General features: G+C 64.1%; 49 protein-coding genes (1 of these 49 running past the window's edge). 21 read left to right on the top strand and 28 right to left on the bottom strand.

Going from position 1 to position 57,671, the window contains the following annotated elements; translation table 11 throughout:
• The 6 genes from GGD62_RS35130 to GGD62_RS35105 all read left to right on the top strand — a co-directional run.
• Positions 1-832, top strand: partial view of an MBL fold metallo-hydrolase gene (locus GGD62_RS35130; RefSeq protein ID WP_183712961.1) — the 3' portion only. 47 nt of this gene lie to the left of the window's left edge; the window shows 832 of its 879 coding nt (coding positions 48-879); its start codon lies off the left edge, out of view; it ends in the stop codon at positions 830-832.
• Between the two features lie 102 nt (positions 833-934).
• Complete coding sequence (locus GGD62_RS35125) at positions 935-2,083, top strand: alpha/beta fold hydrolase (protein WP_183712958.1); 1,149 nt, start codon at positions 935-937, stop codon at positions 2,081-2,083.
• A 67-nt stretch (positions 2,084-2,150) separates the two neighbouring features.
• Positions 2,151-3,122, top strand: a complete 972-nt coding sequence (mbfA, locus tag GGD62_RS35120; protein ID WP_018321384.1) for an iron exporter MbfA — start codon at positions 2,151-2,153, stop codon at positions 3,120-3,122.
• 119 nt (positions 3,123-3,241) lie between these two features.
• Positions 3,242-4,714: an amidase gene (locus tag GGD62_RS35115; RefSeq protein ID WP_183712955.1), complete on the top strand. Its 1,473-nt coding sequence runs from the start codon at positions 3,242-3,244 to the stop codon at positions 4,712-4,714.
• A gap of 188 nt (positions 4,715-4,902) precedes the next feature.
• Positions 4,903-5,256, top strand: a complete 354-nt coding sequence (locus GGD62_RS35110) for a nuclear transport factor 2 family protein (RefSeq protein WP_183712952.1) — start codon at positions 4,903-4,905, stop codon at positions 5,254-5,256.
• Between the two features lie 269 nt (positions 5,257-5,525).
• Complete coding sequence (locus tag GGD62_RS35105; RefSeq protein WP_183712949.1) at positions 5,526-6,896, top strand: hypothetical protein; 1,371 nt, start codon at positions 5,526-5,528, stop codon at positions 6,894-6,896.
• A 33-nt stretch (positions 6,897-6,929) separates the two neighbouring features.
• Here the strand turns inward: GGD62_RS35105 and GGD62_RS35100 are convergent, their stop codons facing one another.
• A complete protein-coding gene (locus tag GGD62_RS35100; RefSeq protein WP_028140641.1) occupies positions 6,930-8,018 on the bottom strand; it encodes a Zn-dependent alcohol dehydrogenase in 1,089 nt (362 codons plus the stop codon).
• Between the two features lie 45 nt (positions 8,019-8,063).
• Entirely contained in the window at positions 8,064-9,848 is a 1,785-nt protein-coding gene (locus GGD62_RS35095) for an acyl-CoA dehydrogenase family protein (protein WP_183712946.1), read from the bottom strand.
• Here GGD62_RS35095 and GGD62_RS35090 point away from each other — a divergent pair.
• From GGD62_RS35090 to GGD62_RS35080, 3 genes are all read left to right on the top strand, one after another.
• Positions 9,841-10,011 carry a hypothetical protein gene (locus tag GGD62_RS35090; RefSeq protein ID WP_157644434.1) on the top strand — a complete coding sequence of 57 codons (171 nt, stop codon included), beginning with the start codon at positions 9,841-9,843 and terminating at the stop codon, positions 10,009-10,011. The genes GGD62_RS35095 and GGD62_RS35090 overlap by 8 nt on opposite strands.
• A gap of 69 nt (positions 10,012-10,080) precedes the next feature.
• The gene (locus GGD62_RS35085; RefSeq protein ID WP_183712943.1) at positions 10,081-10,782 is read left to right on the top strand and encodes an SDR family oxidoreductase; all 702 of its coding nucleotides are present in this window, start codon (positions 10,081-10,083) and stop codon (positions 10,780-10,782) included.
• A gap of 115 nt (positions 10,783-10,897) precedes the next feature.
• A complete protein-coding gene (locus GGD62_RS35080) occupies positions 10,898-11,728 on the top strand; it encodes an enoyl-CoA hydratase (RefSeq protein WP_183712940.1) in 831 nt (276 codons plus the stop codon).
• 238 nt (positions 11,729-11,966) lie between these two features.
• Here the strand turns inward: GGD62_RS35080 and GGD62_RS35075 are convergent, their stop codons facing one another.
• Both GGD62_RS35075 and GGD62_RS35070 read right to left on the bottom strand, forming a co-directional pair.
• A complete protein-coding gene (locus GGD62_RS35075) occupies positions 11,967-12,590 on the bottom strand; it encodes a GNAT family N-acetyltransferase (RefSeq protein WP_183712936.1) in 624 nt (207 codons plus the stop codon).
• A 67-nt stretch (positions 12,591-12,657) separates the two neighbouring features.
• A complete protein-coding gene (locus GGD62_RS35070) occupies positions 12,658-12,861 on the bottom strand; it encodes a DUF1127 domain-containing protein (RefSeq protein WP_183712933.1) in 204 nt (67 codons plus the stop codon).
• Between the two features lie 110 nt (positions 12,862-12,971).
• Between GGD62_RS35070 and GGD62_RS35065 the strand changes: the two genes are divergently transcribed.
• Both GGD62_RS35065 and GGD62_RS35060 read left to right on the top strand, forming a co-directional pair.
• Positions 12,972-13,871 carry a transcriptional regulator GcvA gene (locus tag GGD62_RS35065; protein WP_018321373.1) on the top strand — a complete coding sequence of 300 codons (900 nt, stop codon included), beginning with the start codon at positions 12,972-12,974 and terminating at the stop codon, positions 13,869-13,871.
• 142 nt (positions 13,872-14,013) lie between these two features.
• Complete coding sequence (locus GGD62_RS35060; RefSeq protein WP_183712930.1) at positions 14,014-15,345, top strand: MFS transporter; 1,332 nt, start codon at positions 14,014-14,016, stop codon at positions 15,343-15,345.
• 197 nt (positions 15,346-15,542) lie between these two features.
• Here GGD62_RS35060 and GGD62_RS35055 read toward each other — a convergent pair whose 3' ends face one another.
• The 3 genes from GGD62_RS35055 to GGD62_RS35045 are packed head-to-tail and all read right to left on the bottom strand — an operon-like array spanning position 15,543 to position 18,149.
• Positions 15,543-15,956 (bottom strand): Rieske (2Fe-2S) protein, encoded by a 414-nt coding sequence (locus tag GGD62_RS35055; protein ID WP_018321371.1) that lies wholly within the window; start codon positions 15,954-15,956, stop codon positions 15,543-15,545.
• Positions 15,956-17,065, bottom strand: a complete 1,110-nt coding sequence (locus GGD62_RS35050; protein ID WP_018321370.1) for an amidohydrolase family protein — start codon at positions 17,063-17,065, stop codon at positions 15,956-15,958. The genes GGD62_RS35055 and GGD62_RS35050 overlap by 1 nt, the downstream gene beginning before the upstream one ends.
• Before the next feature lie 25 nt (positions 17,066-17,090).
• Positions 17,091-18,149 carry an amidohydrolase family protein gene (locus GGD62_RS35045; RefSeq protein ID WP_183712927.1) on the bottom strand — a complete coding sequence of 353 codons (1,059 nt, stop codon included), beginning with the start codon at positions 18,147-18,149 and terminating at the stop codon, positions 17,091-17,093.
• Positions 18,150-18,294: 145 nt separating this feature from the next.
• On the opposite strand from GGD62_RS35045, the gene GGD62_RS35040 reads away from it, so the two are divergent.
• Complete coding sequence (locus GGD62_RS35040) at positions 18,295-18,777, top strand: CinA family protein (RefSeq protein ID WP_183712924.1); 483 nt, start codon at positions 18,295-18,297, stop codon at positions 18,775-18,777.
• 162 nt (positions 18,778-18,939) lie between these two features.
• Here GGD62_RS35040 and GGD62_RS35035 read toward each other — a convergent pair whose 3' ends face one another.
• The 13 genes from GGD62_RS35035 to GGD62_RS34975 form a co-directional block, all read right to left on the bottom strand.
• The gene (locus GGD62_RS35035) at positions 18,940-19,215 is read right to left on the bottom strand and encodes a DUF1488 family protein (RefSeq protein ID WP_020508771.1); all 276 of its coding nucleotides are present in this window, start codon (positions 19,213-19,215) and stop codon (positions 18,940-18,942) included.
• A gap of 133 nt (positions 19,216-19,348) precedes the next feature.
• Positions 19,349-19,963 carry a lipopolysaccharide assembly protein LapB gene (locus GGD62_RS35030; protein WP_183712921.1) on the bottom strand — a complete coding sequence of 205 codons (615 nt, stop codon included), beginning with the start codon at positions 19,961-19,963 and terminating at the stop codon, positions 19,349-19,351.
• 118 nt (positions 19,964-20,081) lie between these two features.
• Positions 20,082-21,551 (bottom strand): AMP nucleosidase, encoded by a 1,470-nt coding sequence (locus GGD62_RS35025; RefSeq protein ID WP_179737925.1) that lies wholly within the window; start codon positions 21,549-21,551, stop codon positions 20,082-20,084.
• A 247-nt stretch (positions 21,552-21,798) separates the two neighbouring features.
• On the bottom strand, positions 21,799-23,133 hold the full coding sequence (locus GGD62_RS35020) for an HlyD family type I secretion periplasmic adaptor subunit (protein ID WP_018321364.1): 1,335 nt from the start codon (positions 23,131-23,133) through the stop codon (positions 21,799-21,801).
• A gap of 10 nt (positions 23,134-23,143) precedes the next feature.
• On the bottom strand, positions 23,144-24,892 hold the full coding sequence (locus GGD62_RS35015; protein WP_183259206.1) for a type I secretion system permease/ATPase: 1,749 nt from the start codon (positions 24,890-24,892) through the stop codon (positions 23,144-23,146).
• A gap of 262 nt (positions 24,893-25,154) precedes the next feature.
• Positions 25,155-25,424, bottom strand: coding sequence for a GlsB/YeaQ/YmgE family stress response membrane protein (locus GGD62_RS35010; protein WP_018321362.1), 270 nt, complete (start codon positions 25,422-25,424; stop codon positions 25,155-25,157).
• Positions 25,425-25,640: 216 nt separating this feature from the next.
• Positions 25,641-26,618 carry an ABC transporter ATP-binding protein gene (locus GGD62_RS35005; RefSeq protein ID WP_018321361.1) on the bottom strand — a complete coding sequence of 326 codons (978 nt, stop codon included), beginning with the start codon at positions 26,616-26,618 and terminating at the stop codon, positions 25,641-25,643.
• Entirely contained in the window at positions 26,615-28,030 is a 1,416-nt protein-coding gene (locus tag GGD62_RS35000; protein ID WP_183712917.1) for an amidase, read from the bottom strand. Before GGD62_RS35000 ends, GGD62_RS35005 begins: the two co-directional genes overlap by 4 nt.
• On the bottom strand, positions 28,027-28,224 hold the full coding sequence (locus GGD62_RS34995; RefSeq protein ID WP_018321359.1) for a hypothetical protein: 198 nt from the start codon (positions 28,222-28,224) through the stop codon (positions 28,027-28,029). The genes GGD62_RS35000 and GGD62_RS34995 overlap by 4 nt, the downstream gene beginning before the upstream one ends.
• The gene (locus GGD62_RS34990) at positions 28,221-29,282 is read right to left on the bottom strand and encodes an ABC transporter ATP-binding protein (protein WP_183238095.1); all 1,062 of its coding nucleotides are present in this window, start codon (positions 29,280-29,282) and stop codon (positions 28,221-28,223) included. The genes GGD62_RS34995 and GGD62_RS34990 overlap by 4 nt, the downstream gene beginning before the upstream one ends.
• 3 nt (positions 29,283-29,285) lie before the next feature.
• On the bottom strand, positions 29,286-30,188 hold the full coding sequence (locus GGD62_RS34985) for an ABC transporter permease (protein WP_183238094.1): 903 nt from the start codon (positions 30,186-30,188) through the stop codon (positions 29,286-29,288).
• A 229-nt stretch (positions 30,189-30,417) separates the two neighbouring features.
• A complete protein-coding gene (locus tag GGD62_RS34980) occupies positions 30,418-31,371 on the bottom strand; it encodes an ABC transporter permease (RefSeq protein ID WP_018321356.1) in 954 nt (317 codons plus the stop codon).
• 247 nt (positions 31,372-31,618) lie between these two features.
• Positions 31,619-33,277, bottom strand: coding sequence for an ABC transporter substrate-binding protein (locus GGD62_RS34975; protein WP_183712914.1), 1,659 nt, complete (start codon positions 33,275-33,277; stop codon positions 31,619-31,621).
• Positions 33,278-33,476: 199 nt separating this feature from the next.
• On the opposite strand from GGD62_RS34975, the gene GGD62_RS34970 reads away from it, so the two are divergent.
• Positions 33,477-35,072, top strand: coding sequence for an ABC transporter substrate-binding protein (locus tag GGD62_RS34970; protein WP_183712911.1), 1,596 nt, complete (start codon positions 33,477-33,479; stop codon positions 35,070-35,072).
• Between the two features lie 322 nt (positions 35,073-35,394).
• On the opposite strand, the gene GGD62_RS34965 is transcribed toward GGD62_RS34970, so the two are convergent.
• Both GGD62_RS34965 and GGD62_RS34960 read right to left on the bottom strand, forming a co-directional pair.
• Positions 35,395-37,626 carry a CHASE2 domain-containing protein gene (locus GGD62_RS34965; RefSeq protein WP_183712908.1) on the bottom strand — a complete coding sequence of 744 codons (2,232 nt, stop codon included), beginning with the start codon at positions 37,624-37,626 and terminating at the stop codon, positions 35,395-35,397.
• A 77-nt stretch (positions 37,627-37,703) separates the two neighbouring features.
• A complete protein-coding gene (locus GGD62_RS34960) occupies positions 37,704-43,025 on the bottom strand; it encodes a VCBS domain-containing protein (protein ID WP_183712905.1) in 5,322 nt (1,773 codons plus the stop codon).
• A gap of 621 nt (positions 43,026-43,646) precedes the next feature.
• Here GGD62_RS34960 and GGD62_RS34955 point away from each other — a divergent pair.
• Complete coding sequence (locus GGD62_RS34955) at positions 43,647-44,378, top strand: transglutaminase-like cysteine peptidase (RefSeq protein WP_018321351.1); 732 nt, start codon at positions 43,647-43,649, stop codon at positions 44,376-44,378.
• 168 nt (positions 44,379-44,546) lie between these two features.
• Entirely contained in the window at positions 44,547-45,659 is a 1,113-nt protein-coding gene (locus GGD62_RS34950) for a lysozyme inhibitor LprI family protein (RefSeq protein WP_183712903.1), read from the top strand.
• Positions 45,660-45,872: 213 nt separating this feature from the next.
• Here GGD62_RS34950 and GGD62_RS34945 read toward each other — a convergent pair whose 3' ends face one another.
• The 6 genes from GGD62_RS34945 to GGD62_RS34920 form a co-directional block, all read right to left on the bottom strand.
• Positions 45,873-47,072, bottom strand: coding sequence for an ABC transporter substrate-binding protein (locus GGD62_RS34945; RefSeq protein ID WP_018321349.1), 1,200 nt, complete (start codon positions 47,070-47,072; stop codon positions 45,873-45,875).
• A 105-nt stretch (positions 47,073-47,177) separates the two neighbouring features.
• Positions 47,178-49,016, bottom strand: coding sequence for a long-chain fatty acid--CoA ligase (locus GGD62_RS34940; RefSeq protein ID WP_183712900.1), 1,839 nt, complete (start codon positions 49,014-49,016; stop codon positions 47,178-47,180).
• A gap of 91 nt (positions 49,017-49,107) precedes the next feature.
• Positions 49,108-49,896 carry an ABC transporter ATP-binding protein gene (locus GGD62_RS34935; RefSeq protein ID WP_018321347.1) on the bottom strand — a complete coding sequence of 263 codons (789 nt, stop codon included), beginning with the start codon at positions 49,894-49,896 and terminating at the stop codon, positions 49,108-49,110.
• A gap of 3 nt (positions 49,897-49,899) precedes the next feature.
• Positions 49,900-50,658, bottom strand: coding sequence for an ABC transporter ATP-binding protein (locus tag GGD62_RS34930; protein WP_018321346.1), 759 nt, complete (start codon positions 50,656-50,658; stop codon positions 49,900-49,902).
• Complete coding sequence (locus GGD62_RS34925; RefSeq protein WP_183712897.1) at positions 50,655-51,806, bottom strand: branched-chain amino acid ABC transporter permease; 1,152 nt, start codon at positions 51,804-51,806, stop codon at positions 50,655-50,657. Before GGD62_RS34925 ends, GGD62_RS34930 begins: the two co-directional genes overlap by 4 nt.
• A 5-nt stretch (positions 51,807-51,811) precedes the next feature.
• Positions 51,812-52,687, bottom strand: coding sequence for a branched-chain amino acid ABC transporter permease (locus tag GGD62_RS34920; RefSeq protein ID WP_018321344.1), 876 nt, complete (start codon positions 52,685-52,687; stop codon positions 51,812-51,814).
• Between the two features lie 262 nt (positions 52,688-52,949).
• Here GGD62_RS34920 and GGD62_RS34915 point away from each other — a divergent pair, with 262 nt between their 5' ends.
• The 6 genes from GGD62_RS34915 to GGD62_RS34890 all read left to right on the top strand — a co-directional run bounded on the left by GGD62_RS34915 (position 52,950) and on the right by GGD62_RS34890 (position 57,421).
• Positions 52,950-53,699: an ABC transporter ATP-binding protein gene (locus tag GGD62_RS34915; protein ID WP_026202537.1), complete on the top strand. Its 750-nt coding sequence runs from the start codon at positions 52,950-52,952 to the stop codon at positions 53,697-53,699.
• Positions 53,696-55,231 carry a permease gene (locus GGD62_RS34910; RefSeq protein WP_183712894.1) on the top strand — a complete coding sequence of 512 codons (1,536 nt, stop codon included), beginning with the start codon at positions 53,696-53,698 and terminating at the stop codon, positions 55,229-55,231. Before GGD62_RS34915 ends, GGD62_RS34910 begins: the two co-directional genes overlap by 4 nt.
• A gap of 75 nt (positions 55,232-55,306) precedes the next feature.
• Positions 55,307-55,561: an AbrB/MazE/SpoVT family DNA-binding domain-containing protein gene (locus tag GGD62_RS34905; RefSeq protein WP_183259218.1), complete on the top strand. Its 255-nt coding sequence runs from the start codon at positions 55,307-55,309 to the stop codon at positions 55,559-55,561.
• Complete coding sequence (locus GGD62_RS34900) at positions 55,558-55,962, top strand: type II toxin-antitoxin system VapC family toxin (protein ID WP_018321340.1); 405 nt, start codon at positions 55,558-55,560, stop codon at positions 55,960-55,962. Before GGD62_RS34905 ends, GGD62_RS34900 begins: the two co-directional genes overlap by 4 nt.
• A gap of 59 nt (positions 55,963-56,021) precedes the next feature.
• Positions 56,022-56,834, top strand: coding sequence for an MBL fold metallo-hydrolase (locus tag GGD62_RS34895; protein ID WP_183238086.1), 813 nt, complete (start codon positions 56,022-56,024; stop codon positions 56,832-56,834).
• Positions 56,835-56,899: 65 nt separating this feature from the next.
• On the top strand, positions 56,900-57,421 hold the full coding sequence (locus tag GGD62_RS34890; RefSeq protein WP_179737892.1) for a hypothetical protein: 522 nt from the start codon (positions 56,900-56,902) through the stop codon (positions 57,419-57,421).
• Positions 57,422-57,671 lie beyond the last annotated feature (250 nt).

Here is a 57,671-nt window from a genome sequence, read left to right as displayed (position 1 = left end):
CGAGCAGGAAACCTCGTTCGTCCCGGCGCTGGAGATGCTGCCGGGATTGACGGCGGAGGTGCTGGCCGAGAACCGGGCATGGATGCGCGAGAACAAGGCGCTGGATGACCAGGACGTGCTGCTCCTGTGCTTTCAGTCCTATGTGGTGAAGACGCCCCATCACACCATCCTGGTCGACAGCTGCATCGGCAACGACAAGCCGCGGCCTCGGCCGAAATGGAACATGAAGACCGACGACACCTATCTGCGCGGGCTGGGCGCCGCCGGATTTGCGGTCGAGGACATCGACTTCGTGATGTGCACGCATCTGCACGTCGATCACGTCGGCTGGAACACGCGGCTGGAGAACGGCCGCTGGGTGCCGACCTTCCCCAAGGCGCGCTACGTCTTCGCCAGGCAGGAATACGACCACTGGTTCGCGGAGAATGCGAAGACGGAGATTCCGCCCTTCGCCGACAGCGTGCTGCCGGTGGTCGAGGCTAACAGGCACGAGCTCGTCGGCAACGATCATGAGATCGGCGATCACGTCCGCATCCTGCCGACGCCGGGCCATACGCCGGGTCATATCGCCATCACGATGGGCCGCGGCAAGGACGATGCCGTGTTCTCCGGCGATCTCATGCACTCGCCGCTGCAGACGCTTTATCCGGAGCTGTCGATCAAGTTCGACGTCGATCCGGTCGCGGCAGCGAAAACGCGCCGCAGCTTCCTGGAACGCTATTGCGACACCGACACGCTGTGCTGTACCGCGCATTTCCCCTCGCCCTCGGTGGGGAAGATCCGGCGCAAGGGCAGTGCATTCTGTGCGCGGCTGTTTAGCGAGATGCCGTAGGGTGGGCAAAGGCGCGCGCTTCGCGTGCCGTGCCCACCACTCTTTATGGTGGGCACGCTCCGCTTTGCCCACCCTACGATTCCACCCGAGTGGAGAGACACGATGACTGCACTCCCCGACATCCCCCTGCCCGCCGGAATCCGCTCGCGTTATGTCGACGGCATCAACGGCTTGCGCATGCATGTGCTGGAGGCCGGGTTCGAGACCAAGGGGCGGCCATGCGTCCTCTTGCTGCACGGTTTTCCCGAGCTCGCCTTCTCCTGGCGCAAGGTGATGCCGACGCTGGCTGCGACCGGGTATCACGTGATCGCGCCGGACCAGCGCGGCTATGGCCGCACCACGGGATGGCGCGCGGAATACGACGGCGATCTCGCGCCCTTCTCGCTCTTCAACCTGGTGCGCGACGCGCTCGCTCTGGTGTCGGCGTTCGGCTACAGGCAGGTCGATCTGGTCGGGCATGATTTCGGCAGCCCGGTCGCATCCTGGTGCGCGCTGATAAGGCCTGATGTGTTTCGTTCGGTGACGATGATGAGCGCGCCGTTCGGCGGGCCGCCGCCCCTGCCCTTCAATACGGTCGACACACCGGCAAAGCCGCCCGCCGAAGACCCCGTGCATCGCGAGCTCGCCGCGCTGCCGCGGCCGCGCAAGCACTATCAATGGTACTATTCGACGCGCGAGGCGAACGCCGACATGCACCGGGCGCCGCAAGGCATCCATGATTTCCTGCGCGCCTATTATCATCACAAGAGCGCGGACTGGACCGACAACAAGCCGTATCCGCTGTCATCGTGGTCGGCGAACGAGCTGGCAAAGCTGCCGACCTACTATGTGATGGACCTGAACCAGACCATGGCCGAGACGGTGGCGAAGGAAATGCCCTCACCCGCCGCGATCGCCGCCAACCAATGGCTGCCGGACAGCGACCTCGCCTATTACAGCGCCGAATATGGCCGCACCGGATTCCAGGGCGGGCTGCAATGGTATCGCTACGGCACGTCGGGCATGCTCAACAGCGAGATGCAGCTGTTTTCAGGACGCAGCATCGACGTGCCCTCATGCTTCATCTCGGGCAAGCAGGATTGGGGCACTTATCAGCGTCCGGGCGTGTTCGAGGCGATGCAGGGGCGCGGCTGCACAAGGATGCTCGGCTGCCATCTCGTCGACGGCGCCGGCCATTGGGTGCAGCAGGAGCAGCCCGCCGAGGTGAACCGGCTGCTGCTGGACTTCCTCGCCAGAACCCGCACCGCGTGATTTGACCCGGGAACCCCGGCCCCTTATATGGTTTAGAATAGTTCTAAACTATCGATCCAGGGCCACCGTGAAGAATTTTGCCGATCTGACCGAGCGCGAGGTGCTTGCGGTCGCGATCTCCTCCGAGGAAGAGGACAGCCGCATCTACATGACCTTCGCCGAGGACCTCCGCGAGCGTTACCCGGACACGGCAAAAATCTTCGAGGAGATGGCCGAGGAAGAGCGCGGCCACCGGCACATGCTGCTGGAATTGTACGAGCAGCGCTTCGGCAAGCATCTGCCGCCGATCCGGCGCGAGGACGTCAAGGGATTCCTGCGCCGCCGCCCAGTCTGGCTCACCAAGAACCTGTCGCTCGACGCCATCCGCAGGGAAGTCGAGACCATGGAGATGCAGGCGGAGCGCTTCTATGTGAAGGCCGCCGAACAGGCCCAGGACGTCGGCGTGCGCCGCCTGCTCGGCGATCTCGCCGAAGCCGAGAAAGGTCACGAGGAGACCGCCGCAAAGCTGACGGGCGAGATCCTGAATTCCGACGTCCGCGCCGAGGAGGATCGCACCAACCGCCGCATGTTCGTGCTGCAATATGTGCAGCCGGGCCTCGCCGGATTGATGGACGGATCGGTCTCGACGCTGGCGCCGCTGTTCGCGGCGGCCTTCGCCACCCACCAGAACTGGCAAACGTTTCTTGTGGGCCTCGCCGCATCGATCGGCGCCGGCATCAGCATGGGCTTTGCCGAGGCGCTGTCCGACGACGGATCGCTCACGGGGCGCGGCTCGCCCTGGCTGCGCGGCATCACCTGCGGCGCGATGACGACGCTCGGCGGGCTCGGCCATACCGCGCCCTATCTGGTGCCGGATCATTGGGCCAATGCGTTCTGGATCGCAACCGCGGTCGCCTGCGTCGTCGTGTTCTTCGAATTGTGGGCGATCGCCTTCATTCGCTCGCGCTATATGGACACGCCGTTCCTCCAGGCCGTGTTCCAGATCGTGCTCGGCGGCGCGATCGTGCTCGCGGTCGGCGTGTTGATCGGGGCGGCGTAAGCCCCAACCCTCGCTGTCATGCCCCCGGCTTAACCGGGCATCAATCGCGATCAAACGGCGGTTGCAGCATTCGGGCAAACTGCGCATCATCCTCCGACAACAAGAGCAGGAGAAGCGCCGTGGCCAGATCGGAATGGAGTTTCAAGAGCGCGGTCGAGCTGTCGGCCGCATTGACCGCAAAGAAGGTCTCCGCGGTCGAGCTTACACAGGATGCCATCGACCGCATCGAGCGTCACGACGGCAAGGTCAATGCGATCTGCGTGCGGGATTTTGATCGCGCCCGCAGTGCGGCACGCGAGGCGGATGTGGCGCTGGCGCGCGGCGAGAAAAAACCGCTGCTCGGAATTCCGGTAACGGTGAAGGAATCCTTCAACATCGCGGGCCTGCCCACAACTTGGGGCTGGACGCCGCAAAAGGATTTCAAGCCAACGGAGGACGCGCTGTCGATCTCCCGGGTGAAGAACGCCGGCGGCGTCATTCTCGGCAAGACCAATGTTCCCGTGGGCCTGGGGGACTGGCAGAGCTACAACGACATCTACGGCACGACGAACAATCCATACGATCTCGGCCGCACGCCCGGCGGCTCATCAGGCGGCTCGTCGGCAGCGCTTGCGGCCGGCTACGGACCGCTCTCGCTCGGATCCGACATCGGCGGCTCGCTGCGCGTGCCGGCATTCCATTGCGGCGTCTATGCGCACAAGCCGACATACAATCTCTGTCCCACGCGCGGCCATACGCCGCCGCCATTTCCTGCGGTCCCGATGGAACGCGATATGGCGGTGATCGGCCCGATGGCCCGGAGTGCAGCCGATCTGACGCTGCTGCTGGACGTGATGGCCGGTCCCGATCCGGTCGACCTCGGCATCGGATACAAGCTGGCGCTGCCGGACGCACGCCACGACAGGCTGAAGGATTTCCGCCTGCTTGTGATCGACAGCCATCCGTTGCTGCCTGCGAATTCCGACATTCGCGGCGCGATCGAGACGCTGGCCGGGCGATTGACGGCCGCCGGCGCGACCGTCGCGCGCGAAAGCCCGCTGTTTCCGGACTTCCGGGAGGCCTCGCGTCTCTACATGCGTATGCTGATGAGCTTCCTGGGCGCGTTCTTCCCTCCCGACGTTCTCGCCGGCGCGCGGGCCGGCGCGGCGCAACTCTCGCCGGACGACAAGAGCCTTGCGGCCGAGCGGCTGCGCGGCATGACCTCGAGCCATCAGGCCTGGGTGTTCGACGAAGGCGCGCGCGCCGGTCTGCGCGCGCAGTGGCGGCAATTGTTCAGGTCATTCGATGCGGTGATCTGTCCGATCATGCCGACCCCCGCCTATCCGCATGATCATTCGCCGGAGCAGGAGAAGCGCCGGATCAATATCGACGGCAAGGACCATGTCTATCCGGACCAGCTTGCCTGGCCCGGCATCGCCACGCTGACGGGCTTGCCGGCCACGGCCGTTCCGCTCGGCCTGTCGAAGGATGGTCTGCCGGTCGGCGTCCAGATCATCGGCCCCTTCCTCGAAGACCGCACGCCGCTCAGGCTCGCTGAACTGATCGAGTGTGAGTTCGGCGGATTCCAGCCGCCGCCATTATTCAATGACTAGTTCTTTCCGTCATTGCGAGCGAAGCGAAGCAATTCAGGATTTTTCGAGGCGACAGTCCGGATTGCTTCGTCGCCAGCGCAAAATTGCTTCGCAATTTTGTCGCGGGCTCCTCGCGATGACGGAGGACGACAACGTCGCGATTTTGGGCTCGCGCGTCGGGCGCCCCGGATTGACGGAAAGGAAGCACCATGAGCCAGGACCTCGACCAACTGACCGCCCTCAACCGTGACTACGTTGCGTCCGTGCAGAACTGCGACGTCAAGCGTTTCGACGAAATCTTGGCTGCGGAGTTTTATTGCTCCAATCCCGACAAGACGCTGGTCGACCGTGCCGCCTTCCTGGAGCAGACGGCGCGGCCGATCGCTATCCGGAACTTGAAAGAGCGCGACGTCATCATCCGCATCATGGGCGACTTCGCCGTCATCCATGCCGCGACGAGCTACACCACGGCGGATGGCCAGGAGGCGACGGGGCGCTACACCGATTGCTGGGCGAAGCAAAATGGCAAGTGGCTCGCGGTGTCGGCACACGTGTCGCGGTGAGGAGGGAACGCTGCCGTTCCCCCTCAGGCCGCGGGTCATTCGACGACTGCCATAAAGAAATCGCTAACCAAACAATCTTTTCCCGAGCAATGGGCAAACCGCACATCTGAGATTTATCCGGCTGGCAATCGTTCGCCCGTCAAAATTGCAGGCGACGAGAGGTCCCCTTAGGGCATCGATCTCGAGCATGTCACGAGGACGCGCTGCGAAGCTCGGAGTGTTTCTGAGCCCCGGCGAGGGTACTGCTCAAATCCGGCGAGAGTGATTGCGTGACAAACGATACAATCGAGATAGGCGCGCTCCGCGACCCCTATCATCGCGTCAATCCAGACGAGACGCTGCCCGAGAGATGGCGGATTCCGATCGCCATAGCGATCGGGTGCGGGCTCGTGGGCCTTGTGCTCCGTTACCTCGCGCGGGAACACGCGACCGCTGACGCCGCCGAGTACATCACCTGGTATACCTTCGCGCGCGATCACGGCATTGGCGGGCTGGCCGAGGCTTTCACCAACTACACGCCGTTTTACAGCTACCTGCTGCTGATCGCCACGCAGTTCGATTGGCTAGGCCAACCGCTTTCTCTCGTGAAGATGATCTCGACCATATTCGAGTTCGGCTGCGCGATCGTCGTGGCCCAGATGGTCTGGCGCGTGACAAGTGTGCCGTTGCGCGCCTCCCTGGCCTTCTGCGCGGTGTGGCTTGCGCCGACGGTGCTCTTCAACGGCGCAATGTGGGGACAAGCCGATTCGATCTGGACCTTCTTCGCGCTGATTTCCGTGGCGATGTTCATGCGGGACCGAAACGGCGTTGTGCCGTTCGCAGTGGCCTGCTCGGTGAAAGCCCAAGGCGTCTTCCTGGGGCCGTTCGTGTTGGGCATGATCCTGCGCCGCAGGATCCACGTGGCATGGCTTGCCGCTATTCCGGGAGCCTATGCGATCCTCGCCATTCCGGTTCTCGTCGCCGGCAGGTCCCTGGTCTCCGTACTCGGGATCTATCTCGGCCAGGCCAACACATTTCATCACCTGACCATGAATGCAGCGAATATCTGGGTGTTCGCGGGAGGAACGCCGTACACGGTCGGCGTCGCCGCCGGCCTCGTGCTCGCGGCGGCGAGCGGGCTTGCCCTATCGATCTTCATCGCACAGTCCAGGCGCACGGGGCCGGAGTTCATTCTGCTCGTCGCGTGCGTATCGCTCATCCTCATGCCGTATTTGCTTCCGAAGATGCACGAGCGCTATTTCTACGGGTTCGAGCTTGCGGCGATCGCCCTGGCCTGCCTCAATCTGCGCTATCTGCCGTTCGCGGTGATTGCCCAAGTCGATGGCGTGCTATCCTACCTCGCATTCGAGAGCGAGATCGTCATGGGCCTGTTGCCGGCGGCGCTCTGCAACACCCTTCTCGTGTTCTACCTCGTGCTCGATCTCCGCCACGGCGAACGTGGATTTCGCCTTCCGAGGTTTGCCTGGCTTGGCTTCACCGCGTCGACTGCGGGATTGTTCTCCTATCTGCTGTTCGCGGGTCCCGGCTTGAACGTATCCCTCGCGTATATGCTCGTCGCGGGTCTCGCCACGGCCATGACGCTGCTGCTCGTGAAGGAGACACGTTGCGCCTCGGCCGACCGTCCGGCCGCGTCGCGTTGACTTGATTTTCGAGCGACGACGGCGTCCGTGGCGCTAGCTGTCGAACACGATCACGCTGCGCAGCGTCTTGCCGGCTTTCATGTTGGCAAAACCCTCGTTGATCTCGGACAGCTTCAATTTCGCCGAGATCCAGTCCTCCAAATGCAGCCGTCCGCGCAGGTAGAAGTCAACCAGGCGCGGCATGTCGACGCGAAAATGGTTCGACCCCATCGAGGAGCCCTGGATCCGGCGCTCGCGCAGGAAATCGAAACCGTGCAGTTCGATCTTCTGGCCGAACGGGATCATGCCGACGATGGTGGCGGTGCCGCCGGAAGCGAGCATGCCGAACGCCTGCTCCGCGGTCTCCTTGCGGCCGAGCACCTCGAAGGAATGATGCACGCCGCCATTGGTGAGATCGCGCACCTGCTTCACGACGTCGCCGTCGGCGGGATTGATGATGTCGGTCGCACCCAGCTTGGTCGCCAGTTGGAGCTTGGCCGGATTGGTGTCGATGGCGATGATGCGGCCGGCGCCGGCGATCTGCGCGCCGTTGATCGCGGCCATGCCGACGCCGCCGCAACCGATCACCGCCACGGTCTCGCCGGCCGTCACCTTCGCGGTATTCACCACCGCGCCATAGCCGGTGATGACGCCGCAGCCGATCAGCGCGGCGAGATCGAGCGGCATTTCTTTACGGATTTTGACGATGGCGTTCTCGTGCACCAGCATCTGTTCGGCAAAGGACGAGAGATTGAGGAACTGGTGCAGCTTCTCAGGCTTGGACCACTGCATCCGGTTTGAGGCCCCCGGCAGCAACTTCACGGTGGTGTCGGTGCAGAGCACGGTGCGGCCCGTGGTGCAGTTATCGCAGGTGCCGCAGAACACCGACAAGCAAGTGACGACGTGGTCGCCCGGCTTGACGTAAGTGACATCGGAGCCGACCTGCTCGACGACGCCGGCGGACTCGTGGCCGAGCACCGCGGGCAGCGGATGCGGATAGAGCCCTTCCATGAAATGCAGGTCGGAGTGACAGAGCCCGGCGACCGTGGTGCGGATCAGGACTTCGCGCGGTCCCGGCTTCGGCAGGCTGACGTCCTCGATGACGAGCGGCTGGTTGACTTCATAGAGGACGGCGGCCTTCATCGAGCTCTCCCTGTCGCGTTTCTTGGTTTGATCGTGGCGTGCAGCCTACGCTGCCAGAACCAGTTCGCCAACTTCGCTCATGCCGGCTGAGCTGTCGCCGAGCAGCAGCGCAGCGATCCTGGCTCGCGTCGCATTTTCCGTCAGCCGGAACGGATCGCTTGGCGCCACCCGATGATCGATCACCAGGCGCGACAACAGCAGCCGGCGCGCATCGCCGCGCATCTCGTGGATGCGATGTGCCTCCCAGGCGAGCGCGACCGCGCTGGCGACATGATAGAGCAGGCTCGTTGCACGACGCGCATCCGCTTCGTTCTCGGATTTCCCCGCGACCTCTCGCGCAAAACCCACCGCACGATCGACGAGGCCACGTAGATTGTCGCGCCAGGCCTGCGGCACGGATGCACTGTCATCGAGCCGCGCATGCAGATCGGCCACCAGCGCGGACTCCGCACCGTGGCGGCCGACCGCGCGCCGGAGCGCATCGATCGCGACGATGTTGCCGGTGCCTTCCCAGACCGAGCCGAGATGCGCGTCGCGCAGCAGACGCGGCGTCGCGAATTCCTCGATATAGCCGATGCCGCCGCGCATCTCGAGCGCATCGCCGCAGACCTTGCGCGCATCGCGCGTGGCGCGGAACTTCAGCGTCGGGGTGAGGATCCGCAATAGCGCCGCGGCATCCTGGCTGCCGGCCTCGGCGCGGTCGAGCGCGTCCGCAGTGAGGAAGCTCATCGACAGCGCCTGCTCGACCGGCAGCATGATCTTCAGCATCTGCCGTCGGCCCAGCGGCAGGTCGACGATGCGATTTCCGAACACGACCCGATTTGTCGCAACCGTCATCGCGTCGTGATAGGCGCGGCGCATCAGTGCGGTCGATTTGACGCCATTGGAGAGCCGCGACGAATTCACCATCTCGGCCATCTGCACGAAGCCGCGGTCGAGCTTGCCGACCGCATAGGCGATCGCACCTTCGAGCTTGATCTCGCCCGAGGCCATCGAGCGTGTGCCGAGCTTGTCCTTCAGACGCACGATCCGGTAGTGGTTCTGCGAGCCGTCGTCGAGGAAGCGCGGCATCAGGAACAGGCCGACGCCGCGTGTGCCGGGGCCGGCGCCTTCGGGGCGCGCCAGCAGCATTACCACTTTCGCATCCGCATTCGAGCAGAACCATTTCTCGCCAGTGAGGCGCCAATGGTCGCCCTCCTGCACCGCGCGCGTGGTCAGCGTGCCGACATCGGAGCCGCCCTCCTTCTCGGTCATGAACTGGCCGCCTTGCGTCAGCTTGCTCATGTCGGTCTGGGTCAGGCCGTCCAGATATTTTGCCTTCAGCGCCTCGCTGCCGAAATTCGCCAGCAGCTTTGCGCAGCCGTCGGTGACGTTGATCGGGCAGCCCATGCCGAACTCGGTCTGATTGAACAGGAAGGTGAAGGCGTGCTTGGCCACCACGGGATATTTGTCCGGCCAGCCCATGATGCCCTTGCGGATCGAGAGCGCATGGATGCCGAACTCGCCGAACGCCGCGTTCTCCAATTCGCGATAGGCCGGGTGATATTCGATCCACTGCACGTCCCGGCCGAACTTGTCGCGCTGGTGCAGCACCGGTGTATGACGGTCGGCGAGCCGCGCGCAGTCGTCGAGCCGGCCGCCGGCGAGTTCGCCGAGACGATCGAGATGCGGCTCGATATGGCGGAACAGACTTTCCGGGAGATGGATGCGGAGCAGGTCGGTCAGCGCGGGATCGGCGCGGTAGAAATTCATCCCCGTGGTGTCGGGCGCCAGCAGTCCGGATGATGCGGCCACGACATTCTTCGGCTGCGCTGGGGCCGGCTTGGGCATGATCGTCCTCTTGGTTTCCGTCGTGCGGACATTTTGCGCTGATTTGGCGCTTGCCGCTTGGGATGATGTCGATCATGCTCCAGCGGCGGATGCGGATAAAGCCGCAAATCGTCAGGGCGGCATGATCGCCGCGAGGGAGCAAACTCGCCCTGCGGAATTGTGAACGTCCCGGCTGGTTGTCCGTGCGGACCATGCATAGATCAACGGCTTCCCGTCTGCGAGAGATCACGCCATGGAACATCCGAAATACAAGATCGCCCTCATCGTCGGTGCCGGCGAAGGCCTGAGCGCTTCGCTGGCGCGCTTGCTGGCTGCGCAAGGCATTCGCGTCGCGCTGGCGGCGCGCAAGATCGAGAAGCTGGGCGCGCTCTGTAGCGAGACCGGCGCGAAGGCCTATGCCTGCAACGCGGCGGATCCGGAGGAGGTCGAGCGGCTGTTTGGCCTGGTCGAGCGCGAGATCGGCACTCCGGACCTCGTCGTCTACAACGCCAGCGGCCGCACCCGCGGGCCGTTCGTTGAACTCGTCCCTGCCGACGTCGCCAACGCGATCGCGGTCAGCGCCTATGGCGGTTTTCTGGTTGCGCAACAGGCTGCAAAACGCATGCTGCCGAACAAGCACGGCGCGATCCTGTTCACCGGCGCCTCCGCCAGCGTCAAGGGCTACGCGCAGTCGGCCTCGTTCGCGATGGGCAAGTTTGCGCTACGCGGCCTCGCGCAGAGCCTGGCGCGCGAATTGTCGCCGCAAGGCATTCATGTCGCGCATTTCGTGATCGACGGCGGCATCCGTAGCGCGGCGCGGACGGAAGCCGAAGACAAGCCGGATTCGATGCTCGATCCCGACGCGATCGCGCAGAGCTATTGGAACGTGTTGCAGCAGCCGCGCAGCGCCTGGAGCTGGGAGCTCGAGCTGCGGCCCTGGGTGGAGAAGTTCTGAGGCGAGATGCCGTAGGGTGGGCAAAGGCGCGACGCGCCGTGCCCACCATCTCGGACGCGAAAAGCAATGGTGGGCACGCTTCGCTTTGCCCACCCTACGAGAGCGGGGAGGAATAATGAGCAGCGAAACCACCATCGACACCGGCACCAACGAGCTCCTCTGCGTCATCCGCGACCGTGTCGCTGTCATCACGCTGAACCGGCCGGAGGCGCGCAATTCGCTGTCGGATACGCTGACACCGGCGCTGCGCACGATGATCCGCAGCTGCGGCGAGAACCCCGGCGTCGGCGCGCTGCTGATCACCGGCGCGGGCGAAGCGTTCTGCGCCGGCGGCAACGTCAAGGGCATGGGCGCCCATCGCGACAAAGCAAAACTCGAGATGCCGCTGGAAGATCGCATCGCCGATCTACAGGAACGGCAACGGCTGCTCACCGGCGCGCTGGTGTCGGTGCGCAAGCCGACCATCGCCGCCCTGCCCGGGCCCGCGGTCGGCGCCGGACTCGCAATCGCCATGGCCTGCGATATCCGCATCGCCGCGCAATCGGCCCTCGTCGCCACAGGCTATGCCCGCATCGCGCTCAGCGGTGATTACGGCATCGCCTGGCTGCTCACCCGCCTCGTCGGCACCGCGCGGGCGCGCGAGCTGATGTTCACCGGCGACCGTGTCGATGCCGCGCGCGCCGAGGCCATCGGCCTCGTCAACCGCGTCGTACCCGATGACAAATTGCAAGCCGAGGCCTTCGCGCTGGCCAAATCGCTCGCCGAAGGCCCCCGCCTCGCGCTACGCTACATGAAGGATAATCTCGACGAAGCCGTGCTGTTCGACTTCGAAACCGCGCGCGACCACGAAGCCGAACGGCTGATCCGCCTTACCACGACCGCCGATCACAAGGAGGCGGTGCAGGCGTTCATCGAGAAGCGGAAAGCGGTGTTCACGGGGAAGTAGCAGCGTTTGAAGATCTATGACCGTCACCCTGAGGTGGCCGCTTCTTCAGCGGCCCTCGAAGGGCGACGGCCCGACTGTTGCTGCGCGAAGTCCGACACCGGGGATGCAGAGGGGCCGCTCATCCTTCGAGGCTCCCCGCGCGTCGCGTTGCGCCGCGCGTCTCGCACCTCAGGATGACGGATCTGCAAGCAAAAAAAACGCCCGGCTCTGGCTATGCCAGGCCGGGCTTGCAGTCATGTCAAACCGAGGCTGAGGGGCTTTCGGCCTGACGGGAAAGGGCAGCGAGGCGCCAGCTCGCGCAGGGGATATCCCTTGCCGCGACGCTGATCTCCTTGTCGAAGCGCACCAGCTTCCAATCATCAGGGTGATTGACGAAGGCGAAACCGGATTTGCGGGCGAGCGAGACCATGGCCTCGTTGGAGCGTAGCGTGTCGCCAAAGATGTGCTCGGCGCCAAGCGCGGCGGCGCGGCATTCGAGATTCTTCAAAAGCGCCGTGGCGATGCCGTGGCCCTGCCAGCGATCATGAACCGACAGGCCGAATTCGAGCGTCGCGGTTTCGGCCTGCAGCGCATAGCGCGCCTCGGCGACGATGGTCTCGAAGCCGTCGACCATCATGGTCGCGACCACGGTGAAACGTTCGCGCTCGCCGATCTGAAGGAAGTCGTGCAGCAGTCCGTTCGGCAGCTCGCTGATCGCGCCGAAGAAGCGGTTGTAGCGGGAGCGGGTCGAGAGCGAGCGGAAATAGTGCTGAAGCTCGTCGGTATCGCGCGGCTCGACGAAGCGGACATTGAGCGCCTCGCCCTGCCGAGTGCGCAGCGTGTCCGAATATTGCTTCAAATCTTCCAGGCGAAGAGCGGTCATGACACATGCTCGGGACAAAAGGGACCGCCGGCGCCCCACAGTCAGGCGGCACCGGCCTGGCGGCCAATCAGGCCCGCCAGAAGGGTTTGTCGGCCTCGTAGGCGATGTCACTCCAGGACAACCCGACGTCCTGAAGGTCGCGCGCGGTCCATTGGGTGAGTTCGCGCCTGTTACGGTAGCGCTCGTGCCAGACGTGGAGGGTCTCGCCGATCTGCTGGACCAGGCCGAGCGCATGATGATTTGTCATCGAATTGTCAGTCAAAGTAGACATTTTCAGCTCCTGGAGCTAAGTTGACCGCTAACATCTGCTTCCTGGTGCAGTGCGACAAACGACAATTTGTACCTTTTCGCATGAATTAACGTCATGTATCCTGCTGCCAAATGACTGCCAGATTGCCGTCCCTGAACGGATTGCGGGCGTTTGAGGCCGCCGCGCGCCATCTCAGCTTCACGCTGGCGGCGGCCGAGCTGAACGTGACGCAGACCGCGATCAGCCATCAGATCCGAAGGCTCGAGGAGGAGCTCGGCATCCGCCTGTTCATCCGGCAGAACCGTGCGCTGGCCCTGACCCCGGAGGCGCGCGACTACCTGCCCGGCGTCCGCGCCGCCTTCAACGACCTCCGGCTTGCGACCGACCGGTTGCTGCGCAAGGACGACGACAAGGTGCTGACGGTCTCGACGCTGGCCTCGCTCGCCGCAAAATGGCTGTTGCCGCGGCTGACGGATTTCCAGGAGCAGCATCCCGGCATCGACGTTCGTATCACCACCTCGACCAGCTTCGTCGACTTCCAACGCGACAATGTCGATGCCGCGATCCGCTACGGCCGCGGCCAATGGCCGGGCCTGCGCGCCGACTGGCTGATGGCGGATGAGCTGTTTCCGGTGTGCAGTCCGTCGCTATTGCGTGGCGACAAGCCACTGCGCCGGCCCGAAGACTTGGGAAACCATCCGCTGCTGCACACCTCAAGCGCCAACAGCGACGATTGGCGGCTTTGGCTGACCGCGGCAGGCCTGCCGGCCGACATCGCGAGGCACCCCGGTATCACCTTCGACATGATCTTCATGACCATCCAGGCCGCGATCGACGGCATTGGCGTCGCGATGGGACGGACCTCCTACGTCCAGGACGACATCGCCAAAGGCCGCCTCGTGGTGCCCTTCAAGATCGCGCTGCCGGCCGACGCCGGCTTCTACCTGGTCGCGCCCGAGGGGCGCCGCGAAGCACCGAAGCTGACCGCATTCCGCCAATGGCTGATTGCTGCAACGCAAAATAAGGCCTGAAAAATCAGCAGCTTCCTCCCCAAAACGGATTGACTCCCCACGCCTCGCGCGGGAAGAGGCGTGGCAGATTGTCGCAGTCTCTGTCGCCTTGCCGTGGGATGATTTCCCGGTCCGGCCAGACCTTTCCAAAGGGAGCAACGCCATGGCTGGACCAGCCGCATCGACCAATCCACCCGCGATCAAATCGCGCATCGGCGCCATCCTGCGCGCCACGTCAGGCAATTTTCTCGAGCAGTTCGACTTCTTCCTGTTCGGCTTCTATGCCGCCGCGATCGGCAAGGCGTTCTTCCCCTCCTCTGATGAGACCGCATCGCTGCTCAACACCTTCGGCGTGTTCTGGCTCGGCGCGTTGATGCGGCCGGTCGGCGCGATCGTGCTCGGCGCTTACATCGACCGCATCGGCCGCCGCCAGGGCCTGATCGTCACGCTCGCCATCATGGCCTTCGGCACCGTCGTCATCGCATTCTGCCCGAGCTATGCGACCATCGGCATCGCCGCGCCCATCATCGTGCTGGTCGGACGTCTGCTGCAGGGCTTCTCCGCCGGCGTCGAGCTCGGCGGCGTGTCGGTCTATCTCTCGGAGATCTCCACCCCGGGCAATCGCGGTTTCTACACCTCGTTCCAGTCGTCGAGCCAGCAGGTCGCGATCTTCGTCGCCTCGATCCTCGGCTACATCCTTTCTGAGGTGATGCCGGCCGACACCGTCGCCGCCTGGGGCTGGCGCATTCCCTTCTTCGTGGGCTGCCTGATCATCCCCCTGATCTTTGTCCTGCGGCGGACGCTGGAGGAGACGCCGGCCTTCCTCGCCATGAAAAAGCATCCGACGGCCAGCGAGGTGTTCGCCTCCGCGCTCGCCAACTGGCGCATCGTCGTCCTCGGCATGATGATCGCGATCCTGACCACGACGACGTTCTACTTCGTCACCGTCTACACGCCGACCTTCGGCAAGACCGTGCTGAAGCTGTCGACGCAGGACGCGCTGCTGGTCACGTTGCTCGTCGCCGTGACCAACTTCTTCTGGAACCCGGTCGGCGGCGCGCTGTCCGACCGGATCGGCCGCAAGCCGGTGCTGATCGCGATCGCCTGCATGTCGCTCGTCACCGCCTACCCGGCGCTGCACTGGCTGGTGACGGCGCCGAGCTTCGGCAAGCTGCTCGCGGTCGAGATGATGTTCTCGTTCTATTTCGGCGTCTACAGCGGCACCATGCTGGGCGCGCTGGTCGAGATCGTGCCGGCGCATGTGCGCACCACCTGCTTCTCGCTCGCCTTCGCGCTCGCCGCCGCCCTGTTCGGCACCTTCACGCCGTTCGCCTCGACCTTGCTGATCGAGCATACCGGCGACAAGGCCTCGCCCGGCTTCTGGCTGATGCTCGCTGCACTGCTCGGCATCATCGCGGCCTCGACCGTGTACCGCGGCGGCGGCAAGGCGGTGCCGACATATGATGCGGTGGCCGAGCCTGTGGCGGGGCGTTGATGGTCGCTTCGATCATCGCCGCCTCTTACCCTCCCCTGGAGGGGGAGGGTCGGCTCACATTGAGCGCAGCGATAATGTGAGACGGGGTGGGGTGAAGGTCCCTCCGCATCGAACGCTGCCCCTGGGGAGAGATCACCCCACCCCGCTCGCGCTCCGCGCGATCGACCCCCCCTCCAGGGGAGGGTAAAGAGAAGGGGCTACAGCTCCACCACCACGTAATCGCTCTCGACTTTCACTGGGATCGTCTCGGCCACATATGGCCCCTTCACCACGCTCGCGCCCGGCTCGACATGGGCCGGATAGGCCTTCACGCGGAAGCGGCGGGGATCGCAATAGGACTGGCCGGTGCGGATGTCGAACTCCCAGCCGTGCCAGGGGCAGCGGATGATCTCGCCGAGCCTGGTGTATTCGATTTCGCCGGGCTCCTTCGACTGCGCAAGACCGATCAGCGGGCCCTCGCACAGCGCCGCGCCCTGATGCGGGCAACGGTTCATCAGGCCGAAATATTCACCCTTGATGTTGAAGACCGCAATCGGCCGCCCGTCGATCTCCAGAAACTTTCGCGTCCCCGGCGGCAGTTCATCGACCGGCGCGATCACATGCCGCGCCATCAACCAATCCCGTACAGCGCGCGCGCATTGCCGAGATAGAACGCCTCGCGATTGGCCTCGCTGACGCCTGGAGGCAAGACGCGGGAGGGCTCGTCATAGTCCCAATGCGGATAGTCGGTGGCAAACAACAGGCGATCCCAGCCGATCCAGTTGATGACATCGAACAGATCCTCGCGGCTTTCAGGATCCTCCATCGGCTGCGTCGTCCACCATACCTGCTCGCGGATATATTCCGACGGCGGCCGCTTCACATGCGGCACCTCGCTGCGCAGGCGCTGCCAGGTCTTGTCGAGCCGCCAGGCCAGCGACGGCGCCCAGCCGAAGCCGGCCTCGATCATCACCATCTTCAGTTTCGGGAAGCGCTCGAACACGCCTTCCAAAACAAGACTCGCCAGCGCCGATTGCTGGCATTGCGAGTGCCCCACCATCTCCTCGATGTAATAGGACGGCCAGCCGGACGGCGTAATCGGATTGCCGCCGAAGCCGAAGGCGTGGACGCCGACGGGAAGGCCGGCTTCCTCCGCGGCCTGGTAGATCGGCCAGTAACGGCGCTGGCCGAGCGGCTCGACATTGCGGCTGAGCAGCAGCACCTGCACGAAGTTCTTGTCGCCGGCGCGCTCGCGGATTTCGGCGGCGGCCGACAGCCCGTCCTCATTGCCGACGACGATCGAGGCTTTGAGCCGCTTGTCCTTGCTGGTCCATTTGTCGATCTGCCAGTCGTTGATCGCCGAGCACAAAGCGGCCGAGAGTTCGTGATTGCGGATGCCCTGCCCGGTATTGAGTGGATTGAGCACGCCCAGCTGCACGTTGTTGGGATCGAGCAGCTGCTTCTGCATGAAGGACAGCGAGGAGCCCTGCGGGCCGCCTTCGGGCGGATAGGCATCGCGGCGCGAGGCGTTGGGCTGGGCCTTCGGATAGGGCGGGCCTTCCATCATGCCCTGATAGGCATGGACGCCGTAGACTTCGAGATGATGCTGCCAACGTTTGGCGAGATAGGGATAAAGCTCGGTGCGGGTGGCGCGTGCTGGATGGATGTCGCAGTCCGCGATCGCGGTTTTGACGGTCAGTGGGGAAGCGGCTTCTTGGCTCTCGCGGAATTGGATATTCATCGCCTTGCCTCCTTTGGCAGCGGGCTCATTTCAGGCGGGGATAGGTCGCATGTGGATTTTCGATCATGATCTTGCGCACGAGATCGGGGGTGAGACCTTCGGGCAGCGCGTCCTGGCCGTCGAACTGCCAGTGCGGATAGTCCGTGGAGAATAGGACCAATTCGTCGGACTGCATATGATCAAACAGGCGAATTAATGTCGCCTCGTCTGGCGGCGCATCAAATGGCTGTAAGGAGAAACGGATGTTGCTGCGCACAATATCCAGCGGCGCGCGGTCGACCCAAGGCGTCTCCATCCGCACCCCGCGCCAGAACTTGTGCAGGCGCCAGAGATAGGGAGAGATCCAGGAGACGCCAGATTCCAGCATCACCATTTTCAGGCGCGGATATTTGGCGAACACGCCCTCGACGATCAGACTGGTGAGCTGGGTCTGGAACGCCTGGGCCTGCCCCACATAATCCTCGATGTGGTAGGAACCCCATCCCACGGCGGTCGGCGGATTGTGATAGGCGGAACCCGCGTGAATGCCGACGGGTAGTTCCAGCCGTTCCGCGGCTTCATAGATCGGCCACAGCGCGCGCTTGCCGAGCGGCGTGTCGCCCATCACCAGCATCAGCACCTGGACGAAGCGCTTGTCCAGCGCGCAGCGCTCGATTTCGGCCACGGCCTTCTCGACGCTTTGCGTCGGGATCACGATCGAGCCGCGCAGCCTCTTGTCGCGGTCGAGCCACTCGTGCGCCAACCAGTCGTTCAGCGCACGGCAGAAGGCGGCCTGCAAATCTTCCGAAAACACCATCTGCACGCCGTAGAGCGGATTGCAGATGGCAGGCTCGAGCTTAAAAGCATCGAACACATGGCGCTGCATGTCCTCCAGGCTTTCGCCGGGTTTTCCAATTTCGGGGCGCCAGTCTGGCCGCGCCGTAATCGGTGAACTCTGAGGATAGGATTGCGAGATAAGGTCGACCATGCCGCGCGTCGTCACCTGATCGCGCCAATAGTCGTTCAGGTACGGCAGCAGGCTGGTCAGATGCGGCACGGCCGGATGCACGTCGCAATCCACCCCGCCGGCGATCAGGGACGCCATGACGTCTCCCTTCTCACGTTCCCTCGCATGTCTCTTCTTGTACCCGCCATTCAAGCAGGCCTGCCCGTCGCCCGCAACTCAGCCAAGCGTCCTGTCATATGCTAGGAAGGCTGAGCTCGGTTGCGAAGGAATGAGGGGTTGCGGAATGAAAGAGCTCGTCGGCATTGCGGAACAGGTCGCAGCCAAACTGATCGCGCGCAAACAGACCATTGCTGTCGCGGAATCTTCGACCGGCGGCCTGATCGCAGCCAGCCTGCTCGCGGTGCCCGGCGCGTCCGCCTATTTCCTCGGCGGCGCGGTCATCTACACCCGCGATGCCCGGCGCGTGCTGATGGATATTTCGGACGAAGGCATGAAGGGCTTTCGCTCCTCGTCGGAGCCCTATGCGCAACTGCTGGCGAAGCAGATGCGAACGCGCTTTGGCAGCGACTGGGGCCTGTCCGAGACCGGCGCAGCCGGCCCCACCGGCAACCGCTACGGCGACGCCGCCGGACATAGCTGCATGGCGGTGAGCGGACCTGTGGCGGAGGTCATGACGCTGGAGACCGGCAACAACGACCGGCTCGGCAACATGCAAATGTTCGCGGCGACGGCGCTGAAACTGTTGTTGAGAAAATTGGAGCGGTGAGCTGCGCGAGTGAGTCGGGACACCTTACCACCACATTGCTGTCATCGCCCGGCTCGACCGGGCGATCCAGTACTCCGAAACGGTTATGATTGAATCGACGGGCCGCGGCGTACTGGATGCCCCGCCTTCGCGGGGCATGACAGCGGCGAGTGAGGCGAGAGTTCACCGCCCCAGATGCCTCATGAAGATTCGCACCACATATCCCTGGAATCGCGGTGCTTCGTCGTAGAGATCTGACGCGATCCGCTCGATGGTCTCGCGCAACGACAAGAACTGCGCCTGCCGCGCGCTGCTTTCGGTGCCCTGCATGCCCGCGAGCTCGTCCATCGCGGCGTCGCTGATCTGGCACTGCACGACCTCGTCGCCGCTCAGCATGGTGAAGCGAAAGGCCAGCCGTTCGAGGTCATGGCCGATGATCTTGTCGCGCGTCAGCGGCATCCAATTGTCCCGTTCGCGCCCCCGAACGGGACAATGCTGAAAATCTGACGCCTTGTCACTATCCGCGCCGAAGGACGTGGCGGTCATCCGACGCCCATCAGCAGCGGCTCGACGAACCGGCTGCTCTCCAGCTTCAGTAGACGAGCGCCGTGCCGGTCGGCCTGTCGAGCGCCGCGGCCAGCGACCGATACTCCTCGCAACCGGTCCCGCAGATGGAGGCAATCCGGCTCAAATGATAAAGCGCCTGCTCGCGATTGCCCCGCTCGAGCTGCCACAGCCCGTAATATTGCCACGTCAGCACGTGGTTCGGATCGGCCTTCAATGCGCGCTCATACCAGACCTGCGATTGCTCGTAGTCGCCGAGCTTGCGATAGGAATAGCCGATGAGGTTGGCGACGTTCGGATGGTCGTCATGGCCGAGCGACTTCAATTGCGCGATCGCGGCCGCGTAGTCGTTGCGCTCGTAGATCGTGTCATAGGCCACGCGGTAGCCGGCCGCGAATGCGGGATCGCCGATGCTGGACTGATTGTTCGGCTTCTTGCCTTTCTGGGTTGCCTTGGTGCCCGGGCGCTTCGGATAGGTCGGCTGCAACTTCTGATCCGAATAAGCGCCGGCGTACGGATCCGTGGAACTGGCGCCGCCCCCGCCTCCGCCACCGCCGCCTCCGCCCGCGGCAAATGCCGGCGAGCATAATAGGGCTGCCGCGAACGTACCCCACACGACGCGCCTGATCATCGCTGCGATCATGTCTGCCTCCTGTGTTTCAAGCGGCCCCGGACCAATTGATAACCCTGCCTCGGCGGCAATATTCCGGGACGCTGCGCTCACGGAGGCGTCAGCATGCGTACGACAGTTCCAGTGTCCTTTACTGGAAGGCCACCTCGGCAAAGCTGCGCAGCTTTCGTGAATGCAGCCGCTCCGATTCCTGCTGCTTGAGCCGCTCCAGCGCCTTCAGGCCGATCTCGAGATGCTGGCCGACGCGGCGGCGGTAGAATTCGCTGGCCATGCCCGCGAGCTTGATCTCGCCGTGCAGCGGCTTGTCGGAGACGCAGAGCAGCGTGCCGTAGGGAACGCGGAAGCGATAGCCGTTGGCGGCGATCGCGGCCGATTCCATGTCGAGCGCGACCGCGCGCGACTGCGACATGCGTCGGATCACCTCAGGCCCGGAGATCTCCCAATTGCGGTTGTCGACGCTCGCCACCGTCCCCGTGCGCATCAGGCGCTTGAGCTCGAAACCTTCGAGGCCGGTAACGTCCTCAACCGCCTCTTCCAGCGCGACTTGCATCTCGGCCAGCGCCGGGATCGGGACCCATAGCGGCAATTCGCGATCGAGCACATGGTCCTCGCGCACATAGCCGTGCGCGAGCACGTAATCGCCGAGCCGCTGCGTGTTGCGCAGGCCCGCGCAATGGCCGAGCATCAGCCAGGCATGCGGGCGCAGCACCGCGACATGATCGGTGACGTTGCGCGCGTTGGACGGACCAGTGCCGATGTTGATCAGCGTGATGCCGCGGTAGTCCGGCATGACCAGGTGGAAGGCCGGCATCTGCGGCATGCGCGCGGGCGCAACGCCACCGGTTGCGCCGCCGCTGCGCGTGATGACATTGCCCGGCGCGACAAAGGCTTCAAGGCCGGCCTCGCCGGACTGGAGCCGCTGCTGACAGAGCTGCGCGAAGGCGTCGACATAGAACTGGTAGTTGGTGAAAATGACAAAATTCTGGAAATGTTCGGGGTCAGTGCCGGTGTAGTGATAGAGCCGGCGCAGCGAGTAATCGACGCGGGCAGCACGGAACAGCGACAGCGGCTCGGGCGCGCCGGGCCGAAGCTCGAAGGTGCCGTCGGCAATCGAATCGTCCATGGTGGCGAGATCGGGCACGTCGAAGGCGTCGCGCAGCGATCGCGCGACAGGGGAATTCTCGCTCGTGGTGATCGCAGCTTCGATGTTGATGTCGCGGCGATAGGCGAAGTGGATCGGGATCGGCTCGGCGGACTCGCCGATCTCGACGGGCACGCCGTGATTCTGGATCAGGAGGCCGATCTGCTCGATAAGGTACCTCCGGAACAAATCCGGCCGCGTCACGCTGGTTTCATGCACGCCGGGCCCGGCGACGAAGCCGTAGGCGAGACGCGAATCCAGCCGCGCATGCGTCGCGGTGGTGAGGCGGACGAAGGGATAATAGGCGCGCACCCGCGTCGTGATCGCTTCGCCGCCGACATAGGCCTCGAACCGGTCGCGCAGGAACTTGGTGTTGCGCTCATAGATCTCTTCGAGCCGCGCGACCGCAAGGGAGGCGTCGGAGAAGGATTCGGTGGCGATGGAGGATGGGGATTGCATTGTTCGACCGCCGGGTTGCTGGGGCTTTGAGTCGAACTATAGCAAAGAAGGCGGTGCCGTAGGGTGGGCAAAGCGACTTGTCCGCCGTAGCTCGAAGAGCGAAGGCGGAAGCGTGGCCACCAACTTGTTCGTGGGAAAGATGGTGGGCACGGCGCGTTGCGCCTTTGCCCACCCTACGAGACCGCGTGTGCCGCACGAGATCCCGGATGCGCGCTAAGCGCGCTCCGGGATGACGCGCTTTCGCGCGTCACTTCTCCCGGAACGCCCGCATCAGCTGGTCGTGCAGTGGCTTCATCAGATAGGACAGCATGGTGCGGTCGCCGGTCTGGACGAAGGCTTCCACCGGCATGCCCGGGATCATCTTGACCTCGCCGAGACGGGCGATCTCCTCGGCCGGCATCGAGACGCGGATGGTGTAGTAGCTCTGGCCGGTGCGCTGGTCGGTGGTGACGTCGGGCGAGACACGGCTGACGAGGCCGTTGAGCTCCGGCGTGGTGCGTTGATTGAAGGCGGAGAGGCGCAGCAGCGTCTTCTGGCCGATCTGGAGCTTGTCGATGTCGACCGGATTGACCTTGGCCTCGACCTGGAGATCGTCGGCCTGCGGCACGATCAGCATGAGCGCGTCGCCGGCGGTGATGACGCCGCCGACCGTGTGCACCGTGGATTGCAGCACCATGCCGTCCTGCGGCGCGCGGATGTCGATGCGGCGAAGCTGGTCTTCGGCGGCGACCTTGCGCTCGATCAGCTCGCCGATCTTGTCGTTGGTCTCGCGCAGATCCTTGGAGACCTCGCTCACAACGTCCTTGTCGACCTGGATGATCTGCAGCTCGGTCTCGGTGATCTTGCCCTTGGCCTGGGCGCGCGAAGCGATGTATTGCGCGCGTTCGCCGTTGAGACGGGCCGAGTCGCGTTCGAGCTGGGTCAGGCGCGATATCTGCACCAGACGCTTGTCGTAGAGCTCGCGCACGCCGGTGAGCTCGTTCTGCACCAGCGCGATCTCCTGATCCTTGGCCTTCTCCTGGGCGCTGAGGCCCGCGATCTCCTCGTTGAGCTGCGTGATGCGCTCGCGAAGCTGGGCCTTCTGTCCGGTGCGGCCGTTGACACGGACGTCGAACAGCTTGGTTTCGGCGGAGAGCAGCAGCTTGACGTCGGGATCGCTGGCGCGCTCGAGCAGGGATGGCGGAAATTCGATCCTGTCGACCCCGCGCTGCTCGGCCTGCAAGCGCGCCGCACGCGCCTGCGCGGCGTCGAGATTCTTGGTGACGATGGCAAGGTTGGCCTTGGTGACGGTGTCGTCGAGCCGCACCACGATATCGCCGGCCTTGACCAGGTCGCCGTCGCGGGCGCGCACCTCGCCGACCACGCCGCCGGTCGGATGCTGCACCTTCTTGACGTTGGATTCGACCACGATCTGGCCCGGCGCGATCAACGCACCCGAGATCAGCACGGTCGAGGCCCAGCCGCCGAGACCGACGACAAGGACCAGCACGATCACGAAGCCGAGGATCAGGTGAAACTTGATGGATTCGCGTACGGTCTTGTTCGCGGCCGGCTTCGGGCCGCCGATGGCCATCGTGCTCATGGCTTTGTGCTCATGGTTTGGCCACTCCGCCTTCGCTGACGATCTTGATCGGGGCCGGCGGCGTCACACGCGGCTGCAGAACCTGGGCGAGCACCTGCTCCTTGGGTCCGAACGCCTGCATGCGGCCGTCGCGCAGTACCAGGACCTGGTCGACCGCCTCGACGCCGATCGGGCGGTGCGCGACCACGACGACGATGGCGCCGCGCTCGCGGGCGGCGCGGACGGCGCGGGTCAACGCCTCATCGCCTTCGGTGTCGAGGTTGGAGTTGGGCTCGTCGAGCACGATCAGGAAGGGGTTGCCATAGAGTGCGCGCGCCAGCGCCACGCGCTGCGCCTGGCCGGCGGAAAGCGCCGTGCCCTGCTCGCCGACTTGCGTGTTGTAGCCCTCGCGCATCTTGATGATCATCTCGTGCACGCCGGCCTCTTTCGCCGCCGCGATGATGCCCTCGGATGTCGCCTCGGGATCGAACCGGCTGATGTTCTGGGCGATGGTGCCGCCGAACAATTCGACGTCCTGCGGCAGATAGCCGATGTGCCGGCCGAGCATGTCGGACGACCATTGATCGAGCGCCGCGCCGTCGAGCCGCACCTTGCCGCGCACCGGCTGCCAGACCCCGACCAGCGCGCGGATCAGCGACGACTTGCCGGAGCCGCTCGGACCGATCACGCCGAGGCCGTTGCCCGCGGCGAGCGCGAAGGTGATGTCCTGCACGATGAGGCGCTGGTCGCCGGGCGGCACCATGGCGACGCCTTCGACCGAGAGCCGGCTCGTGGGCGCCTGCAGCTGGGTCGGCATCGTCTGTGCCGGCATCTGCTCCAGGAGGCGCGTGAGGCGGTGCCAGCTCTGGCGCGCCGCGACGAAGGATTTCCAGTGCGCAATGGCGAGATCGACCGGCGCGAGCGCACGGGCGGACAGGATCGAGCCGGCGATGATGATGCCGGCGGTCGCCTCCTGGTGGATGACGAGATAGGCGCCGACCGCCAGCACGGCCGATTGCAGCATCATGCGCAGCACCTTTGCGACCGCGCCGAGACCGCCGGCGACGTCGCTCGCGCGCTGATTGCCGGCGAGGTATTTTTCGTTGGCCTCGCTCCAGCGCTGGTTCATCCGGCCGGCCATGCCCATCGCCACCATGACTTCGGCGTTGCGGCGGCTGGCCTGGGCGAGATCGTTGCGCTGGGCGGCAAGCCCCATCGCCTCGCGCGCCGGCTGGCGGGACATGAACTCGGTGACCAGCGTCAGCCCGACCAGGATGATGGCGCCGGCCAGGGCGGTGACGCCGATCATGACGTGGAAGGCGAAGCAGATGGCGAGATAGAGCGGCAGCCAGGGCAGGTCGAAGAACGCGCTCGGGCCCATGCCGCCGAGGAAGGAGCGGACGTTGTCGAGATCGCGCAGCGGCTGCAGGCCCTCGTTGCGGCTGCCGACCAGAAGCGGCAGGCGCACGATGGTGTCGAACACGCGCTTGTTGAGGGCTTCATCGAGCGCGGTGCCGATCCGCCCCAGGATCCGGTTGCGGATCATGTCGAGCACACCCTGCGCCATGTAGAGGAAGCTGGCGAGGATGATCAGGCCGACCAGGGTCGGGACGCTGCGGCTCGGCAGCACCCGGTCGTACACCTCCAGCATGAAGATCGACCCGGTCAGATAGAGCAGGTTGATCATGCAGCTCATCAAGCCGACGCCGATGAACGCCGTGCGACAAGCGCGCAAGGCGTCACCGAGTTCTGAACGGCGGACGCCAGGACCGGCTGCCATCAGTCTGATCTCTTTCAGGTGGGGGCCAAGGCCCCTGATTTCACGGGCAATTCAGGGTACTCGCCCCGGATTAACATCATGTTCGCGCTGCGTCCAACGCAGCCGGGTTCATCCAAAATCCTGATAGCCCACATCTACCCCTGATGGCCCCGCACGCAAGTCCGGTAATTCACAGTCTTTGCGGCTTTTTGGTGCAGTGGCCGCCGCCGCCTCCCCGGTCCTGGAGAGGCGGCTAGTTCCGATCGATCGAACCGGGCGGTTGCTAGAACCGGCCGCCGCCCCGCACCAGCCGCACCACCAGCAGCAGGATGACCGCGCCGATGGCGGAATAGACGATCTCCGAGACCAGGCCTGTGCCGAGGCGAATGCCGAGCTTCGGAAACAGGAAGCTCGCCACCAGCGCGCCGGCGATGCCGACCACGATGTCGCCGATGATCCCGAACCCCGTTCCGCGCACCACCTTGCCGGCGAGCCAGCCGGCCACCAGGCCGACGAACAGGATGACGAGCAGGCCTTCGTTAGAAATGTACATAAGTCTGGTCCCTCTCCATGAACGGCCGCATGGAACGGGAACCGGGATGAATGGGGTGTGAATGCTAGCCGCTTCACCCGCTCCGACAAAAAGTCGAAAACAACCCCATGCAAAGTAGAACGGCTCTTGCCTGCGGTCCCCGGTGAACTGTGACAACCAGGTGTTGCCGTGGAGGAATTTCAAAGGAAGGAGCGCTGCTGCAGCGCCGTTCGAATATTATGACAGCGCCGCCGCCTGCTCCGCCAGCACACATCGCGCCGCCCGGCCCGGCCCGACCGGCACATTGGCAGGCAATTGCTCCAGGCAACGGGGCTGCGCCACGGCGCAGCGCGGAGCGAAGGAGCAGTTGTGGGGTTTCTCGGCCAGCGAGGGCGGCGTGCCGGGGATGGTTTCGAGCCGGGCGCCACGCTTGGCGCCGTGAATCGTCGAGGCGAGCAGGCCCTTGGCATAGGGATGCACCGGGCTCCGGACGATGTCGCGCAGCGTGCCCTGCTCCACGATCTGGCCGGCATACATCACCGCGACACGGTCGCAGATCTCGATGGCGACGCCGATATCATGGGTGACGAAGATGACGGACATGCCGAACTCGCGCTGCAGCTCGCGCAGCAAGAGCAGTATCTGGATCTGCACGGTGGCATCGAGCGCGGTGGTCGGCTCGTCCGCGAGCAGGATTTTTGGCCGGCAGGCGAGCGCCAGCGCGATCATGGCACGCTGACGCATGCCGCCGGACATCTCGTGCGGATAGGCGTCGAGCCGGCGTTTTGCGGAGGGAATGCGCACGACCTCGAGCATTTCGAGCGCGCGTGCCCTGCCCTCAGCGTAGCTTTTGCCCTCGTGGCGCACGACGCTTTCGGCGATCTGCGCACCGATGGTGTAGACCGGATCCAGCGCCAATGCCGGCTCCTGGAAGATCATCGACACGGTCTGGCCGCGGAAGGACGACAGCTCCTCGTCGTTCATGGCGAGCACGTCGCGGCCCATGACGTTGACGGCGCCGGAAATCTGCGTGCGCTTCTTCGGCAACAGCCGCATCAGCGCACGCAGTGTCACGCTCTTGCCCGAACCGGACTCGCCGAGCAGGCCCAATACCTCACTGTTACCCAGCGAGAGACTGAGATCGTTCACGGCATAAACCGTACGCTCCCCGGTGAAACGGATGTTGAGGCCTGAAATCTCGACGAGCTTTGTCATGACGGCAGTTTCGGCAATCGATCGTGATAGTCGGTGACGCGCTGGAAGGCGGCGCCGATGGTGAGCAGGGTCGCTTCGTCGAAGGAGCGGCCGATCAGCTGCATGCCGACCGGCAGGCCGCTTTTCGTGAAGCCTGAGGGCACGGTAAGCGACGGCAGGCCGAGGAAGTTGACCGGGCGGGTGAACAGCGTTAGCCGCTGCACCATGGCCGGTGCGTTCGGCCCGCCGCCGACATCGCTCTCTTCGATCGTCGGCGCCGGCACGGGCGACGCCGGTGCGACCACCGCATCGACGCCGGCGGTGGCCGCATGGTGCGCAGCGAGCGCGGGGCCGCGCCAGCGCATTGCCTCGAGATAGGTGATGGCGGGAACGGCGAGACCGTTCTGCAGCCGCATCAGGACCTGCGGGCCATAATCCTGCGGACGCTCGATCATCCAGCGCTTGTGGAATGCCGCAGCTTCTGCGGCGAGCACGAGCTGGCTCGCCGAGGACAATTGGCGCTGGTCCGGCAGCTCAACCGTGACGATGTCGGCGCCCTCGCGCTTGAGCACGGCGATGGTCTCGTCCAGCACGCGCGCGACCTCGCTGTCGAGATCGTCGACATAGAACGAGCTGGGCACGCCGATCTTCAGGCCCTTCAGCGAGCCCTTGGTCGCGCCGACATAGTCCGACAGCGGCTCGTGGCTGCAGGTGGAGTCCGCAGGGTCCGCGCCGGCCATCAGCGCCAGCAGCAGCGCACAATCCTCGGCGGTGCGGGCGAGAGGGCCGACGGTGTCGAGCGACTGCGATAGCGGCATCGCGCCGGCCCGGCTGACGCGACCGACCGTGGTCTTCAATCCCGTGACGCCGCAGAAATGCGCGGGCATGCGGATCGAGCCGCCGGTGTCGGAGCCGAGCGCCGCATAGGTCAGCCGCGCGGCCACCGCCGAGCCGGAGCCCGACGACGAGCCGCCGGTGATGTGCGCGACGTTCCAGGGATTGCGCACCGGACCGTAATGGGCGTTATGCCCGGTCGGGCCATAGGCGAATTCGGCCAGATGCAGCGTGCCGAGGCGGACCTGGCCGGCGTCCTTCAACCGCTGCAACGCCGTGGAGGTCACGGTCGGCACGAAATCGCGGCGGATCAGCGAGCCGCAGGTCGCGACGTGGCCGGCATCGTAATACATGTCCTTGTGCGCGAGCGGCACGCCATGCAGGGGACCACGGACATTGCCCTTGGCGAGCTCGGAATCGGCGGCCTCCGCCGCTTTCAATGCAGCCTCGGCCTCGATCGACATGAAGGCGTGGAGATGCGGCTGCCACTGCGCGACGCGCTGCAGCAGCGCGCGCGTCACCTCTTGCGAGGACAGCTGCTTCATCGCGATCGCGCGCGCGACCTCGGTGAGCGTCATCAATGCAGGCTCAGCGCTCATTTCGACACCTTCTGCGTCTGCGCAATCGGATAGAGCGCGGGCTCGAGGTCGAACGGCAGCGTGCCGGCAATGGCTGCGAAGCCTTCGAAGGCAGGCCCGATGGAATTGGAGATACGCGTCGCGATCTCGTCGTCCACGGGGACGCCGGCGATTTGCGCGATGGGCTTGATCTCTTTCGGTGTCGGTCTCGTCATGCGGTCTTCTCCCTGGGCGCGCGGCTATGGCCTGAACCCGGGATCGCCATGTAGCACGCGGTCTCGTGGCCCATATTATCGAGCGCGGTGAGCTTTGGTGTCGCATTTGCGCAGAGCGGCTCCGCAAACGGGCAACGGGTGTGGAAGCGGCAGCCCGGGGGCGGGTCGATCGGATTGGGCGGATCGCCGGTGATCGGCGGCTGCTCGGTGCGCCGGTCGGGGTCGGACGATGGCATCGCCGCAAGGAGCGCGCGCGTGTAGGGATGCGCAGGACTATCCCAGACCTGGTCGACCGGGCCGAGCTCGACGACTTCGCCGAGATACATCACCAGCACGCGATCCGAGATGTAGCGCACGACGTTGAGGTCGTGGCTGATGAACAGATAGGTGAGGCCGAACTCGCGCTTGAGATCGGCAAGCAGGTTGAGCACCTGCGCCTCGACGGATTTGTCGAGCGCGGAGACCGCTTCGTCCAAAATCACAAGTCGCGGCGACAGCGCCAGCGCGCGTGCGATATTCACGCGCTGGCGCTGGCCGCCGGAGATCTCGTGCGGATAGCGGTTGGCGAAGTTCTCCGGGCGCAAGCCCACCTTGCCGAGCAGCTCGCGCGCCAATGCGCGTGCCGCGCCATCGGCCATGCCGTGCACCTTCGGGCCGAAGGCGATCGATTCCTCGATCGTCAGGCGCGGGTTGAGAGAAGCGTAGGAGTCCTGGAACACCATCTGCATGCCGCGGCGCAATTCACGCAGCGACAGCGACTGACCGACGGTCATGCCGTCATAGATGATGTCGCCGGTGTCGCGCGGCATCAGATGCATCAGCAGGCGCGCGGTGGTGGACTTGCCGCAGCCGGATTCACCGACAATGCCGACGGTCTCGCCCTTGGCAACGGCGAAGGAGACGTTGTCAACGGCGCGCACGGTGCGTTTGGCGGCGAACAGCCCGCCGCGTACAGGGAAGTGCTTGGTCAGCCCGTTGACCTGCAGCAGCGGCTGCGCGACGCCGCCGCGGTCTTCGACCGGCTCCAACATTTCGACGGATGTGTTGGTTTCGCTCATGGCCTAGTTCCTGATGTCCATGGCGCTGCGCAGGCCGTCCGAGAGCAGGTTGAAGCAGATCGAGACCGCGAAGATCATAGCGCCCGGCAATGCGGCGACCCAGGGATTGACGTAGATCGCGGTGCGTAATGTGTTGAGCATCAGGCCCCATTCCGGCTCCGGCGGTTTTGTGCCGAGACCGAGGAAGGAGAGACCGGCGGCGAGGATCATCGAGACCGAGATCAGGCTGGTGGCATAGACGAAGATCGCGCCGAGCACATTGCCGAGGATGTGCACGCGCATGATGGTGATGGGTCCGGCGCCCGAGGCACGCGCGGCCTCGACGAAGTCCATGTTGCGCACGCCCGTGGTGACGCTTTCGGCGACGCGGGTGATCTGCGGCACGAACACGACCGTCAACGACACGATGGAATTGAGGATGCCGGCCCCCAGCGCGCCGGAGATCGCGATCGCCAGCAGCACCGAAGGAAAGGCGTAGAACACGTCGATCGTGCGCATGATCGCGGTGTTGAGCCTGCCGCCGACATAGCCGGCGACGAGGCCGAGCGAGGTGCCGATGCAGAAGGCAAGGATCACGGGCAGAATGCCGATGACCAGAGACAGCCGCCCGCCATAGATCAGCCGCGCCAGCATGTCGCGGCCGAGCTCGTCGGTGCCGAGCGGGTAGCCAACGGTTCCGATGTGGCGCAGGCGGCGGATCATGGAGCCCTTGTAGGGATCTTCCAGACCCAGCCAGGGCGCGAGGATCGCGGAGAGGAAGATCAGCAGCAGCACCAGCGCGCAAGCCATGCTGACCTTGTCGCGCCGGATGCGGCGGACGACGGTCGCCCAATAACCCCGCGCCTTGGTTGCCGGCGCGGCCTGCAGCGCGGCATCGGCGGTGGCGGACAACGGAAGGTCGCTCATTGGCTGGCTCCCAGTCGTTGGTACGATCGATGCGAGCCAAGGAGGTGGTGCACCTCTCCCGCTTGCGGGAGAGGTCGGCGCTCCGGGCGATGCGAAGCATCGTCCCGTGCGCCGGGTGAGGGTTCTCTCCTCTTGGGGGTCCTCGATTGCGGAGACACCCCCACCCCGCCCCTTCCCCGCAAGCGGGAGAGGGGGAGCACCTTTTGCGTGGCGACAGCTGAACTCATTATCAGCCCCGCTTGATGCGCGGATCGATCGCGGCTTGCGCGATGTCGACCATGAGATTGAGGAAGACGAAGAATAGCGCCAGGATCAGGATCGTGCCCTGCAGCAGCGGCAAATCGCGCTGGAAGATCGCCGAGTTGAGCAGGAAGCCCGAGCCCGGCCAGGAGAACACGGTCTCGATCAGAATCGAGCCGCCGAGCATGTAACCCAATTGCAGCCCCATTACCGCGAGCGCGGTGGGCGCGGCGTTCTTGATGACGTGGCGGAACACGCCGCGCTCATGCAGCCCCTTGGCGCGCAAGGCCTCGACGAAATCCTGGCTCAGGATGTCGCCGGTCAGCGCCCGCACCGTGCGGGTGACGATACCCATGGGAATCACCGATGTCGTGATCGCCGGCAGCACGAGGTATTGCAGGTGTGCCCAGTCCCAGGCCCAGGTGGCGGAGCCGCCGGGCCCGGCGCCGACCGCGGGCAGCCAGTTCAGCTGCACCGAGAAGATGATGACCATCACCATGCCGAGCCAGTAGTGCGGCACGGAGACGCCCGCAATGGCAAAGGACGTCGCGACCTTGTCGATCCAGGTCTCGCGGAAGTAGCCGGCGATCAGGCCGAGCAGGATGCCCATGGTGAAGCCGATGATGGCGGCGGCAATCGCCAGCGTGACGGTATTGCTGACGGCGCGCATGACTTCGGCGAGCACCGGGCGCCCCGTCGCGATGGAATTGCCGAGATCGCCGTGCAGCGCGCGCATCAGCCACAAGCCGAACTGCACCGGCAGCGGCCGATCAAAACCGTAGGCCGCGCGCAGCTGCGCCGCGAGCTCCTGCGAGGCATCGGCCGGCAGCACCGCGACCAGCGGATCACCCGGCGTGATGTGCACGAGCAGAAAACACACCAGCGCGACGCTGATGACGATCGGAACGACGTAGACGATGCGTCTGGCGATATAGGCGAGCACGTTTGGTTCTTTCTTCCTTCTCCCCTTGTGGAAGAAGGTGGCATAGGCCGCCTCCGGCGGCCGTTTTTAAGTCGACGCCGAAGCGAAGCTTCGGCTCCGGCGCCGGATGAGGGGTTCTACCCGCGGATACAGCGTTATCGGATGAGGGAAAGGGCCACTCGCGGAGAGAGACCCCTCACCCGGCTTCGCTGTCGCGAAGCCACCCTTTCCCACAAGGGGAGAGGGTGCACTGTTCGTGTGGTGCGAACTACTTCATCGACACCAGCGAGAAGTCGATGAACCAGCTCTTCGGCTGCACGACGCCGGTCACCTTCGGGCTCATCGCGCGGGGGCCGACGTCGTGGGCGACGTACAGGAAGGCGGCATCGTCGACGGAGGCCGCGTGCAGCTCGGCGAGCGCGGCGTCACGCGCGGCGGGATCGAAGGTCTGTCGCGCCTTCTTCACCAGCTCGTCGAACTTGGGATTGTTGATGAAACCCCAATTGTTCGAGACCGGCGGCGCCATGCCCGATTGCAGGAAGCGCACCAGCGCGAAGAACGGATCCATCGCCGCATAGGTCACGTTGGTCGCGTGCGAACCGTTGGCCGAGGGATCCTTGGCGCCGCGGCGCCAGTTGGTGAACAGCGTGTTCCATTCGATGACGTCGAGCTGCACATCGAAGTAGCATTCGGCAAGGGCCTGCTGGAGATACTCGTTCATCGGCAAGGGCTGCATCTGGCCCGAACCCGAGGCGGAGGTCTGCGTCTTCACCGTCAGCTTCTTGTTGGGGCCGAAGCCGGCCTCCTGCATCAGCTTTTGCGCAGCCGCCTTGTCATACTTGATCTCGAAGCTCGGCTTGCCGCGCCAGGGATGGCCGGGCTCGAAGGTGCCGGTCGCCGGCACCATCAGGCCGGCGAGCAGGCCGTCCTTGAGGCCTTCGCGATCGACGCAAAGGTTGGCGGCCTTGCGCACGCGGATGTCGTTCCAGGGCGACCCCTCGACGCGGGAGAACTGCCACGGCCAGACATGCGGCTGCTCGTTGGCGTAGAGCTTGAAGCCGCGCTGCTTCAGTTCGGGCAGAGCGTCCGGAGCCGGCGCCTCGACCCAGTCGACCTGCCCAGAGAGCAGCGCCGCGGTGCGTGCGTTGGCCTCCGGCATCGGCAACAGCACCATCTTGTCGACCTTGGGCACGCGCGCCTCGTCCCAATAGCTCGCGTTCTTCACGAGCTCGAGCCGCTCGCGCGGCGTGAAGCTCGCCATTTTCCACGGGCCGGTGCCTGCGGCGTCCTTGGCGAAGGCCGTCCACGCCGCCTGCGATTTGGCCTTGGCGTCGGCGCCTTCGGCCTTGTCGTAGAAATGCTGCCACTTCGCCGGGCTCGCCATGAACAAATTGGTGAGGTTGATCGGCAGGAAGCTGTCGGGCTCCTTGGTGGTGAGCTCGACCGTCATGTCGTCGATCTTCTTCGCAGAAGCCAGCGTCGGCATGCGCGAGGCCGTGACGCCGACCTGGCTGGCGTCGAACTGCGGCGCGTCCTGCTTCAACACCTTCTCGACGTTCCACACCACGGCATCCGCATTGAACGGGGAGCCATCATGGAAGGTCACGCCGGGGCGCAGCTTGAACACCCACTTGGTCTTGTCGGCATCGTCGACCTTCCACTCGGTGGCAAGGCCGGGAATCACCACGCTCGCCTTCTCGGCGGAGGACAGGTCCCAGCCGGTCAGCGCGTCGTACATGGTGAGGCCGGTGAAGCGGTTGCCTTCGAAACCCTGATCCGGCTGGCCAAGTGTGCGCGGAATATCGGCAGCGGTCATGCCGATGCGCAGCACGGTTTCGGCACTGGCCTCGCGCGGCCATGCGGCCGCCGTCGTTAGAGCGAGCACCGCGATCAATGCCGCGCGCGTGTTCTTCTTCTTAGTAAGCATCGCCTCAATCCTTTTCCGGCTTCGATGACTATTTTTGATGCAATCGTATGCAATGGCTATGCCAAAGAGAAACTTATTCTGCGATTTGGCCCTGCGACGACAAGTCCTTGTAGCCCGCAGGCGGGTGCACGCGCCGCGCTGCCTATTCTGGCATCAAGATTGCAAGTTCGGTCCCGAAATCCCCTGGGAGCTTTGGGCCATGCGTGTTCGTCTATCGATTTGTCTCGCCGTGCTTGCGCTGGCGTTGTCCGCAATCTCGGCGCGCGCCGAAACGGTGGTGCGCTACGGCATCTCGATGGCCGACATTCCGCTCACCACGGGTCAGCCCGATCGCGGCGCCGGCGCCTATCAGTTCACGGCCTACACGATCTACGATCCCTTGGTCGCCTGGGAGATGGATGTCGCCGACCGGCCTGGCAAGCTGGTGCCGGGGCTCGCCACCGAGTGGAAGGTGGATGATGCCGACAAGACCAAATGGCGCTTCACGCTTCGCAAGGGCGTCAAGTTTCACGACGGCAGCGAGTTCAACGCCGACGCCGTGATCTGGAATCTGGACAAGGTGCTCAACGACAAGGCGCCGCAATTCGACAAACGGCAGAGCGCGCAGGTGAAGACCCGCCTTCCCTCCGTTGCGAGCTACGCCAAGGTCGACGATTTCACCGTGGAGATCACCACGAAGACGGTCGACTCCTTCTTCCCCTATCAGATGCTGTGGTTTCTGGTATCGAGCCCTGCGCAGTACGACAAGCTCGGCAAGGATTGGGACAAGTTCGCCAGCCAGCCCTCCGGCACCGGCCCGTTCAAGCTGACCAAGCTGGTGCCGCGCGAGCTCGCAGAACTCAGCAAGAATGTGGACTACTGGAATAAGAAGCGCATCCCGAAGGCCGACAAGATCGTGCTGGTGCCGATGCCGGAAGCACTGACCCGCACCAACGCGCTGCTTGCGGGACAGGTCGATCTGATCGAGACGCCGGCGCCGGATGCCGTGCCGCAACTGAAAGCGGCCGGCATGAAGCTCGTCGACAACGTCACGCCGCATGTCTGGAATTATCATCTCAGCGTGCTGCCGGGCTCGCCCTGGACCGATATCCGCCTGCGCAAGGCGCTGAACCTCGCGATCGACCGTGACGCCGTGGTCGGGCTGATGAATGGCCTTGCCAAGCCTGCCAAGGGCCAGGTCGACCCGTCGAGCCCGTGGTTCGGCAAGCCGGGCTTCGAGCTGAAATACGATCTGGCTGCAGCGAAGAAGCTGGTCGAGGAGGCCGGCTACTCCAAGGCCAAGCCACTGAAGGCCACCTTCATCATCGCGCAAGGAGGTACCGGCCAGATGCTATCGCTGCCGATGAACGAATTCCTGCAGCAGAGTTTTAAAGAGATCGGCATCGACATCGACTTCAAGGTGGTCGAGCTCGAAACGCTCTATACGCACTGGCGCAAGGGCGCGGCCGACGAGATCAACGCCGGCATCACCGCCAACAACATCGCCTACGTCACGTCAGACCCGCTTTACGCTATCGTCCGCTTCTTCCATTCGGGCCAGATCGCGCCTGTCGGCGTCAACTGGGGCGGCTACAAGAATCCGAAGGTGGATGCTCTGATCGACGAGGCCAAGCAGACGTTCGACAGCGCCAAGCAGGACGAGCTGCTGGCGCAGGCACACGCGCTGATCGTGGACGACGCCACGCTGGTCTGGGTCGTGCACGATACCAACCCGCACGCGCTGTCGCCGAAGATCAAGCAGTTCGTGCAGGCCCAGCACTGGTTTCAGGATCTGACGACCATCGGGATGGAGTGAGGGGCCAACGCAGGTGTCGTATGGTGGGCAAAGCGCAAGCGTGCCCACCATTTCTACATTGCCGAGCAAGATCGTGGGCACGGCGCTACCGCGCCTTTGCCCACCCTACGAGAGTTGATATTTGGTGCTCACGCATCAAAACTCAGCTGTCGTCCCGGGCAAGCGCAGCGCAGACCCGGGACCTATAACCACAGGGAGTGGTTTGGCGAAGACTCGGAGTTACCCGCTCGCTGCCGTAACCACTCTCTGTGGTTATGGGTCCCTGCGTTCGCAGGGACGACAGCGAATGTGAGGCGTTAGCCGGGACTACACGCTCGAAACACTACTTCGTCAGCAGCGCATAGGCCCCGGTCCAGCCTTCCGGCGGCGGGTTGAGCTGGAAATCCTTGATCCTCGCCTCGTAGAGCCTGAACAGCTTCTCCAGCGTATCGGCGTCTTCGCTGTGACGGCCGCGTTCGATCGCATCGAGTGCGCCCTGCCAGTCGCGGCCGCGGTAGCAGCCGAGCATCTCGATGGTGATGTTGCGCAGGCGCTGGAAGGCGCCGGAATGCATGACGTCCTCGCGGCCGGCGATGGCGTAGATCACCTCCGGCTCGGTCTTGCCCTTGACCATGATGAAGTCGAGCTCGAGGATCGCGAACCTGTCCTTGGCGGCGAGCGCGGTGCGAGAGCCGACGATGATGGGAAAGCCGTATTCCTTGGTTTGCCCTTCGAGACGCGATGCCAGGTTCACGCTGTCGCCGAGCACCGAGTAGTTCTTCTTCAGGTCGGAGCCCATGTTGCCGACCACGCCGATGCCGGTGTTGAGGCCGATGCCGACATTGAGCGGGATGTAGACGCGGCCGCCCTCGGCGGCTTCCTGCTCGCGCTCCTTGTTGACCGTGTCGATCTGCTCCAGCATCTGGATCGCGGCCTCACAGGCGTTGATCTGGTGCTCGGCATCGTCGAGTGGCGCGTTCCAGAACGCCATGATGGCGTCGCCCATATATTTGTCGATGTAGCCCTTCCGCTCGATGATGACGTCGGTCAGCGGCGTCAGGAAGCGGTTCATCAGCTCGATGAGCCCTTGTGGATCGTGCTTGTAGCTCTCCGAGATCGTCGTGAAGCCGCGCACATCGGAGAACATGATCGTCATCTCGCGCTCCTCGCCGCCGAGCACGAGCTTCTCCGGCGATTGCACGAGTTGCTCGACCAGCACCGGCGACATGTATTGCGCAAATTGCCCGCGAATCTGCACGCGCTGCCGCTGTTCGCGCACGAAGCTCGCAAAGATCAGCGTCAGGTAAACCGCGGTGGTCGACAGCAACGGGTAGGTGAAGTCGATGAGATAGCGGTACTGTGCGTAGAAGAACCAGGATACGCCGACCAGGATCGCAGCGAAGGCCCCACCCGCAAGCACCAGGCGCACAGGTCCGAGATTCGGCGTGAATATGATCACCAGCAGGCCGATGATGAGCGCGGCGAGCAGCTCGACGCCGAGTGCGTAATTTGGCTGCGAGATCGCCGCGCCGCTCAGCACGCTCTCCAGCACCTGGGCGTGGATCTCCACGCCCGGCATGGTCGAGGATACCGGCGTGGTCTTGATGTCGTTGAGCCCGGCCGCGGAGGTCCCGACTAGTACCAGCTTGCCGGCGAATTTGCTCGGCGACGCGCTGTTGTCGAGCACGTCGGCCGCGGAGACGTAGATCGAGGGATCCCGGCGGGCATAGTGCACCCAGAACTGGCCGTTCTTGTCAGTGGGGATCTCGACGCCCTTGAGACGCACGGCCCGCACGCCGGTCTTGTCGGTCCTGACCAGCAGCGTCGGCGTGCCCGTGACGACCCGCAGGATCTCGAGGCTGAGCGAGGGCATGATGTTGCCCTGGGCGCGCATGATCATCGGCACGCGGCGGATGAACCCGTCCCGCTCTTTCCTGATCGAAAACAGGCCGCGGCCGGCAGCAACCCTCTCGATGATCGGCATGTTGCGCAGCAAGCCTGGAAATTCGAACAGGAAGCGTTCGGCGCTCTCCTCGCCCACGGTCGCCACCCCCGTGAGCGGAAGTGATTTATCAAGCTCGGTCAAAACCTCGGGAAGCCCGGTCTCGCCCAGCACCACGCGCGAGCGCTTGATCGCATCGGAGAGAATCTGGTCGTTGCTCGGCAGCTCGCGCAGCTTGGCGCGGGTGGCATCGTCCAGATAGCGCATGTGGCTCGCGACCAGATCCGGGTTGAGCCGGTCGGGTTCCGAGAACACGACGTCGAAGCCGATCGCCACCGCGCCATTGTTGGTGAGGTTCTGGATCAGGTCGGCGATGCGCGTGCGCGGCCACGGCCATTGTCCGAGCCTGGCGAGGCTCTTGTCGTCGATGTCGACGATGGTAACCGGCCGCGCCGTCTTATGGCGAGGATCGATCAGCTGGAACATGTCGAAGGTGCGCAGCCGCAATTCCTGGATCGGCGGCGGGTCCCACAGCCGCGCGCCGGCGAACACGACCAGCAGCGCAAGGCACATCAGCCGCGCAAAGCCGAACTTGCGCGCAAACCACCGTCGCAGGATCTTGAGACGTTTCATGCTGGTGGAATATCACGCTTTGACGACGAGCGGCAGCTCCGACCTGGTGTGCCAACGATCGGCCTCGCCCAGGGGTGTCAGGAATGCACTATGAAGTCGCTCGCCTGAAGACTGACACCCTTGACGAGGATGGTGTTCGCCGCATCGAGCGTGATCAGAGTATCCGTTCCAGACGCAGCCACGTGCTGAGCCATCCAGTCGGACACGCTGGCGGTGGTCACGACGGCCGACAGGTCGATGTGGTCCTGATTGTGCGTGAAATCCAGAATGATGTCGCGATTCGAATTGGCCGCGAACACGAATTGATCCTGATAGCCCGTCCCGAACAACACATCCTTGCTATCTGTGCTGGCGAGGGTCACCGGGCCTTGTTCGGCCAGATTGAAGATCAGGTTGACCGTATCGCTCGCACCGTGGCTGTCCGTGACGGTGATCGCCAGCTTATCCGTAGCAGGCGCACCCTGGCTCGGCTCGGCGTATGTCAGATATTGAAGGGCCGAGTTGACGCTCGCCAAGGTATCGGACGTCGATGCTGGCTCCACATATGTGCCCGAATCCGCCGCCGCAGTGAGTGTGAAGGTTTCATCGGGAGCAGCGTCGGCGTCGGCGACGGTGATGCCATGGACGAACACCATGTCGCCTTCCTGCGTGACGTAAATCTGGTCGACGTCGATCACCGGAGCGTCGCTCTCGTCCGCGCCGGTCACGTCCACGGTGAGCGTGGCCGTGCCGGTTGCACCGTGCACATCCGTGGTCTGGACCGTGAAAATATCCGCGTAGGAGCCGTCGGCCAGCGCGTTGATCGCGGCGGCGTTCGGAACGTAGCTGTAGCTGCCATCGGGATTGACCGTCAGCGTCCCGTAATGTCCGCCAGCTGTCGTCGCCGCGTGGTGATCCGCGTTGATGACGGCATAGGTCAGCGTCGCCGTCTCGCCGGTATCGACATCGTTGCCCGCCAACGTCCCGGTCAGATCGCAGAAGGTGTCGTCGGCCGTCGTATCCTCGAGCGGTCCGATGTGGAGATCGGCCAACGTCGGCGCGTCGTTGCTGCCGGCGATGTTGACGGTAACGACTGCGCTCGTGCCAGCGCCCTCGGCATCCGACGGAACGATCGTGTATTGCAGCGACAGCGTCTGGCCGGCGGCGAGGAAATCGAACGCCTGCCCGTGCGAATTGAAGGTCCAGGTGAACTGCGTATGAGTCGCGGTACCGTCGAGGATATCACCCGAGGGGACAGTGAGATCCGCGAGGAGGTCGGCATTCGACAACCCGCCGACGCTGCCCGTTTGCAGCACGCCGTCGAGCGTAACCTGTACCTCGCTGACCGCCACCGTGACGTGATCGGTCGCATCGACGTCGGAGACCACCAGCACGCCATGCGCGAGCTGGCCGGCATTGGTTTCCACCAAATCGGCAACGGCGCCGCCCGGCCCGGAGGTGCTGCTTGCCCAGTCTGCATCGCCCGCGATGGCGAGGCTCTTGGCGGGGTTGACCGCATTGGAGGCCGTGGTCCCACCGCCGTCGGCGAGCTGGTAATACGCGGCCAGATTGGCCTCGTTGCCGGTGAGCGCGGTGAAGTCGATCGACTGGATCTGAGCTTGCGTCAGCGCGGTGGTCCAGACGCTGACATCGGCGATCGAGCCGGTGAAGCCCTGCGCCCCGAAGCCGGGGGCGTACCTGTCGCTTGCGGCCCCGATCATCATGTAGGACGGATCCTGGCCGCTGCCGACCGCGTTCACGCCTCCACTGTGGGAGTAGACGGCGTTCCCATCGACAAAAAGCGTGAAGGTACCCTGATCGCGCGTCAAGGCGAGGTTATGCCATTGCCCTGCAGTGAGCGCGAAGCCGGTATCCAGGATATCGACGCCTCCCTCGAGAATTTCGATCTCCAGGTTGCCGCTGACGACGGTACCGATAAGACCGAAGCCGGCTGTCGAGGTATTGCCGTTGTAGAACAGGACCTGGCCGTCGGGCGCAGCGGCTCCGTTCCAGTTTACCCAGCCATCCAGCGTAACTCCATCGGACGCGACCGTCGGCACGTCACCGACCGCGATGGTCTGGCCGTCGAAATTCATGTAGTTCGACGTGACATAGGACACCGTCGGCGCATCGTTGGTGCCGGTGATGGTGACGGTCACGTCCTGGCTGATCTTGCCGCCGTGCTTGTCGTCGAACGTGACGGTGTAGACCTGGGTGATGGTCTGCCCTTCCGCCAGCGACTGCAGCACGGGGTCGCTGTTGTCGAGCGTGAAATGCCAGCCCAGTGTCGCGCCGTTGTCGTTGTCGCTGCCGGATTCGGACACCGCATCAATCGTGAAGGTGCCGATATGCGAGCTGGCTCCGAAGCCCGGCAGGTCCGAGCTGACGGACGAAGATTTGAACGACCATGCCGCCGTGTGGGTGTCGATCAGGTCCAGATCCTGGATCGCCAGCGTGCCGTCGGCCGTGAGCGAGGCGCACTCATCCTCGGTCACCGCGCCCGTCGCTGCGGCGGCATCGCTCGTGATCGTCGGTGCATCATTGACGCCCGTGATCGTGACAGTGACGTCTTGGCTGACGGTACCGCCATGATGATCGTCGAACGTAACGGTGTAGATCTGCGTGATGGTCTGGCCCTGCGCCAGCGACTGCAGCATTGCATTGCTGTTGTCGAGGGTGAAGTGCCAACCCAGCGTCGCGCCATTGCTCGTGTCGGTATTGTACTCCAGCACCGACTGATCGATCGTGAACGTGCCGATGTGCGTGCTGTCGGCATCGAAGCCCGGCAGAGCCGAGCTGATGGACGAGGACTTGAACACCGCCTGCGCCGCATGGGTGTCGATCAGATCGAGGTCTTGAATCGCCAGCGTGCCGTCGATCGACAGCGTCGGGCCCGCGTCCTCGACGACATGACCTGTCGCCGCCGCGGCACCGCTGGTGACGGTCGGCGCGTCGTTCTTGCCGGTGATGACGACCGTGACGTCCCGGGTGACGGTCCCACCGTGATGGTCGTCGATCCTGACAGTATAGACCTGCGTGATGGTCTGCCCTTCGGCCAGCGACTGCAGCACCGGGTCGTTGTCGTCGAGCGTGAAGGTCCAGCCCACTGACCCGCGGGAGCTGGCGCCCGGGCTTTCAACGACTGGAGCAAGCGCGAACGTGCCGATATGCGCGGTGCCGTCGCTGAAGCCTGGCAGATGCGCGCTCGAAATCGTCGACTTCAGCGAAAAACTCGCGGTGTGCGTATCCGTGAGATCAGGGTCATTGAATGTGATGGTGCCGTTGGCGGCGAGCGTGGCCGCCGTATCCTCGGTCACCGCACCGGTCGGCGTGGTCAGATCTTCGACGATCGTCGGAACGTCGTTGGTGCCCTCGACATTGACGTCCGCACCGTCGATGGACACGGTAACCGGCGTGCTGACGACACCGCCGTGCCCGTCATCGACCTGCACCACGTAGTTGAGGGTCAGCTTCTCGCCTTTGGCGAGGAAATCGAACAGATGGTCGGGAACGCTGTAGGTCCAGGTGGCCGAACCGTTATTGCTGTTTCCAGCGCCCTGTACCACGGTCAGCGGCACCTCGACGGCGGCGATCGCCGCGAGCTGCTGCGGCGTCAGCGTCGACGTGATGTCGTGGCCTTGCGCATCGAGATATTTGAACGGCTGGGTCGACGAGAGCGCCGCGCTCACGATCGGGCGGTCCGTCAGATCGACGTCGGTGAAGGTGACGGTGCCCGTGATGGTATCCAGAGTCTCGTTGCCGGTCCCGACCTTCTCGATGACGGTTCCGCCCAACGTCGCGACGGTGGGCTTGTCGTTCGTTCCCGTGACCGTGATGGTGATCGGGATGAACTTGGACTCGGGATTGACTGCGAAATTGGTGTCGACGCGGACCATATAGGTCAGCGTCAGCGTTTCGCCGGCCGCGAGGAAGTCGAAGACTTTGTCCGGGATCGTGTACGTCCAGACCGCCGAGCCGTTGTTATTGTTGCCGGCGTCGGGGGCGACGTTGATCTGGATCTGGGTCGCCGCGATGTCCTGCTTCTGGAGCGCCGAGAGCGAGCCGGTGACGTCGTGCTGGCCGGCGTCCTTGTAGACATAGTTCGGCGCTTCGGCGAGGCTGATGCTCACCGTCGGCCGGTCGCCGAGGTTTTGATCGACGAATCTGATCAGGCCGGAAATCGTATCGGAATGCGTGTCGCCGGTGGTGTCGGCACGCTCGGTCAGCGCGAACGCCGACTTCACATTGCCGCCGGCGTCGAAGCTCTGCACAATCGGCTGGCCGGGGATACGCACGATGGGCGGCGTGGACGTGCTGGGCGCCTCCGATCCCTGCGGATTGAGATTGACGAATGTCGCGGTCGCGACGGCGCCGCCCCCCGACTTGAACACCACGTCCAGGCTCATCGGCGTGAGCGTGTCGGTGAAGTTCGTGGTCAGCTTGGTGTTGGTGTTGTTGTCGGTGAACTTCAGCGTGAACACGTCCGTGATCAGCTTCTGAACATCCGGCGACATCAGCGCATTGGAGATCGAGACGTTGCCGCCGCTGATCTGGATCATCTGGCCGGCCTGGTTGACCGTCGCGATCGGCAGCAGCGTGACCTTGTCGAACAGGATGTAGGAGCCCGTCGTGCCGTTCGGTTCGACCAGCACCTGGAAGCTCGCCTGCGGCTGCGGATCGCCGCCACCGGCGGGAACGACGAAGTTGATCTGGGTCAGCACGGCGGTGCCGCGGATGCCCATGGTGGCAACCGGCGTGTCGATCTTCATGTCACCGTGCTTGGCGGTCTCGCCGGCGACGAAGGTGATGGTGCCGGCGACGAGGCTCAGCAGCGAGGAGTTGCTCGACCCGTTGGGGTCGTAGACCATCTCGTTCAACACCATCCGCGCATTCGAGGACAGGCCGAACACGGTGCCGTCGATGAAGGTGATGCCGAGCGTGGAATCCGCGCCGGTCGAGACCACGTCACCCTTCTCGACGTTGTCGCCGTTGTTCAGGATGACCGAGACGCCGTTGCGGATCGCGGTCGCGCTGCCCACGAGCTTGGTGACGTGGCCGATGACCTGGGCCGCGGCAGCGCCGCCGGGGGCGGCTTGAGCGACCTGGACATGGCCCGTGAGCACGTTGACGATTTCGCCGGTGAGATGGGCGCCGTCGGGGGAGGCGAGCGCGGCGCGCTTGTCGCCCCTGAAATAATCGTGAACGACGAACTCGTGCCCCTCGTGGGACAGCACGAGATCGAGACCCGCGCGCTTGAATTCGCCGTTGAAGATCAGGTTGGGGTCGGGAACAACGAACGCGCCCTCGGGCACGTGGCCCTGCGCTTTCGCCGTAAAGGAATCGACATGAGCGCCGCCGGGCGAACGGGAACCCTGGCCGTCCAAAGGAATCGCGGCGTCAAATTGGCCAGCGTAGTTCAACCGGGCACCGTAAAAAGGGTTAAAATTTAAGTAAGTATCGACCGCCTAAGCTTGCATAGCATTAGCAAGTCCTTAGCGATACCATCTATTGCTTGTGTGATTTCGCATCACTTGGCCCCAGGAAACCCCACGTCTTGGCGTCGCTCCAGAGAAGCGAAAGTAACCTTTTAAATATTCGGAAGTCGAATTCGGCCTGTTTCCACGCATTTCCAATCATCCAAAGTAACCTGCCGTATAGTCAAAGAGCAGATACTTGCGTCATCTTACCGTCGCGAGGTCCCGCAGCATCCTGCGGCAAATACGCACTTAAATCTGTGACCTAACTAACAGAACCCCATGAAATAGGGGGTCGTTAGCCATAGGACCCAGATTCGGCACTTCCACAACCTATGTCTGCAATTGGCTCGATTTCGCGGCGAACTGACACCTCCTAGCCGGCGAATCGTAAAATTTTACGCAATTTGGACGAGCCTGTTTCAGCCTGTTCCCCGGATTTGGAACCCCAGCCGGGCGCGTTAAGCAGAACAAAACAGCCCGTCTCGCACTATCTCCGCGAAAGCAACAAAGCCCGGCGCGTTCAGGTCGAGGGGGACTTGGACCGAAGCCGGAAGGGGATGTCAGATGGAGACCGCTGCTCGCTCGCGCGCCTGGCGCGCAATCCTTGTCCTGTGCGGATTGGTCCTGTGTGGGTCGGCCGCCGAGCTTCGCGCCGGCACGCTGCTGTCGCCGGGCGCAGGCCTACTCGTGCGCAAATCCGCCGAGCCGTTCGGCGTGTTCGCCTTCGCCATCTCCGCCGGCAGCCTGCAACAGAAATGGCTCCTGCTGAAGGACAAGCTCGACGGCGACATGGTGCAGCTCGCGCTATGCGACGGTGACCGCGACAATTGCGCTTCGCCGGCGGCCCTGAAGCTGCTCGCCATCGTCGACCAGGCCCGCGCCCGCGACGGCCGCGCCCGGCTCGGCGAGACCAACCGCGCCATCAACCTTGCCATCCGGGCCGCCAATGACGGCATCGACGACGTCTGGAGCTCGCCGCTTGCGACCTTCTCGCGCGGCGCCGGCGACTGCGAGGACTATGCCATCGCCAAGCTCGCCGCGTTGCGGCTGGCGGGCGTGGCCGCCGAGGATCTCCGCATCGTCGTGGTGCGCGACGTCAGGGCCGGCGAGGAGCATGCGGTTGTCGCCGCGCGCCTCGATGGCCGCTGGCTGATGCTCGACAACCGCCGCATGGCGATGGTCGAGGACGACGCTGCGCGGAGCTACCAGCCGCTGTTCGCGCTCCATCGGTCGGCCGTGATGAAATATGTCGACGAACCGATGCAGGTCTCGATGATGGCCGTCGAGGCGCGCTGAGCCATCTTGTAGTCCGGATGGAGCGCAGCGAAATCCGGGGCGCGGTCGCTTATCGCTCGAATCCCGGATTACGCTTCAGCCGGGCTACGAACCTCGGTTCACCAAAAACCCATTCCACGACGCGATCCGGACGGCTAGCATGGCCACGGCTTTGCGGGGGCGACGGGAATGCGGTTCATCGTGCTGACTGTGATTGCGTTGCTGGCGCTCGCCTCACCCGCGTCAGCGCAGTCCGACCGCTCCATCGCCGATCGGCTGCCGCTGTTCGCCAAGAACAACTGCCAGCAGATTCGCGACCCCGGCAATCAATTGTTCTGCGGTGATGCCGCGCTTGCCGCCGCCGCCGAGAAGCTGAACACCGCGATCGAGGCGCGGCTCGCCCGGCTGCCCGATCGCCTTCCCGCGATCGAGGAGAATGCGATCTGGATCCGCCAGCGCAATCTCGGCTGCGGCATCGTCGGCCAGACCGCGATCCGCCCCGACGATTTCGAGCGGGTAAAGGCGTGCCTGCTCAAGGTGACAGAGGAGCGCGCCGCGATCCTGCGCGATCCGGATTTCGACTGCCTCGCTGCCAACACCGCGGCGGGCGCGGTGATCTGTGCGGACCCGTCGCTGGCACTCGCCGAAACGGAGCTCAATGGCCAGGTGCTCGGCCTGATCGGCAAGCTGGACCCGACCGCGGCGCGCTTTGCCTTCGCCGAATATGGCAGGTGGACACGAGAGCGCGATCGCAAATGCAATCTGGTCGGCAAGGAGAACGTGCCGCTCCAGGAGCTCGAATCCGCAGAGGATTGTCTCTCCGACCATCTAAAGCACAAGGCCGACGAGATCCGCACGGCAAAGGGCGACCCCAGAAAGGTGTTCGGCCGGCAGGTCGCGGCCCGCATCCCCGACACCGACGCGGTCGACTTCTGCGCGGCACGGATCCATGCGGCCAATTCGTGCGGCAGCTTCCTCCGCATCAACCGCGTCTACGCGCTCGACAGCCAGGTGACCGAACAGGAGGCGCAGGTCACCGGCGAAATCGAAATGGCGGTGCTGGCGCCCTTCACCATGTGCAGCAAGGTCGCATCCAGCTGCACCGGCACCTGCTGGGACGCTAGGACGGGCCTCCCGCAGCCGAGCGCCGCCAACAAGGAGCGTTCGGCAGAAGCCTTCAACGTGACGCGTCGCCTGAGGATCCAGCGCACTTTTGCGTTCGTCAAAGCCGCCGACGGCTGGCGCTGCCGCGAGGACGAGTTGGCACCGGTGAATTCGGGGACGGCGAGCGGGGGATCTTGAGTTTCGCTCAGCTTGGCGAGCTTCTTCCTTCTCCTCTTGCGGGAGAAAACGCCGAAGCCAAGCTTCGGCTCTGGCGCCGGATGAGGCGTTTTTCCGCTCGCTAGGCTATTCGTGAGGATAGAGACCCCTCACCCGGCTCGCCGCTTTGCGGCGATCCACCCTCTCCCGCAAGGGGAGAGGGTGCACCGTTCGTGTCGCGAGAGCCGCCCTTCATCAAAACATCAGATTGTCCTTCACCAGCACCCAACGGCCGTTCTTCACCTGCTGCACCTGGGTGACGGTGGTGGCGAGATGGTTGGTCTTCGAGAACACGGTCGGCGGCGAATTGAAGATATCCTGGAACTTGTCGCCGGACTCGAGCGCGTCGAGCATCTTCTGGCCAGTGAGATCCTTGCCAGCCTTGTTGGCATAATGCGCGAACGTCATCACCGCATTGTAGCCGATGATCGCCTGCGTGTTGGCGTCGGCGTTGAACATCTTCTTGTAATTGACGAGCCAGTCCTTCACCTTTCCCTTCGCGGTGTCTTCGTAGGGGATTTCGAAGTTCGAAGCGGCATACAAGCCTTCCACCACTTCCTTGCCGAGCGCCGGCACTTCGAGCACGTTGACGGGCGTGGCACCGAGGAAGGTTACCTCCCAGCCGAGCTTCCTGGCCTCGGTCATGGTGCCGATAGGCTCACGGAGGACCGCGCCGAGCACGACGAGGTCGCAGCCGTCGGACTTCATCTTGGCGACCTGCGCCGAGAAGTCGGAGGCGCCGCGCTTGTAGCTCGTGATCGAGGCCGGCTGCACCTTCATGGCGGCGAGCTGCTGGTTGAAGCCATCGAGCACGTTTTTTCCGTACTCGTCGTCCTGATGCATGATGCACGGCTTCTTGAAATTCTTTGCCTCAATCATGTATTTGAGCGCTGCGCGCGTGCTCTCGACGTAGGGCAGGAGGTTGTTGAACTTCAGCCGCTCCTGCGGCTTGGCCGCATCGAACTTGAAGGTGAACTCGGCCGCCGTCAGCGGGAAGAGCTGAAGCACGCCGGCGTCGAGCAGGATATCCTGCGCAGCGAGCACGGTCGGCGATCCCATTGGTCCCACCATCGCGAAAATCTTGTCGCGCTCGATCAGCTTTTGCGAAGCCAGCACAGCTTTCTTCGGATCGTAGCCGCTATCCTCGACGACAAGCTTGATCTTGCGACCCTGGACACCGCCGGCCGCGTTGATCTCCTCGACCGCCATCTTCATGCCGTTGGAGACCGGCACGCCCCAGCCCTTGATCGGGCCCGACAGGTCCTGATGCGTGCCGATGACGATCTCGGATGCCGAGATGCCTTCATTGGTGACCTTGGTTTGAGCGGCGGCCGGCAGACAGGTCAGCGCAAGGGCGCTCACCGCCAGGCCCAGCGCCTTCAGCGATTTCGACATTGCAGTCCTCCTTCGGTGGCCCGTGTTGAGCGAAGGATCGGGCCTCTCAAGCCTTCGCCGTTTTCTCAAATCCATCTCTCTTGAGCATGATCCTCCGGATCTTGCTCAAGCAACCGCGCGCTGGCGATACATCGCCTCGATCTCGGCGGCGTAGCGCTTGTTCACGAAGCCGCGCTTCAGCTTCATGGTCGGCGTCAGCTCCTCGTCCTCCGGTGTGAGCTGGCGTTCGATCAGGTAGAACTTCTTGATGGTCTCGACGCGGGCAAAATTGCCGTTGACCTGCTCGATCTCGCGCCCGATCAGGTCCTGAATCTCGGTCGCCCGGCACAGGCTCGCGTAATTGGTGAAGGGAATGTCGTGGTCCTGGGCGAACTTCTCGACGTTCTCCTGGTCGATCATCACGAGGCAGGTCAAATACGGCCGCTTGTCGCCGATCACGACCGCATCGGAGATGTAGGGCGAGAATTTGAGTTGGTTCTCGATCTCGGACGGCGTGATGTTCTTGCCGCCGGAGGTGATGATGATGTCCTTCATCCGGTCGGTGATGCGGACAAAGCCTTCATTGTCGATGGTGCCGACGTCGCCGGTGTGCAGCCAGCCGCGCTGATCGATGGTCTCGGCGGTCTTCTCCGGCTGGTTGAGGTAGCCCATGAACAGGAAGTCGCCCTTGATCAGGATCTCACCCTCGGGCGACAGCGTGACCTCGCCCCAGGGCACGGCGGTGCCGACCGAACCGAGCTTGATCCGCGTCGCCGGCATCATGGTGGCGACACCGCAATTCTCGGTCTGGCCGTAGAGCTCGTGCATGTCGATGCCGAGCGCGAGATACCAGCGGATCAGCTCCGGCGCGATCGGCGCTGCGCCGGTGAAGGCGACGCGGCAGCGATCGAGCCCGATCATGCGGCGGATATTGCGGAATGCGAGCCGGTAGGCGATCCGGCTTGCGAGGCGCAACGACAGCGGCGGCGACTTGCCTTCGATCCGGTAATCGACCATGCGGTAGCCGATGCCGATGGCGCGGCGATAGACCCATTGCTGCAGCGGGGTCGCATCCTTCAGCGCGATGGTGATGGCGGAGTAGAATTTTTCCCAGATGCGTGGGACCGCGAGGAAGACGGTCGGCTGCACCTCGCGCAAATTGTCCGGCACGGTTTCCGGGCTCTCGGCGAAATTCATCACCGAGCCGAGAGCGACCGAGATGTAGTAGCCGCCGATGCGCTCGGCGACGTGGCACAGCGGCAGGAAGATCAGCCTGTCCTCGTCCTCCTGCGCCGGAATGAAGTCATTGGCGTGACGCATCTGGTGCGTAACGCTGCGGTTGGCGTGCATCGCGCCCTTGGGCGGACCGGTGGTGCCGGACGTATAGACCAGGATCGCGAGATCGCCGGCGCCGCGGCTGTCGATCATCTCCTGCCACAGCGCCTCGCGGCCGACCATGTGATTGCGGCCGAGCGCGCGAAACTCGTCGAGCGACATCACCATGTCGTCGGAGAAGCCGCTGAGGCCCTCCATATCGAACACGATGATCTTCTGCAGGCTCGCGCAGCGCGAGCGGCAGGCGAGGATCTTGTCGAGCTGCTCCTCGTCCTCGGCGAAGATCACTTTGGTCCGGGAATCGTTGATGAGATACTCGACCTGGGACGACGCGTCGGTCGGGTAGATACCCGAAGCGACGCCGCCGGCGCACAGGATGCCCATGTCGGCATGGACCCATTCCGGCACGGCGTTGGCGATGATGGAGGCGACGTCGCCGGGCATGAAGCCGGAGGCGTGAAGCGCGTAGGCGATCTCTTTCGATATCGCCAGCCATTCGCGCCAGCTGGTCGGCTGCCAGATGCCGAATTTCTTCTCGCGGATGGCCGGCCGATCGCCCCGCGTCTCCGCAGCGCGCAAGAAGCTCTTCGCGATCGTATCAGCGACCGTCAGCACCGCCGGTCGGGCCATGCACGTCTCCTCCTTGTCGCCTGCCTCCGCTGCCTGCCTTGCCGGCGGTCTTGATTGCGGATGGCAAGCTCATCTTACTGCCAGCTCTTCCTCACCGCCACGTCTTCTTCTTTTTCCAGCGCCGCTCGCCTCGCGCACCCGCTTCCTTGGCGCCAAGGTAGAACTCCTGGATGTCCTGGGAATGCATCAAGCGGTCGCAGGTGTCGTTCATCACGATACGGCCGATCTCCAGCACATAGCCGTAATGCGCCGTCTCGAGCGCCACCTTGGCATTCTGCTCGACCAGCAGGATCGACATGCCCTGCTCCTCATTGACGCGGCGGATGATGGTGAAGATCTCCTTCACCAGCAGCGGCGACAGGCCGAGCGAGGGCTCGTCGAGCAGCAGCAGCGTCGGCCGGTTCATCAAGGCGCGGCCGATCGCCAGCATCTGCTGCTCGCCGCCCGAGAGCTGGCCGGCCGGCTGGTTGATGCGCTCCTTCAGCCGCGGAAAGTAACCATAGACGCGATCGAGATCCTCCGCGACGCCGGCGCGGTCCTTGCGCGGATAGGCCCCCATCATCAGGTTCTCGCGCACGGACAGGAACGGAAACACCTCGCGTCCCTCCGGCACATGGCTGAGGCCGAGCCGCACGATCCGGTCGGCCTCCATGCGCTGGATCGGCTTGCCCAGGAATTCGATCGAGCCCTTCTGCGGGTCGAGAATGCCCGAGATGGTCTTCAGTACCGTGGTCTTGCCGGCGCCGTTGGCCCCCAGCAGGGTGACGATGCGGCCGCGCGGCACTTCCAGCGAGATGCCGCGGATCGCCATGATCGGCCCGTAATAGCTCTCGATGTTGGAGAGTTTTAAGATGATCTCGGGCGTGACAGCGGCAACCATGCGTCAAGCTCCCAGATACGCAGCGACGACGTCGGGATGCTGCTGGACTTCGGCGGGCGACCCCATCGCCAGCACCCTTCCGTAATTCAATGCGATGACGCGATCGGAGACGCGGTTGACCAGCGACATGTCGTGCTCGACCATCAATACGGTGACGCCGAGCTCGCTCTTCATGTCGCGGATCCAGAACGACATGTCGTCGGTTTCCTCGACATTGAGGCCGGACGATGGCTCATCGAGCAGGATCAGCTTCGGCTCCGAGCACAGCGCGCGCGCCAGCTCGATCACCTTGCGCACGCCGTAAGGCAGGCCGGAGATCAGCTTGTCGCGATAGGGTTCGAGGTCGAGGAATTCGATGACCTGCTCGACCCTGCGGCGATGGACCTTCTCGTTGGCGCGCACGCTCGGCAGGAACAAGAGCTCCTGCCAGAGCTGCGTGGTCGAATGCCGATGGCGGCCGACCAGCAGGTTGGACAGCACGGTCGCATTCTCGAACAGCTCGATGTTCTGGAAGGTGCGGGCGATGCCGAGCTTGGCGATGTCGTAGGGCGGCTCTTCGGTGATATCCTGATCCTCGAAGAAGATGCGGCCCGAGGTCGGCCGGTAGATCCGCGAGATCAGGTTGAAGATCGAGCTTTTGCCCGCACCGTTCGGTCCGATGATCGAGAGGATCTCGCCCTTCTCGACCGCGAAGGACACCGCATCGACGGCCTTGAGGCCCCCGAAATGCAGCGACAGATTCTCGGCGCGGAAATAGCTCATCGATTCCGCTCCGACTTCACGTAGATCTTCTGCCGCTTGAAGGTGGCGCGCTTGTAGAGCGGGAACAGCTGGAAGAAGAGTTTTATCTTCAGCCAGCGGCCGTAGAGACCGAGCGGCTCGAACAACACGAACAGCACGATGATGATGCCGTAGATCGCGCCTTTCAGGCCGTTGAGCGAGGCAAAGGCCGCGACCTTCGACTGGATGTTGCCGGCGGTGGCCGGGCCGGCGCCGAACGTCGCCGCAATGCCCGCGATCAGGCCGGGCATGTCGTCCTTGAGATAGGTCAGGAACGGATCGATCATCACGATGAAGATCGCGCCGAGCACCGCGCCGTGCAGGCTGAAGGTGCCGCCGATCAGGATTACGATGATGAACTCGATCGAGAGCTGGAGCGTGAACATCTCCGGCGAGATGAAGGAAAGCTTGTGGGCGAACAGCACGCCGGCAAAGCCGGTGATTGCCGCCGAGATCGCAAAGGACTTCACCTTGTAGAGCGCGACGTTGACGCCCATGCTGCGCGCCGCCGTCTCGCTGTCGCGGATCGCGACGAAGGCGCGTCCCGTCGGCGAACGCAGCAGGTTGAGCGTGCCGACGATGGTCAGCACCAGCACTGAGAGGCAGAGGAAATAGAAGGTGGGGCTGTCGCGCGGGACGGTGACGCCGAGCAGCGACAGCGTCTTCACCCGCATACCCTCGTTGCCGTGGGTGACGCTTTCCCAGCGCGCCAGGATCTCCTCGACGATCAGGGCAAAGGAGATGGTGGCGATGACGAGATAGATGCCGGTCAGGCGCAGCGCGGGAAAACCGACCAGCGCGCCGATGATGCCGGTCAAACCTCCGGCGGCGAGGAAGTAGATTGGGAACGGCACGTTGTACTTCTGCAAATATGCCGCCGTGTAGGCCCCGATGGCGAGGAATGCAGCGTGGCCGAGCGAGGCCTGGCCGGTAAAGCCGGTCAGGATCAGCAGCGCGACGCCGACGATCGCATAGATGCAGACGAAGACGAGCTGGCTCATCAAATAGCTGGAGAGCACATAGGGCGCGATCAGCAGCAGTGCGAGCAGGATGCCGTACGAGACCAGATAGCCCGAATGCGGGAACAGCTTGATGTCGTCCTCATAGTCGGTCTTGAACAGGAAGCGCATGGCGTTCAGACCTTTTTGCGGACGTGGTGGCCGAACAGGCCTTCGGGCTTCAAGAGCAGCACCGCGAGCAGCACGAGATACGGCGCGACATCCTTCCAGCCTTCGGGCAGGTAGAAGCCGGCCATGCTCTCGATCACGCCGATCAGGACGCCGCCGACCACGGCGCCCGGGATCGAGCCGAAGCCGCCGAGAACCGCGGCGGGAAATGCCTTGAGGCCAAGCACGAGGCCGACATTGGAATGGATGAAGGTGATCGGCGCCAGCAGCACGCCGGCGCAGGTCGCCACCGCCGCGCTGATCGCCCAGACGATCGACACCACGCGCTTGACCGGGATGCCCATGTAGTAGGCCGCGAGCATGTTCTCGGAACTGGCGCGCATCGCAGTGCCGAGCGTGGTCTTGTTGAAGAACAGATAGAGCAGCGTGCACAGGATCATCGTCGCCGCGATCACCGACAGCTTGTCGTAGGCGAGCACCAGCGAGCCGATGCGGAGCACGCCCTGGCTGAACGGGGTCTCGATCTTCAGATCATCGGTGCCCCAGATCATGCCGGCAACCGAGCGCAGGAAATAGCCGAGGCCGATGGTGGCCATGATGATGGAGAATTGCGGATAGCCGAGGATCGGCCGCACCACGACGCGCTCTGCCAGCATGCCGAACAGCGCCATCGCGGCCACCGCACCGGCAAAGCCGATCCAGTAGTTCAGGCCCATCATGCCGATGAAGGTGAAGGCGAAGAAGCCGCCGAGCATCATCAGATCGCCCTGGGCGAAATTGACGACCTCGGTGGCCTTGTAGACGAGCACGAAGCCGAGCGCGATCAGGCCGTAGACGCAGCCGAGCGCAACACCGCTGACCAGCTGCTGAACGAAATCCAGCATTGACGCGCGTCCTCCCGATACAGCCGGCGGCTCTTCCCGACCGCCTTGCCGCATCTTGTGTCCAGTCGCTACGCAGTCGTTTCGCTGCGTTAGCGCCATTTGTCCGGAACCAATTCAGCCTGAACCGCTCCTTACTGTCAACAAACGGTGACTTGCCATTAGTCGAAACGGGATGGCGGAATTTGTGGGCCGTAGATTCACGGTGCCGAAACATCTTGGGATCATGGTCGCGAGCGATGCAAAACCGGATAGTGTGGGCGTCATGAAGCGGGACAAGTCGGCGCTGGAAGTCCTGGGGTTAACGAAGCGTTTTGACCGTCTGGCGGTCGACAGCCTCGATCTCACCATCCACGCCGGCGAATTCTATGCGCTGGTCGGCCCCAACGGCGCCGGCAAGACCACCACTTTGCGCATGGTCGCGGGCCTGCTGCGGCCCGATGCCGGCGCGGTCTCGATCTTCGGCATCGATGCGCTCGAAAATCCCGTCGCCGCCAAGCAGGTGATGGCGTGGGTCTCCGACGAGCCGATGATCTACGACAAGCTGACCCCGCTCGAATATCTCGAATTCGTCGCCGGCCTCTGGGGTATCGCGCCGTCGGTCTCGGAGCCGGTCGCGCAGGACCTGCTCGGCTCGCTCGGCCTGGAGCCGCACCGACACGAGCGCTGCGAAGGCTTTTCCAAGGGCATGCGCCAGAAGGTCGCGCTCGCCGGCGCGCTGGTGCACGATCCCCGCCTCATCATTCTCGACGAACCGCTGACGGGGCTCGATGCCGTCTCCGCCCGCCACGTGAAGGGCCTGCTCAGCGAACGTGTCCGCGCCGGCTGCACCGTCATCATGACCACGCATATTCTCGAAGTCGCCGAGCGCATGGCCGACCGCATCGGCGTGATCGCCTCGGGCCGCCTGGTGGCCGAGGGCACGCTGACCGAGCTGCGCCAGCAGAACGGCCATGCCGATACCAGCCTTGAGGATCTCTTCATCGCGCTGGTGACGCTTCCGGAAGCCGCATGAGCTCGGCCACCGCGCTCTCCTGGTTCGCACGCCACGAGCTCCGGCTCGCCTGGCGCGAATGGTTCGCCATGATGACCGGCGGACGGCGCAAGCGGGCGCGCGCCGCCGTCATCGGCCTCGTCTGCTTCGCCGCGCTGCTGCACCTGCCGGCCTGGGCGGTGATCGGCCGTTTCGCCGATCTGCAGCTGCCGCTCGATAAATCCTCGCTGATCGTGATCTCGGCGACGATCTTTCTCGCCTGGACCTTGATGCTGTCGCAGGCGATCGAATCGGTGACGCGGGTGTTCTACGCCCGCGCCGATCTCGACCTGATCATGTCCTCGCCGGCGACGCTCGCCAACCTGTTCTCAGTCCGCATCGCCGCGATCGCGCTGACCGTCACCGCGATCGCGCTGCTGTTCTCGACGCCCTTCATCGACGTGCTCGTGATCGGCGGCGGGGCGCGCTGGCTCAGCGCATTCGGGGTGGTCGTCGCCATGGGCCTGTCGGCCGCGGCGGTCGCGATCGCCGTCACCATCCTGCTGTTTCGGCTGATCGGCCCGGCGCGGACGCGCCTGATCGCCCAGATCGTCGCCGCGATCATCGGCGCCGGCTTCGTGATCGCGCTCCAGGTCGCCGCGATCATGTCCTACGGCACGCTGTCGCGCTTCACCATCCTGACCTCAGGCAGCGTGGCCGCCCATGCCCCCGATGTCGAGAGCATCTGGTGGTGGCCGGCGCGGGCGGCGATGGGCGACAGCGAAGCGCTGCTGCCGCTCCTGGCGCTCGCTTTGGTGCTGCTCGGAAGCGTCATGGCGATCTTCTCGCATCGCTTTGCCGACACGGCGATCGATGCCGCCGCTTACGGCACCTCCGGCAACAGGCGCGCGAAGGAGCGCCCGTTCCGCGCCGGGTCGCGGCAGCAGGCGCTGCGGCGCAAGGAGTTCTCGCTGCTCTGGCGCGATCCCTGGCTGATCTCGCAGACCCTGATGCAGCTGCTCTATCTGGTGCCGCCGGCGCTGCTGCTCTGGCGCAATTTTGCCGACAGCTCCGCGGCGCTGACGCTGATCACGCCAGTCGTCGTGATGGCGGCCGGACAGCTTGCCGGCGGACTGGCCTGGCTGACCATCTCGGGCGAGGACGCCCCCGACCTGGTGGCGACTGCGCCGCTGACGCCATCCGCCGTCATCCGCGCCAAGATCGAGGTGGTGCTGATCGCGATCGCCGTCATCTTCTGCCCGCTGATTGCCGCACTGGCCTTCGCCGCACCGATCCAGGCAGCAGTGAGTGCCGGCGCGATCATCCTCAGCGCGGCCTCCGCGACCGCGATCCAGCTCTGGTTCCGGGTGCAGGCCCGGCGCAGCCAATTCCGCCGCCGCCAGACCTCGTCGCGGCTCGCGACCTTCGCGGAGGCGTTCTCCTCGATTGGCTGGGCCGCAACCGCGGCATTGCTGCTTGCACTCCCCATCGCCGGCCTCATTAGTGGCCTGACCACCGCCAGCCTCGTTGCGATCACCTGGAAGTTCAGCCCAAGGCGGGACAAGAAGGCGTGAGAGGCGCCTTGCCTGCCTCACTTGAAAGTAAGGCTAAATTACCTTACCTATCGGCTATCAAGACTTGAGGATCCCATGGGCACGCTTACTGTCACGGCAAAGGGGCAGGTTACGCTGCGGAAGGATCTCCTGGAGCACCTCGGTGTGCATCCCGGCGACAAGATCTCGATAGAGAAGCTTCCTGGAGGGCGGGTTGAGGTGAAGGCAGCTCGGCCCGTCGGAAAGATTTCGGACGCCTTCGGTTTCCTGAGAGGAAAAACGAACGGTCGATCATTGTCGATCGAGGAGATGAACGAAATCATCGCTGACGGCTGGACCGGCAAGCGATGAAGATAACGCCCGACACCAACGTGTTGGTGCGCGTTCTGGTCGGGGATGACGCCGAACAGAGCAAGGTGGCCGAAGCCCTTCTCAAGAAGGCAGACCTAATAGCCATCTCGATTCCCGCACTGTGCGAACTGGCCTGGGTTCTCTCTCGAGGCTACAAAACTTCGGCTGAGAATATCTCGGCTTCGATCCGGCATTTGATCAATGCCTCCAATGCGGTCGTCGATCGGCCGGCAGCCGAGGCTGGATTGTCGTTCCTCGATGCCGGGGGCGATTTCGCCGATGGCGTCATCGCCCATGAAGGCAATTGGCTTGGAGCCGACACTTTCGTGTCCTTCGACAGGAAAGCCGTGAAACTGATCGAGGCAAGCGGCGGATTGGCGCGGCTGGCCGGCACCACATGACGCGAGGATAATTCGTCGATACACTCAGCAGATCGTCGATGAGCGGCGGACGGTTCTGCATGTTTCGACCATTGCTGACGGCTCTTGCGTTTCTCAGTTGGCTGGCCGCCCCTGCCCTCGCCCAGCAGCCACAGCGCAGCGAATGCCTGGCGATGGCCAACGCGGCCCCGCGTATCCTGCCGGTGGCGTTCCGGCCGGCGGCCGGCACAGGCGGGGTCGAGATCACCTATGCCGGCCATTCCACCTATTTCATCGACACGCCCGGCGGCCTGCGCATCGCGACCGATTATAGCGGCGCCTATCAGGTCGGACGACTGCCCGACGTCGTGACTATGAACCGGGCCCACAGCACGCACTACTCGCTGTTTCCCGATAAGCGCATTCCTCACGTGCTGCATGGTTGGGGCGAGGACGGCAAGCCGGCGATCGTGTCGGAGCGCATCAGTGACGCCTTCATCCGCAATGTCACGACCGACATCCGCCGCTATTTCGGCGATGATGCCGGCGCCGACATGATCCGCGACGGCAATTCGATCTTCATCTTCGAGGTCGCGGGGCTCTGCATCGGCCATCTCGGCCATCTCCATCACAAGCTCGACGACAGCCATTTCGCCCAGATCGGACGGCTCGATATCGTGATGGTGCCGATCGACGGCACTTACACCATGTCGCTCGAAGGGATTTCTGACATCACCAGGCGCCTGCGCGCCTCCGTCGTGCTGCCGATGCATCGCTTCGCCACCCCGCTCGACGATTTCATGCGCCGGATCGGCCAGCAGTTCGAGATCGACCGGCGCTCCGAGCGGTCGTTCCGCATGTCGCGGGATGCGCTGCCGTCGAAGCCGACGGTGATCATCCTCGACGGGGTCTGACGCGCAATTTTCTCCAAGCCGGCGATCGGCCGGTCGTGCTGATCTGTCTGAAACAGGAGATCGACATGACCGACTTTGCCAGACTCTTGCACGCGGATGGACCGAACCCCGAGCACGCGGCGGCGCTGCAGCTCTATGGCCGCTTCGTCGGGGATTGGGTTGCCGAGATCACCGCCCATGGGCCCGGCGCAGCGGAACACACGGCAGCCGGCGAGATCCATTTTGGCTGGGTGCTGGAGGGCCGCGCCGTCCAGGACGTCTGGATCATCCCGCGCCCCGCAGGCAGCCCCGACTTTCCGATCGCGGGCAATTGGTACGGCACGACGCTGCGCGTCTACGATCCGACCATCGCTGCGTGGCGGATTTCCTGGTTCGATCCCGGACGCAGCGTCTTCCGGCAGCAGATCGGCCGGCCGCGCGGCGCCGACATCGTGCAGGAAGGCACAACGGAGGCCGGCGAGCTGACGCGCTGGAGCTTTACGGAAATCACCGACGATTCCTTCCACTGGCTCGGCGAGGCCAAGCCGGCCGATGCAAGTGATTGGCGGCTAATGGTCGATGTGAAGGCGAAGCGGCGCAGGGCTTAGGCCGATTGGATTTTGATTGAAACGATCCGGCGGCAAACTCGCTGCAACCTCTCCCGCTTGCGGGGGAGGTCGGCGCGTAGCGCGGGTGGGGGCTTTCTCCGCATCTGGAATGTCCCATTGCGGAAGCACCCCCACCCCAGCCCTCCCCCGCAAGCGCAGGGCTATCGCATATGGCTGAGGGTGGCCAAGAGGAATGCGTTGTCCCAGCCAGCGCGCTTGATTTTACGCCGGAGGGAAGCGCGATCCGGGT

The organism is Bradyrhizobium sp. ERR14 (assembly GCF_014198235.1).
Lineage (GTDB): Bacteria > Pseudomonadota > Alphaproteobacteria > Rhizobiales > Xanthobacteraceae > Bradyrhizobium.
The sequence above is the reverse complement of the archived record's forward strand: the minus strand, read 5'-3'. Positions and strand labels throughout refer to the sequence as shown.

Bases quoted from the DNA above. Each gene is read 5' to 3' on its own strand.
- GGD62_RS34915 (WP_026202537.1), top strand. From the start codon at position 52,950: ATGAAGCGGGACAAGTCGGCGCTGGAAGTCCTGGGGTTAACGAAGCGT.
- GGD62_RS34945 (WP_018321349.1), bottom strand. From the start codon at position 47,072: ATGTCGAAATCGCTGAAGGCGCTGGGCCTGGCGGTGAGCGCCCTTGCG.
- GGD62_RS35075 (WP_183712936.1), bottom strand. From the start codon at position 12,590: ATGACCGCTCTTCGCCTGGAAGATTTGAAGCAATATTCGGACACGCTG.
- GGD62_RS34900 (WP_018321340.1), top strand. From the start codon at position 55,558: ATGAAGATAACGCCCGACACCAACGTGTTGGTGCGCGTTCTGGTCGGG.
- GGD62_RS34940 (WP_183712900.1), bottom strand. From the start codon at position 49,016: ATGGCCCGACCGGCGGTGCTGACGGTCGCTGATACGATCGCGAAGAGC.
- GGD62_RS35110 (WP_183712952.1), top strand. From the start codon at position 4,903: ATGAGCCAGGACCTCGACCAACTGACCGCCCTCAACCGTGACTACGTT.
- GGD62_RS35035 (WP_020508771.1), bottom strand. From the start codon at position 19,215: ATGCCGCTGACGCGCGACAAGATCATCGGCCATGACCTCGAACGGCTG.
- GGD62_RS35000 (WP_183712917.1), bottom strand. From the start codon at position 28,030: ATGAGCGCTGAGCCTGCATTGATGACGCTCACCGAGGTCGCGCGCGCG.
- GGD62_RS34975 (WP_183712914.1), bottom strand. From the start codon at position 33,277: ATGCTTACTAAGAAGAAGAACACGCGCGCGGCATTGATCGCGGTGCTC.
- GGD62_RS34950 (WP_183712903.1), top strand. From the start codon at position 44,547: ATGCGGTTCATCGTGCTGACTGTGATTGCGTTGCTGGCGCTCGCCTCA.
- GGD62_RS35015 (WP_183259206.1), bottom strand. From the start codon at position 24,892: ATGGCAGCCGGTCCTGGCGTCCGCCGTTCAGAACTCGGTGACGCCTTG.
- GGD62_RS35125 (WP_183712958.1), top strand. From the start codon at position 935: ATGACTGCACTCCCCGACATCCCCCTGCCCGCCGGAATCCGCTCGCGT.
- GGD62_RS35060 (WP_183712930.1), top strand. From the start codon at position 14,014: ATGGCTGGACCAGCCGCATCGACCAATCCACCCGCGATCAAATCGCGC.
- GGD62_RS34925 (WP_183712897.1), bottom strand. From the start codon at position 51,806: ATGCGCTTCCTGTTCAAGACCGACTATGAGGACGACATCAAGCTGTTC.
- GGD62_RS34890 (WP_179737892.1), top strand. From the start codon at position 56,900: ATGACCGACTTTGCCAGACTCTTGCACGCGGATGGACCGAACCCCGAG.
- GGD62_RS35005 (WP_018321361.1), bottom strand. From the start codon at position 26,618: ATGACAAAGCTCGTCGAGATTTCAGGCCTCAACATCCGTTTCACCGGG.
- GGD62_RS34930 (WP_018321346.1), bottom strand. From the start codon at position 50,658: ATGAGCTATTTCCGCGCCGAGAATCTGTCGCTGCATTTCGGGGGCCTC.
- GGD62_RS34990 (WP_183238095.1), bottom strand. From the start codon at position 29,282: ATGAGCGAAACCAACACATCCGTCGAAATGTTGGAGCCGGTCGAAGAC.
- GGD62_RS35050 (WP_018321370.1), bottom strand. From the start codon at position 17,065: ATGAATATCCAATTCCGCGAGAGCCAAGAAGCCGCTTCCCCACTGACC.
- GGD62_RS35080 (WP_183712940.1), top strand. From the start codon at position 10,898: ATGAGCAGCGAAACCACCATCGACACCGGCACCAACGAGCTCCTCTGC.
- GGD62_RS35070 (WP_183712933.1), bottom strand. From the start codon at position 12,861: ATGTCTACTTTGACTGACAATTCGATGACAAATCATCATGCGCTCGGC.
- GGD62_RS34920 (WP_018321344.1), bottom strand. From the start codon at position 52,687: ATGCTGGATTTCGTTCAGCAGCTGGTCAGCGGTGTTGCGCTCGGCTGC.
- GGD62_RS35065 (WP_018321373.1), top strand. From the start codon at position 12,972: ATGACTGCCAGATTGCCGTCCCTGAACGGATTGCGGGCGTTTGAGGCC.
- GGD62_RS35055 (WP_018321371.1), bottom strand. From the start codon at position 15,956: ATGGCGCGGCATGTGATCGCGCCGGTCGATGAACTGCCGCCGGGGACG.
- GGD62_RS34965 (WP_183712908.1), bottom strand. From the start codon at position 37,626: ATGAAACGTCTCAAGATCCTGCGACGGTGGTTTGCGCGCAAGTTCGGC.
- GGD62_RS34895 (WP_183238086.1), top strand. From the start codon at position 56,022: ATGTTTCGACCATTGCTGACGGCTCTTGCGTTTCTCAGTTGGCTGGCC.
- GGD62_RS34995 (WP_018321359.1), bottom strand. From the start codon at position 28,224: ATGACGAGACCGACACCGAAAGAGATCAAGCCCATCGCGCAAATCGCC.
- GGD62_RS34905 (WP_183259218.1), top strand. From the start codon at position 55,307: ATGGGCACGCTTACTGTCACGGCAAAGGGGCAGGTTACGCTGCGGAAG.
- GGD62_RS35020 (WP_018321364.1), bottom strand. From the start codon at position 23,133: ATGAGCACGATGGCCATCGGCGGCCCGAAGCCGGCCGCGAACAAGACC.
- GGD62_RS34985 (WP_183238094.1), bottom strand. From the start codon at position 30,188: ATGAGCGACCTTCCGTTGTCCGCCACCGCCGATGCCGCGCTGCAGGCC.
- GGD62_RS34970 (WP_183712911.1), top strand. From the start codon at position 33,477: ATGCGTGTTCGTCTATCGATTTGTCTCGCCGTGCTTGCGCTGGCGTTG.
- GGD62_RS35030 (WP_183712921.1), bottom strand. From the start codon at position 19,963: ATGATCGCAGCGATGATCAGGCGCGTCGTGTGGGGTACGTTCGCGGCA.
- GGD62_RS35095 (WP_183712946.1), bottom strand. From the start codon at position 9,848: ATGCCCAAGCCGGCCCCAGCGCAGCCGAAGAATGTCGTGGCCGCATCA.
- GGD62_RS34955 (WP_018321351.1), top strand. From the start codon at position 43,647: ATGGAGACCGCTGCTCGCTCGCGCGCCTGGCGCGCAATCCTTGTCCTG.
- GGD62_RS35045 (WP_183712927.1), bottom strand. From the start codon at position 18,149: ATGGCGTCCCTGATCGCCGGCGGGGTGGATTGCGACGTGCATCCGGCC.
- GGD62_RS35010 (WP_018321362.1), bottom strand. From the start codon at position 25,424: ATGTACATTTCTAACGAAGGCCTGCTCGTCATCCTGTTCGTCGGCCTG.
- GGD62_RS34910 (WP_183712894.1), top strand. From the start codon at position 53,696: ATGAGCTCGGCCACCGCGCTCTCCTGGTTCGCACGCCACGAGCTCCGG.
- GGD62_RS35025 (WP_179737925.1), bottom strand. From the start codon at position 21,551: ATGCAATCCCCATCCTCCATCGCCACCGAATCCTTCTCCGACGCCTCC.
- GGD62_RS34935 (WP_018321347.1), bottom strand. From the start codon at position 49,896: ATGGTTGCCGCTGTCACGCCCGAGATCATCTTAAAACTCTCCAACATC.
- GGD62_RS35100 (WP_028140641.1), bottom strand. From the start codon at position 8,018: ATGAAGGCCGCCGTCCTCTATGAAGTCAACCAGCCGCTCGTCATCGAG.
- GGD62_RS35085 (WP_183712943.1), top strand. From the start codon at position 10,081: ATGGAACATCCGAAATACAAGATCGCCCTCATCGTCGGTGCCGGCGAA.
- GGD62_RS35040 (WP_183712924.1), top strand. From the start codon at position 18,295: ATGAAAGAGCTCGTCGGCATTGCGGAACAGGTCGCAGCCAAACTGATC.